Source organism: Sphingobacterium faecale (genome assembly GCF_016746095.1).
GTDB lineage: Bacteria > Bacteroidota > Bacteroidia > Sphingobacteriales > Sphingobacteriaceae > Sphingobacterium > Sphingobacterium faecale.
Genome location: NZ_JAERTY010000012.1, coordinates 57672 through 115342, shown reverse-complemented (window position 1 = coordinate 115342; position 57671 = coordinate 57672). Strand labels below are relative to the sequence as shown.

Below are 57671 nucleotides of genomic sequence, written 5' to 3'. Positions count from 1 at the left end.
AAATATAAATATACCGGTGATATGATTACGGAAATCGATGGTAATATGGGTAAAGATATCTTTGTATATGCCTCGGCTCAGGGTAATGATGAAAAACGTATGACACAGCATAAATCTGCCGAGTCAGTTATGATTGGAGATCCTCCAATATCATTTACCTACGAAGAAGATGATGTAGTCATTGCGCATTATCCAGGGGGCCACAGACTACGCATGAAATTTAAAAAAGGTAACTTAGTACATGTGGTATCCATCAGCAATACGAATTATGCATTACTCGCTACTATCATAGAATACGATGATAATCCAGCTCCATTCAATGGAGTAACAGGGCTATCAAAATTAATACATGCTGCAGATTATTTTCTCCCCACTCAGCTGTTCTTATCGTGCAACCAGAACAATCCTGTAAGAATATATAACAGGAGTCTTGATTTGGGGGCACGTGGCGACAAAAGGTTTGAAACCTACGAAGATACTACAGAAGATCTAATTTATAGCTTTCAATACATTTATGGAAAAGAAGGTGCTCCTACCCGAATTGATAAAAAAATATGGGATAATGGAAAATTAGAAAGTGTAGAATATGTGACATTCGAGTATTAATGTCTCGTCACAAACTCAAACATTCAAAAATAGCCCTCGCGGACGCGAGGGCTATACCAAACCAATTATAACCGCAGGCGCGGAATATATTAAATTATGAATACATAAATATAACAATTATAACACTATAATACAATAGGATACCCTAACTCCCCTACTCGCGCTACCGTTACTGGATTGATAGTCTCGGTGATCATAAATTCCCAAAACAACAAGCTAGTAGCTTCCGATCATTGTCGCTGGTACAGTGATATGTAATTTCAGAAATTTTAACCGACAACATCAGACTTTGATGGGACAGTAACTGAATGTATAATTTTCACAGTTATGGGCGTCTCGACATCGACCGCTATGCCTAATAATGAATACGGGGGAATCGACATAGTTTTCAACTCATTTATGATTTCTGCCAATAAATCATCTGATACAATTGGAATGAGTACATGATCGGATTGTTGGTCCTTAGAATAATATGCTACATCTACTATTCTACCTTTTTTATTTACTTTAATTTTTAATCCTACAAAAACTCTATTATACTCAGTAAAACTTTTAGAATCAATTTTTATTCTATCTATATGTATGACCAATTTTTTTGAACGATCCCTACGCCAAGTCTGGTCTAAAATCTTCCGATCTCTGGGTAAAGAGAAAACTTTAGATTCAATAGCCGGATAAATCGAGCTATAGAATGTATTCGAATCAATTGCTGTGGTATTATTTAGAACGGCTAATCCTTCTTGCTTATTATCGGGATTGTCACGTTCAACAATCTTACGGGTGAAAGAGCTATCGCCTTCGTTATAGACAAAAATCGTTGTAGTTGAATCGGTTTGTTCCGTTTTTAGATAACGGCTCGAAATTGAATCGCTAAAAAACTCTACTTTCCGGGTATAATCAGATAGTTTATTTTGATTTGCGTCGCGCCCTTCGAAACACGAAACCCAAATAAATGAAACTAAAACTACAGATATTATAAAAAATGATCTCATATATACAATTCTCTACCAGCCTTCTATACTGAAGTATACAACAAGATACATGATATCTAATAGTGAATCAAATAATATTGTGTAAAAACACAGGGCTGATAGCGAACATCTACATCCGTATAGTGAATTTGAAATGCTATTTTTTTTAGCATAAAACAACGTGGTAAAAGATATTTTGATTAGATTTGATGAAAGGCTTACAATCATGAAGAATAGCACCAGGATAACAAATGCGAGTATAGAGTCTGCAGGTCTACCAAAAGATGCAAAGCAGGTCATTGCTGAATATGTATGGAATGGATTTGATGCCAAGGCTACTACGGTATCTATCGATATAAGGAGTAATCAGCTGGGCTATATTGAACGTATTTATATTACCGATAACGGTGAGGGTATAGCGCCTGATACGCTGGACTATTCTTTTGGCAACTTTTTGGATTCACTAAAAAAGGGACAGCCTAAAAGGACATCGTACATGCGGGGTAAAAAGGGTAAAGGCCGGTTTTCTTTTTCGCTATTCGCTACACGTGCTACCTGGAATACGGTCGTGGCTATTGGCCAGGAGCTGATGGAGTATAAGCTGGTCATCGACCGGGAATCTAAAGAAACTTACGATAGCACAGAACTGCAACCGTCGAATGCTGATCATACGGGTACTACTGTGGTGCTGGAGGGGGTATTCGGCCTGAATGCTGTAGCCCTTGACGCAGATGAGTTTTTGGATTTTATGGCGCAAGAGTTTGGATGGTTCCTACACCTTAACAAAGATATGGGCTATAAAATCGAGATAAATGATAAGCCCATCTCCTATCAACAGCTGATTGAGGAAACGGACGAAACTGCTTTGACTATATACAGCCCTGAGGAGAATTCATTTGTATTTAGGGTCAACTATATCCGTTGGAAATACCCTATTGGTGACCGCTACTATTATTATTTTATGGATAGTAATAAACTGGAAGTGGCGAAGCTACTAAGTAGTTTTAACAATAATGCGATTGATTTTCACCATTCGGTGTATGTGGAGTCTACTTTTTTTAATGGCTTTGAGCAATCTGATATGACATTGTCCTCCGAGGGGAATCTATTCAGTGAAAAGGAGCATCTGGTGGTGTACCGCAAGCTATTGACGGAGCTCCGGGATATGCTGGATCGTAAGCAGAAGAAGTATGTGCGTGAACAAGCGGTGGGTATTAAGCTAGAGGAACTCATTTATAAAAACCTGTTGCCTCGATACAGCTCGTCGGATGTGGATAGGCAGCGTAAGGCTACGCTGCTGCAACTGATTCAGGAGCTTTATATTGCTGACCCACGTGCCTTTGTAGGTATAAAGGCAGACCTGATCAGGACGTATCTGGGATTCCTGGATCTGCTGTTACAGACTGACCGCAAAGCGGAAATATTGCCTATTATAGAGCAGGCTATCCCACTACTGGATAAGGAACGGGAAAGAATCGCTAAGTTACTGTCATTGTCATCCTAACTGTTCAAATGTAAACCTTGATACGGGAGAAGCATTCTTACGAATCTATACAACGTATGCTAATCATGCTCTATAATCCAGATTAATATTTCCTCTATCTTTTTGCGATAATCGTTAGCGCTGCCGCGGTAGTTATTGATCAGAAAAGAGAAGGCTAAATTATTTCCCTTCTTCGTTTTAAGATAGCCACTCAGTCCGAGATGGTCGGCCAATGTTCCGGTTTTGGCCCAGATATGGGACTCGTATCCTTTATATAATCCACGGAGGGTGCCTTCATTGCCTGAGGGTAAAATCCTTTTGACACGCTCAAAATCGTTACTCTTATATATTACTGTCAGTAGTTTTACAAACTCATCGGGAGATATCAGGTTGCCTCTGCTCAATCCGCTGCCATCCACCCACTTTCCCTGATCGAGGATGCCATCAAATAGATCCCCACGGAGCTTTCTAATGGTTCCGAAGTCAGCAAACGAACCATACCTTATCTTTCCGGCCATAAGCATCATCTGCTCCGCAAAAAAGTTATCGCTACGCTTCATCAGCTTAGCAAACAGTGTGTCTGTCGCCACGGTATGCACAGGAGAAAATATCAAGTGGTCTGGCTTATTCCGGACAATAGACATACTGATACCGGCATTGGCCCGCCGCAAGGTATCGCTTAGCAGCATATAGGCCAACGTGTCGTTATTAAGGCCGGTAAACGGCCTGATCCAGCTATTTCGATCACTATTCTTTTGTACCTTATAATGATTGCTGGTCTCTGCACGCAATACTATACTGTGTGCGGCACGCAGAGCGTCCTCGGTAGGTGGTTCAATCAGGTTATTAAAAAAAGAAGGAATAGCTTTAAAGGTATTACCTTCCTTATAAAATCTGACCATGTTGTTGTAGACAGGCATCACACTACGCTCTGGTGAATAGGTCTCTTGCCAGGTTCCCCAGGACCATCCTGAGCCAAACCGTCCAAAAGCGGTATTCCCGGGCATGACAACACGCAAGGTTTTGTGGGTATTTTTAAGAATTTCAAAAATACGCTGTTCTGGAAATTCATCGTTCAAAAACGTGGGGTCGCCATTGGGTTCGAGATAGATGTGGTTATTGTCTTCGGCAATACTCCAACCGGGGATGCTGTCACCAAATGTCCGCAATCCGGCGTACATCGTCAATAATTTCGTATTGCTTGCCGGTATAAAAAAACGATCGGAATTTAAACTATGAAGCGTTGTACCTTTGTCCAGATCGACTATTTTTAATCCATAACTGGCGGTATTCAGCAGGGAATCGTGGCCAATGGTATATCGCTGGTCGGTATGTTTTTTGACAGCACAGCTCTGCAATATAAAGAAACAGAGCATAACGATAAGATAAGAAACAGAATTGCGCATATTATTTCAGTTTACGGTTTAGAAAATCTACTGTGGCTTCTTTTGCCTTCACCAGGTTTTCAAATAACTGCCAATGGTGGTTTTCATCGGGAAGTACCAACACCTCTACCTCTACATTTTGTTTTTTGAGTCTATTGTATAAATCTATACTCTGGGAAAAAGCGACATTCTGGTCGTCATCACCATGTATGATCAGAACCGGCGAACGCCAGGTGTCTACCCACTTTGATGGAGAGGATTCCCAGTTGAGCTGTGTTGCTAATTCAAAATCCGGCGCATATTGAGAAGGATTCTGTTTACGCTCTCTATTATGCACCCCGTGTATATCTACTCCGGCTTTAAATATATCAGAATTTTTAGCGAGGCCCATTGCCGTCAGATAGCCGCCGTAGGAGCCTCCAAATAGTCCTACTTTGGAAGGATTGATATCCGACTGTTGTTTCAGCCATTTCCCTGCCGCCAATACATCCAAATATTCGGAAGCGCCCAGATTGCCTGCAGACCGTGGGTGCTGAAAGTCAAAACCATAACCGGTACCCATTCGGTAATTGATAGATAATACGGCATATCCCTGCTCAACTAGATACTGATTGACGATGTAATCATAAAAATAGTAATCAATATGGTGCCAGCCGAGATACATCTGCCTACGGGGACCACCGTGAATATAAACTAAAGCGGGAAGATCCTTATTTTTGTGCCGGGGTTTAAAATACTGCGCGCTAAAACGGACGCCGTCTTCGGACGTAATAAAGACCTGTTCCGGTTTTACAAAACTGTCCCCCTGTGTGTCAAAAATCTCTTTACCAATCAATTCTGATTGCCTGTCTTTCAGATGGTACACTTTCGGATGTACCGGTCTATTAAAAGAACTTGATGAAAAGCCGATCGACTGCCCTTGGTTAAAATAGAAAGGAGCTGTCTCAATCTCCTCTCCTTCGGTCAAGATCTTGAATTGCCCTGACTCTACATCTACTCTTCCTATATGTGATCTCTCAAAATCATACTTGTCCTTGCCCGTATTCGCAGCAAAGACAATTTCTTTGCCATCGCTACTGTAGTTTAGATTATCAACAGTAAAGGCTCCTTTGGTAAGCTGCTTTACTTCTTTTGAGCCTATTTCTAGACGATACAAGTGTGGCCATCCGCTTTCGTAAGACATAAAAGTAAGATACCGCTGATGTACCCAGCTCAAATTGACCTGTCCTGAAATGCGTGGAAAAGTTGCTTCTTTGTTTAAGGGGGCACGGTAGATTTCATGCGCTATGCCATCATCTACAGATGCTAACATAACCGACCAGCCTTCATAGGTAAACGAGGTTAACGAATCTAAGGCTCCACCGGTTGCATCCCGACGCACAAATGCAATGTGACGTCCATCAGGAGACCACTGCGGAGAACTATCAGAATGGAAGGAGGGTCCTATCCATTGTATTCTAGGATTAGACTTGCTGTATATCCCTATAAAACTATAGTCACCGCGGCGGGACATAAAGGCCAATTTTGTTCCATCCGGCGACCATTTCATATTACCAGCCGCCCCTTTCATATTAAATAAGGGCTTGCCCGCCTTCTCCCCATCTAAAGAAGCTGTCCATATCTGCCCCGAACGAAAGTAAGAAACGGAAGTCCCATCCGGATGAAGGATCGGAAAATCTCCCAGACCTATCTTATATAAACTTCGGTCACCAACAGAAAGACTAAAAACCTCAATTTTAGTAGGATCGACAAAAGATGCCGAGTTGGTCGCTACTGCAGCACTATTAGCGCCGTGATCCCCGCCCCGGACAAATACGATCCACTTACCATCGCTGCTAATCGACAGACTGCTGATTTCCTGCGCATCATCGCTATCAAAATCGGTTAGCTTTCTAACCCTATAACCTGCCCCCTCCGCGATGTAAATATTCCGATGTCCTCTTTCATTTACCGTGAAGGCTACTACATTGGCATTGGTGGCTCCTACCACTTTACCGATATAGGGCGTAGCCAATAGTCTTGCTAATTCCTGATTCTGCGGAAAAGCAGAAACGACCATCATTCCAAATAGTAAAATTGATAAATATAGTCTTGTTTTCATAAGTTAGGTGGATTATAGTCCGTTCAATAAAATTTCCTTGCCTGCTGTTATCTTTGTTTTATTGGTTGCAGAATTATATAAAAATATAGGTTTCCCTTCTAATAAACGAAGACGGCCTGCCTCTACCAATAGTTTAGAATCTTCATTCAAAACAATAGCATTCAGCCTTTTATTCTGTTTTAAAACAGTCTTCATCTGTGCCAACGACTTTTGATCCGCATGAGGGTTGACGATCATAGCGTCACGGACAAAACCAAATCCGTGGTGCCAGCCGTATTTCTCGGGCTCACTAAATAATCGGGTCGACAGCATGGCGGCACCAGCCCCGTTGCCTGCAATAACTCCGCCCCGTTGTACGATATCTAACATCTCTCTATGCACCGATGTATACAAATAAGTATCGGCTAGCTGCCAGCTCCGTGTGTCACCTATCCAGACCGCATCAGCACCCTTCAATAGTGCAGTAATATCGTCCGTGTTTGCTTTACTGCTGTTTATTGTATGTAAAAGTACCGCATGCTGCCCGCCTAACTGATGTAGCCGCCTGACCAAAGTCAGCCCTTCTGTACGCATGGTATCATTCCCTGTAGATAAAACGACAATCTTAGCGGCTGGCTTATTGAGCTTTTCAAGAAAAAATCGGAGATCCTGATCAGTCAGTTTATGGCTGCCATAAATCATCACCTTTCCAGCGAAAGAATCTCTGCCAGGTCCGCTATTGACTCTCGCTATCAGCTCTACCCGTTGCTCCTCTGTCCATACAGACGTGGACAATAAGTCGGAACGATGTATAATCTCCCTTGTATGGACGTCGTACCGGTCTCCAGAAAACAAATACTCCTGCGGACTATCCGTTGTATATCCAGGCCGCAACGGATTGTACATCGCTATCTTTCCTTCTCCTACGACCTCTAGTACATCGCCCTTAATGATCGCCGCAGTTGCTTCATCTATACCAAAGCCCAATAAATCGACTTCCTTGTTCAAGATCTTAGCAATACTCCCCATACGATTCCGACGAATATAATGCTGACCGATAATAGATTGCTTCATAAAACCAAAACCTATTTTCTGTTCGGGTCCTCCGCCATAGAGATACGAACCTTGTATAGACGCGCCCGCAGAACTGCCTGCAATCACGCCGCCTTTGGCTAAGATCCCGAACATCAACTGATGGGTCAATGTATTAAGATAGGCCTCGGCCAAACGCTTTTGGAATCCGCCTCCTATGAAAACCGCTCTGGCACTTCTTAAGGGAGCAACAAAAGACTCGCTGTCAGCCACATCCCGTTGCTTTGTATGCAATATGGTGATATTCGTTGCGCCGGCCTTTACCAGCCCCTGATAAGCGGTATTAGTCTCGTCAAATATATCTCCGGCAGTAGGAATAAATACTATCGGAGCCGCAGGATCACCCACAAGCTGCATAAAATAATCATAATTAGCAGAAGAAGCAGCCCCTCCTATAATCATTAATGTTCCTGTTGGCGGACCAATAGTCTGCCAGCTACCGGTCCAATGACTATGTACATCGTCTACCTGAGCGACAGCCGGTGCGGTGAATAATACTACACTGATTAACAACAATATATATCTATACATCATATGCTCATTGAGTCAATAACGTGTTTTTTTTTAAGGCTTATAAGATCTAGCGTCAAAACTATTTTAGTAGGTTTTAACTGGGAAGCAACAAGATACAAACTATCAGACAACATCCAAAACACTTTCTGTTTGAAACTTCTAATTAATATTGACATTCTATAGCGATCAGCTTATAGTTCTGAGCAACTTTGATCTGCTCATTGCCGATTATTTCCAATACAAGTAAGGATTTTCCTACGCCTGACGGCACACCGTCGATCTGAATAACGCCTTTGTTGCTGTTTTTAGGTATGATAAATGTATTGCCGTTGGGCAACAGGTAATCCTTACCTATTATCGCAGTACTTTCATTCTCGACCACACGGAATGAAAAAGACTGATCCTGATTATGCTGAACGCCAAACATATTCACCTGTAAAGTAACTGACGCAGTAGCACCAATTTTTCGCTTGATTATACCATATGGTTTTCCCGGAACCAGTGTGGTCGTAATCGCATCTTCCAGCTCTATACTATTCTCTTTTATCAAATAACGCTCGTTGTAGTCTTCCTGACATGACGAGATAAAGAATATACTTATCAAAAGTATACTTAGTTTTATAATTGAAGTAGGCATGATATTAATAGTTAAAGTTTTGTTTCAGTCTGGGGTCGGCTATCGTTTCACGGATAGGAATCGGAGCTAGGATACGATAATCTGTAAAAGCAATATTTCCGCTGACTTTGACGATATCCTTTCCTGTTCTTTTCAGATCAAACCAGCGATGTCCCTCAAAAGCTAGCTCTAAACGACGTTGCAGCATAATCTCATTGATCAGACTCTCTCCAGTGAGGGTCACTGACGGGAGTCCGGCTCTATTTCTTATTTTATTGAGGTCCTGCATCGCAGCATTGGCATCAGGCGTACTTTGACGGGCTAGTGCTTCGGCGCGATTTAGGTATAATTCTGAAAGACGGAGGATCGGAACATTATCGAGCCCTAATGTTCCACTTTTGGATATAAACTTATAATTTTCTAAAAACCTTTCATTTTTACCCACTCCTGATCTTATCAGTCCACGACGTACGTCATCATTGCTATAACTCGTATAAAAGGTAGGATCTACCGCCAATACAGCCTGAATTGAAAAGGATGTAGCGTCATAAGTCGCTCTACTCGTGTACGTGGACCGCAGTGACCGGTCGCTGCCAATATTTTCAGAAATATTGAATTTCAGCTCGAATATAGATTCGGGATGCACCTCTTTACGCCAGTCTGCTAGAAAATTGGCCTGGTTTGAAAACACTGCATTCGTCTCCCCTAGCGCCTGGGTTGCCATTTCAACCGTCTTTCCATAATCCCCTTTATACAAGGCTACTCTAGCATATAAAGCACTGACCGCAGCTTTGGTGGCCAAATGAACTGAGCTGGAGTTGGAGCTCGTAAGGTTGGTATGTGCCAGATCCAGATCTGCATAGATCTGATCATATACTTTTTCCAGAGTCGGTCTTTCCAATGCCGCGATCTTACCTACATCATCTACACCGACCAACATCAAGGGCACCCCTCCATAATTGTAAGCATCTACTATGGCAGTAGGATCGTAAGCATAAGTACGCATAAGATCATGGTAGCATAATGCTCTTAAGAAATATGCCTGTCCCAACGTATTTGCCTTCCATGAGCTTTCGTAGGTGCCATTGTTCAAGGCATCGATAATCAGGTTTGCCTGATTAATAGCATAATATCCCATCTGCCAGCCTGATAAGTGCGCGTTACGGGTATTCGTCGCCTCGGGCCGCAGATGTGACGAGTTATCGGTATGAATCATATTGTCCGATAATGCCTCCGCTAGCGCAAGGTAATCCCTGCCGTAAAGCGTGTAATGCTGTAGACGCGCATATACAGAGGTCAATGCAGCTGAGATCCCTTCTGTAGAAGTAAGAGCTATTGAAGAATCAATAGACTGTTTAGGATTAATCTCCAACAGTTTTTCACACGAAGAGAATAAACCTAAACATATAATGGAAACTAGAAATTTTCGTTTCATAATTATCTTTCTTTAAAAACTTAATTGAACTCCGAAATAATACGACTTGGCTGTAGGGACAACACCGACATTGGAAGAGGTATTGGAGCCTACAACATAAAACTCTGGATCATAACCTGCAAACTTTGTCCAGGTATACAGATTATTGCCCTGCATAAACACGCGAGCTTGCTTCAATCCTACTTTGCTGATTATTGTTTTCGGTAACTGATAACCGAGGTTGATGTTTTTCAACCGGATGTACGATCCATCCTGTAGGTAGCGTGTTGAAGCAAGATCTCCTCTCGCATTGTTGGTTTCTGCAGCGCCATCTATTGGTCTCGGGACACTTGTAACCTGCCCTTCGGATAGCCACCTGTTATCATAATACCAAGCCATACCATTAATTTGAGAATCTCCTTTTCTCGATAGGTTTCTAGCAAAATTATCATACAGTACCCTACCATAATCGTACTGAAAGAATATCCCTACGGAGAGTCCTTTATATTCGAACAAATTGTTAAAGCCGCCGTAAAAATCGGGTAACTCATTGGGCAATCCATGAGGTGCATAGGAATCCAGCTCCATGGTGCCCGGATTGTAGGAGTAATTGCCTTCTTTGTCATACCATACGGCTCGTCCTGTGGCGCTGCTGACACCTGCATATTGCGGTAAAAGAAATGTACGCAATGATTGTCCAACCATTACGGAATTGTCCCCCGGCAGCAAGGTAACATCATCGTAAAGCTTGGTGACCTCATTGCGCTGAAACGAAATATTAAAATTGGATGTCCATTTGAAATTATTTCTATTCCACACTACCGCTCCAACTTCAAACTCTAGTCCTTGATTAATCACCTCTCCTAGATTTTGCGTAATCTGACTATAACCTCCAGCCCACACCACAGGTTTGTCAAGAAACAAATCCTTGCTGAGCCTATGATATGCTTCGATAGAACCGTATATTCTACTATTGAAAAAAGCATAGTCCAAACCTAGGTTTGTCGTTACATTTTTCTCCCATCTCAGCTCACTATTACCCAAAGTATTGGATTGAATTCCTGCCGAACCATTATAGGTAATCCCACCGCCATAAAGTGAACGTGAGGCAAAATTACCGATCTGGTCATTCCCTGTCTGCCCATAGCCTAACCTCAACTTTAACTGGTTCACGGCCTGATTCTTTATAAAGTCTTCCTGCGCCATGTCCCATCCTAATGAAATAGCTGGGAAAAAACCAAATTTGGAATTAGCTCCGAATCTCGATGAACCGTCGTAACGGATTATACCTGATGCAAAATATTTATCGGCATAGTTATAATTACTCTGGAAGAAACTGCCCATTCGCTTTACACCGGTCCACTGTGATGTACCTGATACAATGACCGCAGCCGAAGCTAATTCCGTAAATAGATGGTTAGGAAACCCTTCCCCCCGCACGTTGCCTCCCTGATTAGAAAAACTACGGTACTCTGTCCCCAATAAGTTATTAAGCGAATGTCCGTCTGTCAGCTTGGGTGCATACTGCAAGGTGTGTGTCGTCGTGAATGTAATCGGTTTGTCCGTGTACTGTATCAGAATTCCTCCCCTAGCATTTCCATCTATACTTCTTGGATCGTAGTATTGCCTCGCCGAGATATCTCGGTAATCAATACCTGCCATTCCTTTATAGGTAAGATTATCTAAAATCTTATAGTTGATCTGCAGATTGCCAAATAAACTGTTATTCTTCTCGCGGGATTCGTTCAGCGCTGTAGAGTGTAACGTATTACGGGTAAAAGTCCCCGGAAAACCTGCTAAAGAGAAATTATAACTTCCGTCTTCATTATAAATCGGAAGGAACGGAAGAATCATCGGATTTGCATAACTTGGCGAAGAAAACTGCGTTGTAGTCCCCATCGCTCCCAATGGACCGTGTTGGTCAATAGCCGAAAGGTTAACATTCGTCTGTACGCTTACCTTTTTGGACAGTTGATTATTGTAGTTCATATTAACCGTTCCCCTCGAAAAGTCCGATCCAACAATACTACCTTCCGTATCTTCCCAGCTTCCCGACAAACGATAGTTGCTGGAGCTCGTACCTCCGGACACCGCTAAGTCGAACTTATTAGTCCCTCCTCCGGTATAAGCTGCCTTCTGCCAATCGTAAGTCTCTAACCTGGCAATGTCACTGGCGTTCATATTGACATCCAATCGCGATTGTGTTAAGACTGTCTTCCAGATCTGTTCATCGGTCTGGTTGGGGTTTTTATTTTTCAATGCTTCATAGCGTGCATTCAAATATTGCTGTGAGTTCATCAATGGCAGCAAATTAATCGGCTTTACATTGCCCCCACGGTACCCTACATCTATCGTTGCTCTTCCTTCCTTTCCCTTCTTCGTAGTAATCAATACAACCCCATTACCAGCCTGTGCACCATACACCGATGCTGCGGCTGCGTCTTTCAGCACCTCAATCGTTAGAATATCCTCAGGGTTAATATTGGCCAATGGATTGGTAGACACCGTATTACTCACATTATTATTATTCACGATTAGCCCGTCTACTATATACAAAGGTTCTGTACCTGCAGAAATAGATCCGGGGCCCCTTACCTCCACCTTTATCGCTGCTCCGGGCACCCCTACCCTTGACTGCACATTCACACCCGACATACGTCCTTGCATAGCACCGTCTAGACTCACAGCCAAAGAACCGGAGACATCCGATGCTTTTAAGGATGATATCGCCCCGGTAAGCTCTCTTTTCTTTTGAACGGTATATCCCGTTACAACAACCTCATCCAGACTGCTATAGTCCAGCTCCAACGCTACATCAAGGTCGTTAAAAGCAGACAGCGTAATCGATTTTGCAATATATCCTGTAAAGGAGATCTCTACTCTATCGCCTAGTTTGACATTATTCAGTACAAATTCGCCGTTATTATTAGATTGTAGGCTTTTGTTATTCACTTTTAATGTCGCACCTGAAAGCGGTGCCTGTGTAGCCCTGTCACTGATTTTTCCTTTGATAGTCCCTGTCTGTAGCACATTGTCGCTATTTTTCACCGGAGGATTGCTCAATGCGGTAGTTTTTATAATAATAGTATTATCTGTTATAGAGTACGTTAGCCCATTATTGCTGATCAATTGATCTAAGACTTCTTTAAGTGAGGCGTTAACAAAATTAACATCCACTTTTTTTAACATACGTACCTCTTCAAACTTATAGAACAGATTATAAGAAGTCTGTTTTTCAAGCTCTTTCAACACAGCTTCAATAGTGACATTCTTTTTTTTAAATGTAAATCCTATAATAGAGGCATACAACGGGGATAGAGACAGACTTATAAGCGCGATAGCAATCAAGCGTTTATAGATCGTGTTCTTCCGTCGTGAAGACAGAAGAATCTGCCTTAAGTTAAACTTTGGAATCATAAAAAGTAAATTAGGTTTATAACTATGTCATCAAATACCGACTAAAATGCCAGTCAATCAATCCCGCACAATAATAGTACGGTCTACTAAACGAATGTTCAATCCGCCCTCTTTTAGAATATATATCATTTTATCCAGGTCTTCTGAACGCTTTATCTTACCAACGAACCGGTCGTTTTTCAGTTGTGCATCTATATTTACAGAAACATTATACCAACGGCTTATTTCCCTCATTAAGGTTTTTAGATCTACTTTATCAAACTTGAAATACCCTTCTTTCCATGCCAGTACCTGTTCTATATCTCCCGTTTGCAATCTGCTATGCTCACCATAGTTAATAAGTTCATCTCCTGGCTCCAGATAGAAGAGTTGATCCGAGGCCTTCAGCTTAATCTTGCCCGTAACCAGTGTCGTCCGGACAAATGGTTCATCACTATAAGCATTGACATTGAAGGAAGTTCCGATCACTTTTATCTCTTGTGACTTTGTCCGCACTATAAACGGTTTGCGTTCGTTCTTGGCCACCTCAAAGAAGACCTCTCCTTCGATATCCACTACTCTTTCATTTTTGTCAAATATCAAAGGGAAATTAATCGACGAACGGGAGTTGAGCCATACTTTGGTACCATCGGATAGAATGATCTGATAGGTACCGCCATTCGGCGTTTTTATACAGTTTGTCTTTTCCTGCGCTTTATCCGGATCCCCTTTATCCAAGGATAAGCTGCTGAAATCGTATTTCAACACACCTGCTACCGAATTGGCTATATTAACCTGATTGTCCTGTATAATGTCGGCATTACTATCTCCTCCCAAAACAACCTCACGCCCGTCCGAAAGTGTCAGAACAGCATGGTTTCCCCCAGCTTTGATTGAACTTTTCGGCATGACATAAGGCTCCTCCACGGTTTCTTTCGAAAACCATAGTGGACTAGACAATCCGATTAACATGACGAGAACAGCCGCCGCCGCAAACCACGTCGTTCTAGATACCTTTAACTTTCTTTCCCGCTTGGGCTCTTGCGGAAAATTACTGATCATGTCTTCTTCGAGATAAAAATCCAACTCCCCCTTAGACAAAAGATCAAAGAATATGGTCAATTCTCTTTTTGTCAGCGTTTTATTAAGATATCCATCTACTAACTTTCTGTAATATGTGTCTTCTATCTTCATTTATAAATAAGACGATAATGCCAATTAGAAGGGTAAAAACATTTTAAAAAAATGTATAATATGTGACGAATGGAATCGATCAATTTTGAATTTCTGTTTGATTTCTTTAGACAGCTTACGCATGGTGGCCACCATATGATGCTTGACCGTACTTTTTGATATAGATAGTTCAGCTGCTACTTCGTCATAACTCTTATCAAATTCTCTACACAGCATAAAAATCTGCTGTGATTTGATTGGCAGATTCGCCATATAAGCATCTAAAAAATGGAAATACTCCTGGTTGGTAACAAATAGTTCGACCTCGTCACTACAGAACCTAAACTCCTTTAGGATTTCATCCGGCATAAACTCTAGACGAGATACCTTTTTTAAATAATCCAGGGTATGATTTTTTGCTATACGGTAGATATAAGCATTGAAATTATCTACTTTATCTAAATAGTCCCGCTTCTCCCATACTTTAACAAAAACATCCTGTGTGAGATCTTCTGCTACAGAGTCGGCATGAACGTAACGTAAAATAAACTGATGTATAGGCTTAAAATAGCAGTCATAGATCTTCATATAAGACTGATGATCTCCTTTTTTTAGCTTTTCAACCAAGGATTTTATATTCATAACTTAGGTATCCTTCCAAATATAAATAAACGTTATCGATTTCCTACGGCATATAACTAGCAGTCATCAATTCCGACAGCGAGGTAAAAGGCTTATTGGGTTTTAAGTACTTTTGTAGATATTGATAAACCTTTAAACGCACTTCTTTAGCTTTATAACTATCTATACGATCAAAATGATGACCTCCTGGTACGGCATCATAAATCTCATACTCAAACTTCTTATTGTTGGCTTTCAGCGCTGCTATCAGATGCTCTACCTCTTCTATAAGGACATCGTCATCATTGGTGTTGGCATGTATTAATAAAGGAGTCTGGAGCTTATGGGCCTGGAATGCCGGAGATCTACGACGATATTCTTTCACATCCTGTGCAACTTCTTTGCCGATATGATAGTCGGCCGAGAACAATCTCCTATAGCTATTGTCCTGATAGCCCAAGCGCATAATAAGATCACTGACAGGTACCCCGGCATAGGCTACTGTATAACTCTCCGGATAGTTAAATATATTGTGCAATGCATGAAATCCGCCATGACTCCAGCCTACTACACCGACCCTCTTTTTGTCAATAAAACTATAATTTTCTATCATATAATCCCTACAGGCTTTGGTATCGTCTATCTCCAGGCCACCATAGTCTATCTGTTGCTGAAACCTCTTTCCATACCCCGTACTCCCCCTATACTCCGGTGCCGCTACGATGTATCCCTGCGCCAAAAACTCTTTTACAATATGATCATTATTCAGCCCAAAGTTACCATGTACGCCACCATGCACCAGCACGATCAATGGATAGCTCTTAGCGGGATTAAATTCTTTTGGAATAAATACATAAGACCAGAAAATAAGCGGGTTTCCTGCACCCTTAGCTGTTTTACTTTTCGAAGGTGCTGCAGGGCCAGTGATGCGTACCTTATCTACGTAGGCTAATCCACTTAACTTGTTATACCAGCCGTTGTCTTCTATTCGTTTGGACAACTGGTCGAACGAGTAAGATAAACTTGAAATCCGTTCATTTAACAACTTTACCTCTGCAGACAAGTCTGTTTCTTGCCCAAAAACAGTGTAAAGAGAAAACATCGAAATGAATAGTGCTACAATTTTTTTTCTCATTATTGTATTCATCATGAAATGGTTAATAATTAGTACTTTCTTTTATGACGAACTCAAGTTGCGTTAGGGTAACAAAAAATTAAAGTTTTTCATTTAATCCCAAAGACTAGGATTCTAACCCAGATCAAAGCTATGATTAAACAAACAAAGGAATATCTGTTATCCAAATATTCCTTTGTTCAACAAGAATAACTCCTATTGACGATTCTATTCTTTCGTAAACTAACTAAAGTGAGTAAGGTAACTCTTCGCAATGATAGCCCACGTCTAACAAAATTTTCACGATCGTATCCGCCTCCGATGTTGGGCTATCTACACGAAATATATTATCACAGTCTTCCAGATCAAAGTTCCATCTTGCGTCGGGAAGCTTTTCCTCCAGATAGGGTGTCAGTTTCTGAATATCCCGGTCATCCTGTACCGAGGTGGCAAATATATAAACCATAATGATTTCGTATTTCTAGATTAATAAAACATAATATCTTTATAAAGCCCATAAAGTTTCTTTCTCAGCTGCTTAACGGCATAGTGTTTTCGGGACAGCAACGTATTAAGCGGAATATTCAAACTTATAGCGACTTCTTTTACGGGCATCCCCTCTATCTCCGTAAGCTCAAAAGCTTCCCGCTGTTCTGTTGGTAATTCGGAAAGTCCCCTTTCTAATTCCTTCCAGACCATAGAACGGAAATAGACCATCTCGGGGGTAGGACTAGGCTCTCCGAATAGAATATTGGAAAATTCTTCAAGCACCTGCCCCTCGTCCTCTTCCGAAAAAGGCATCTCAACCTCCCGTTTCTTTTTGCCTTTATTGATAATCATATTGCGTGCTACACGAAAGAGCCATGCCGAGACTTGCTCTATAGGACTTAGGTTGGCATCAATAGTTTTTACTAGCTGATAAAACACATCCTGAAGAATATCTTCTGCATCCTCTGCACTGGAAACGTGCTTACGGATAAAAGAGCGCAATTTAGGCTGTTGCTCCCGAACGAGCAGCTCTACATTAATCTTCTTTCCTGGCTCCGTCATCCTGTGCTGTATCAAAATGATCCGCTCCAAAAGGGTCTCCGAAACCAAATTTACGCCGCTTACAAATAAACTCTTTTCGCTCTTCTGCTGTCATTTTAGCCCATTTTTCTGCCATAGCTCCTCTTTTCATTGATCCGAATCCCGGTCGGCATCCCTTCCCCCGGCCTCCGCCAAATCGACCAAAAAGAAGGCGGGTTAAAGCAAACAGACCCAGTGCCTGCCAAAAATTAAGCGTAGTGAGCCCAAAAATTTCCGGAATGAGCAAATTCCATAATATCATAATGACACCACTTAAAGCGGCCATACAAGCTATAGCCAATAAGGCGAATTTTATTTTTTTTAATTTCATAGTATTTTTAAAATTATACATTCATTATTTAAATCGCATGCTATCTATGTAGACAATCAAGTATCAAAAATATTTTAAGAAAAAAAACTTTTTGTAAGTAAGATACCCGACATCCCCCAGCCTGAAGTATGAAAGATACGGAGTCGTTCTTATGATATTGCCTATCAAGATCATTTTATGTAGATTTGTAAGGTATGAATGTAATAAACTACTTTTTAGCTGCTCTTTCTACGATATTGTTCGCTTCATGTAACAACAAGCAGAACGAACAGACGCTAGAGCAACTGGATAAAAAATCAGCTCGCGAAGTGACTTTAAAAACAGTGACACAAGGGGACTCCATATTACACATCACAGTGCAGCATATCTGGTATAATGGAGAACAGATCGCTGCAAAAAGCGATACGATCAAGACTGCTGCTGCCCCTAATACATGGGATGGCATCGACTCTACCAAAAATCTGAGCAAAGTCCCCATTTATGTAACCGTACAATAATGAGAAAACCATCAGCAAAAAATATTCAACTGGTACTGATTACGTCAGTACTTGCATCGTGTGCACAACCACAGCCTCAGGCGGATGATCGGCAACGGGTATATATGCGGGCGGATTCGACAGCCCCTTACACCGAGGTGACGGACAACTATCGTCAGGGTAGCCATGGTGTGGGAGGACTAGGTTCTTCTCTTCTGTGGTTCATGGCATTCAGACATATGGGAGGTGTATTGGGCTATGCCAACAACAGCTTACACCCCCAATCGGTAGCAGGAACCAACACTGCTAAGGCTGCGGCCTTCAAAGCCCAACGGGGTGGTTTTGGAAAAAGTGCAGTAAGTACACCTAGAGCATCTGCTGGATCATAATGCGGATAAACAAATTACGTATTGATCCCAATTGGGAGTCCCGTCTGGAGTCTATCGGCTATGGTTACCATACCTTAGATGGCGTACCCTATTGGGTCGATGATTACTATTATGAAATCACTGCTAAGGAAGCGGACCTGATCTATAAAGCAAGTAGTGAGCTCTGGACGATGTGTCTGGAAGCAGTCGAATATATCATCAAAAATAAGCGCTACCATCATTTTCATATCCCGCCTTATATTATACATCATATCGAGCGCACTTGGGAAGATGATGAACCTTCTTTATATGGGCGATTTGACTTTGCTTATGACAAAGACAATAATGCGTTAAAAATGTTGGAATTCAACGCGGACACGCCTACCTCTTTGTTTGAAACAGGTATCGTACAGTGGTATTGGAAGAAACACTATTTTCCCGAACTGACAGACCAATTCAACAGCATTCATGAACAGCTGATAAATAGCTGGGGGGAATTAAAACCTTATTTGAAAGGCGATATGCTCCACTTTGCCTGTGCAAAGGAGACGCTGGAAGATCTCACCAATGTCGAGTACCTCAGAGATACCGCTATACAAGCCGGGTTGCAGACCAAACTGATTTATATCGATGACATCGGTTGGTCCGGACGTGATTTTGTCGACCTCGAGGGACAACCCATCCATGCTATATTTAAACTTTATCCTTGGGAATGGATGGTAAGCGAAGAGTTTGGTGTGCATATCGTCAACGATTTAAACAAAGCACAATGGATTGAACCATCATGGAAGATGCTCTTGTCTAACAAAGCGATATTGCCTATTCTTTGGGAGCTATACCCCAATCATCCTTATCTATTGGCTTCTTATTTTGAAGAACCCAAGCATCTCCGCCATTTTGTTAAAAAACCCATCCTCTCACGGGAAGGCGCAAACGTAGAGATGTACTATGACAAGCAGATGATCTATGCTACAGCAGGCGAGTATGGGCAAGAAGGTTTTATCTATCAAGAGTTGGCCACACTGCACCGCGAAGAAACGGGATTCTCTATAATTGGAAGCTGGATCATCGGACAGGAATCCTGTGGCATCTCTTTTAGAGAATCGGATATGCCGATTACAACAGATCAAAGCCGGTTTATACCGCATATCATCAGGCATTAAAAAAAGAGCGCTTGTCTGTGACATAGCGCTCTAATACTAACTCATAAAAATAATACTAAATCCTATTAATTTTCAAGACTGTATTTGCGTTCTCTACAGGCTCCCCTTTTTTTCCTGCTTGCTTATTCGTTACGTAGACTGCGCCTGAAACCGGATCCAGTGTAATGGTATTCGGTAATCCCTTAGTAGCGATACGTTCTACTACTTTATACGTATCTGTATCGATAATGGCTACTTCTTGTTTATTTCGGTTAGCTGTATATAACAGTTTACTATTTTCATCATAGACCAGTCCTATAGGCGATGAATCATAACCTAGATATACTTTCTGAAGAATATCACCCGTATTGCCGTCTACAATAGTTATGTTATTGTCATTCGACTGACTCACGAACAATCTATTTTCCTTTTTATCCAGAGCAATATTTAGAGGGCAATAAGACCAGGTTTTGAATTGTCCTTCTAAGGCTCTCGAATCACTATTATAAACAAGGATATTTCCCTCCATCGTATTGGCATCTGTACCATACACCTTGCCACGCTGTGGATCAACATTAAGCCCTAAAAGATAAGCACCTGCCTTTTCAAATGACCCCAAGTAGGTGTTACTCTTTCCATCAATTTCCCAAATGGAGGGGTTACCGTGATCAGAGACATATACCTTATTCCGAATCTCATCTACCGCTATTTCACGAATCTTAGACTTTTCTTTGCCGTTGCTGATCACATGCTGTTCTTTGCTTTTCAAATCAATCGCGGAGACGGCATTCTGTAAGGAATGTCCGACGTATAATGTTTGCGTCTGATTGTTTAATGCAATACCGAATGGAAGGTATTTACCCAATGAAATAGAGTCCCGTAAGGCTAAGCTCTGTCCGTCTAAAACATATACAAAGTTTTCGGTCTCTTTATTAAATCCTTTCTGTGGCCCGGCAACATACACAAGCTGAGTGGTCGGATTATAGACTAATTGGTAAAGTTCATTAGGCAGTTTCTGTGCCTGTTCAATTTTAAAATTGGCAGTGTTTTCTTGCCCATATGCAAGAACTGAGGCGAATGTTATCGCCGCACCTAGGAGTATCTGTTTCATAGTATACATTATTACATTATTTAGACCCATTATAAACAAGTCTTTGTTAGGAGAGTTGCCCAACCCTCCTGTTTCCGAAGTAACGGATTGCAATTAACAAGATACTTGCAAATAAATTCTAATTTTGTCGCTCTTAGGTTATCATCGCTATAAATTAAAACACTAAATTTGAACTAGGTTTATTCATTTATGTTCAAAAAGACAGTATACTTAGCCTTAACTGCGGTTCTTTTTTCCTGCACAGCAAAACAGGAAAAAAGTAATAGAAGTAGGTATCAAAATCAAGTCATCGAACAATTAGAAGCTCAAGGGGACTCGGTATACCGCGTACAGATTGGTATTATGGCTTCTTCATTCTGGCTCCCGACAGATACTAAGGATTTTTCAAAACACCTGTCCTTATTGGAAAGCAGTCTAAAAAAACGCACACCTCTCGACATAGGTGTAGAAAACGGAAGTAATAAGATTATTGATGTAAGTGAACAACGATAAAGCTGATGTTCGAGCGGCGTCAAAGATATCCATATGTCAGCCATACTGGATGAAAATAGGTAGACTTATTAGCTATAGAGACGTTCTAAAAAATGGGGTGTCTTTTGCAAGACACCCCGGAATGTTACCAAGTCACTACCAAATCCGCTAAAATGGGAAGATGATCCAGATCATTTAAATGAGTAAATGGAGCAGATACATTCATTATCTTAATGTTGCTACTCGTTACTATATTATCAATACTACGATTAGGGACAGCACCTATTCTGCCTTCAGCAGCATTGGTGCCTGCCGCTGTTGCGAACCAGCCTTGTGTTCCTCCATTAGCCATATTAAACCCCGCTTCTGTAAACTTCATCTGGACTTTATCAAAAGCATTCATATCACCCATACAGATGAAGTATTCATACTTTTTCAGTGTAGACAGTAATGCGTTGATAGAGCTTTCGTGCCATTCTTTTTGCCATGGGATGTGCGAAGATATCACGGTGATGGTCTTATTACCTACTTTCAAATCACCCAATACTGCATAATAGTCGCCATCCCATTTTTCCTGCCGGATGTTTTCCAATGTATAATTGGTCGCGATACCATTGTATATCCACCTGTTTTCCTTGCCTAAATAAATATTCTTATAGGATGGTTTCAATATAGACTCTTCGGCAATCACTGTGCTATCCTTATCAAAATACCGATTCCATTCATTGAAAGCAAATATATCAAGCCCTTGTTGAGCTATCCAGCTTTTCCAACGAAACAGCTCTGCCTGCATCATCTTGCCATCTCCTTGAAAACCTCCAAGCCTTCCCTGATTAAAGTGACCTACATTGTATACCCCTACTTTAATACGTAGGGGCAAATTATCCTGCAACTGTCCGAATGCTGCCGCACATGTCAACACACAAATACCCAGCAATCCTGTAATTCTTTTTATCATACTTCTATTTGTTATAACGAATTGCTAAATAACCTATTCCAGTAGATGTTGCTACTTCCAAAGGCTCACTAGCATAACTGTTCCCATCCGATGAAAGATTCTTTTCTACCACCAGCCTCAAATACACTTTCTGTTTTCCCAATAAGGCTAAAGGTAACTTTACATTGATATTTTTGTAAGCAGGTAATTGATGTATATTCGTATTGGCCCAAAGTGGTGCATCTGGTACGGTATAGCTTTCTATTTTCGTCCAGTTGCCGTCCATGTTTCCGTGCTCAGACCACTCGACTTTCCAATAACGAGGAGCCCCTTTACCTGTCCCACCCACGAGATTTAAAGCTGTAAACTGTAAGGAAAGCTGGCTTGAATTAACTCCCTGCGTAGAAAAATCAACTACAAAGCCCTCTCCTCTATTCTTCTCATAGTTCCACCAGGTATTATTGGCCGTCATGGCTGCATTTGTTACGCCGCCTTTACCATCAGAGTTTGTCGTCGCCTCTGTATCAAATTTACTTCCAGCTCCTGTCAGTACGCCGTTGCCATATTGGTTGGTATTGCCCAGATTCGATGCACCTACAGGCCCTAGGTAACTATAATCGCTTCCCCTGCTTAGGTTGACTGTATTGGTTGAAAAACTGATACTACCATTATTACCCCATGTAGGCAATGCTATACCATTTACAATATTCGGATATTGATATTCGGTAAGCAGCTCAGAGAATCCGTTACTTACTTCCTTATTCATTTTTATATCTTCTTTTGCCAAATGGCGTATCTGATAACGTCCAATATTGCCAAAATCCTGTTCCAGAGCAGCATCCTGATATTCGAAACGGGTAAACTTCTCATGAACAACAATGCCGGATATTGTTCCTGATCCATAAGGCAATATGTCTCCATCTCTACGGTATAAAGTACGCGTATTGGTCATGGTGAAGAGTGCATCTCCGTTCTTATCACGCATCAACAGGGGATACTTACCGATCCGGTGTGCAGAGAATAAGGTCGAATACCCTTCGTTTACCGGCGTAAACGACCCTTTACGTATCGGGAACTCCACATCCTTCAGTGTTACGAAAGTGTAAATATCATCATCCGTCAAATCGCCCATATATTTCTGTTTGAGGGCAAGCTGGGCAGCGTTCCCTTCTTCCTGTTTCATGACCATCATCGATGTCACCCCTGTCAGTGTATAACGGTTTGGATTAGACTCCCGCTCTACCCCCGCTCCTTTCAATAGGATCTGTACCTTACTATATCTTTTAAAGATATTATCCGAAGGGGTGCTGGTTAAAATCCGAAAGCCATAACGACCATCCAAACTCTGTACGTACACCGTCCGATCATTTTCGGTGTAATTAATAGCCGTTGGTGTAGTTTGAGGGGCATCTCCTACATTGGGGTTTCCAGCTTCGCTGACTACATGTCCCTCTATAAAGAGATCAGAAGTTATTTTCTCTCCTGCCCAGATACGTATCTCCGGAAAATCTGCCTGTGTTCCGAACATATTCTGGGCATTAGCCTGCAGGAGATACAGGGTCGACACATGTTCCGTGTCCCAACCGTCTTTATAAGACAGACGGATCTGCACATTTCGTAACTCCGTCTGCGAAGTATTCGGTTTTACTGTAAAGCTAAAGTCCTCTGTAGCTTTATCGTATGCAAAATCCGCATTGACCCAAGGTTCTACATCTGGGGACGGATAGATAACAGCTATATCAATATCCTCTAATGGGATATTCGTCTTCAACTTGCCGGCCACTTGTCCTCCGTCTCCCAATACCGTGGTATTTAATGTTGGGAAGTTCAGCATCGGTTGTTCGGTTCCGTTCTGCTTAACCAAAACCGTGTCATACCGTTCGCTTTCAGCAGCATATAGGGTTACTATAGATTTACGTGGAAAACCAGCATTGGCTTCATGATCCAATAAGAAGCTCGTATCGCCTTTCATCTTATTGCTGCTCAGTTTTAACCAATTCTGATCCTGTGGCAGCACAACTTCAAAGTTACCACTGGACAGTACATTGATCTCAAACTGTCCAGAGGTAGCCGGTATCGTATATTCTTTCTTGGCAGCTCCGAGTTCTGAAAACCGGAGATACTCTGCATCATCTTTTTTGCACGCTAACACGAATAATAACATACAAAAAACACCGAAATATCGTAATTTAAACATCTTTCTATCTTAATTTTAAGGTATATATTTAACAGCTACCGCTCCCAAACGTACTGTTACTGCCCCTGAGGACGCCGTAATCCTTCCCTCTTCCGCTCCATTTGGATTATCCGCACCACAAATATCCTTTTGTGCCTGTAGCTTGACAAATACATTCGCTTTGTTCAACAGTTCATTCGGCAACTTAAATGTAAACGTATTCAGGCCGTTAGCCGTGTACATGTGGTTCAGACCCCATCCTGCCAATGGACGTATACCATAGGTCGAATTGGGCACCACCGTGTAATCCACTCCATTCAAAGAATAAGCGATCTCCCAATATGCAGGAACATTTAATGTTGCTACTGTACCTGATCCACCACCTTGGCTGAAGTTAACCAATAAATGCTGTGCGCTGATCCCCGTTGTTGAGAATTTAAATACAAATCCCTCTCCTTTGTTGGTGGTCGTATTCCACCATTTGGTATTATACTGGGCTGCCGAACTAGGTACAGCTTTAGAGGTAAGATCGGTATGATAGATAGGGTGTGCTCCTGTCGATGAAGGTGCTCCAGGTACTGTACAGGTCATCTCCCCCTGACCTACGGCAGGACGGATCTTATCTCCATCTTTCTGTATTGTACCACCGGCAGCTAGATTACTTGGATTCATCCATTTCCATTCGACTAATGTTTTTGCCTTTTCCGCTTCATTAAGCTTAATATCACCTTGTGTGACAGGACGAATAGAATAACGGCCTATCTCGCCATCTCCTATACCATATTTGAGGAGTTTGTGATGTACAATTACTCCCGAAAACGTACCGGATCCAGTAGGCAGTGTACTACGGCTCCATGAGGTAGCCACATTCACTACCGCCTTCAGGCTCCCTCCCTGATCGTCATAAATTGAGGTTGGTACGGCGTCTACGTAAGGTGTTGACGCACCCGCTTGATTCCAGTTAAAGATTCCAGCATACCCCATGTTGACATTCACATAACTTCCATAAGGCACAGAAATACTCGTATTCTTTAAACTTACATACGTATATAAATCGCTATCTTTCAGCTCGCTGATATACTTTACTTTCGCAGGCAAATTCGAAGCAGTGCCGGTTTCTGATTTAATAATGGCACTGGAAGTGAGTCCTTTGATAGTGTATCGTGTCGGATTGGACTCCTTAACCAATACAAATCCGTCAACAGAAAGTGATACTTTACTATACCTTTTCAAGGTATTTGCTGCTTTAGCGGCAAATTTCAAACGTAAACCGGAGCTGCCCTGCGCATTCTGTACATATGCTGTCTTGAGCGCTTCGTCGTAATCAATCGCGTTAAATGCCCGGTTGGGATTTACGTCCATATTGGTATTTCCTGCATCGGAAATTACAAAAGCTTCTAAAACCTGAAGAGGAGTACGGAGTATGAGTTCACCGGTCTCTCCCGGTATCATTGCTTTCAAATCATCCATAGTCAGTACCTCAAAATCATCGGCCGACTGTACCACCTGATGGGTCAGATCAATATAGTTGATCCCATTATTGCTGTACTTCAACCGTACCTGTGCGGTACGCTGTTCGCCAGAATCGTTGGCACGGACTGCGATCATCAGCAAGCTATCATTAGCAAGTTCTACTTTTTCAATCCATCCGCTTCCCTGATCATATGATACCTCATGCTCAAAATCCGGAAACAACGCTCCTACGTTCCCCTTTATGATTACCGTATCAATTTTAGCACTCCGTGTCAGCATTGACACCTGTTTACGGGGTATCAATACAGGCTCCTGTAAGGATTGATCAACATCTGCAAATACGGTATACTCTTTATCAAATCCATCAATCACGGTTAGATACACTCTTGCGGTACGGTTTCTCCCAGCGTTGTTCTCCAGTGCTTTAAACTGAAAACCATTGTCCGTAAAAGAAGCTTCCGTAATCCACTTTTCAGATGTTTCATCATCATATAGATAATCTATTTTGATATTTTTGACATTAGACTTTAGATCATTTACAATGGGGAGGTTAATCTGGAATGGGTTACGTGTGATCGTATATTTTGATTTTGAAAAACGGAAAGCTGCATTCAGTCCCGCTTGTATAATCTTAACTTCCTGCTTCTCTTTTCCTTTTGTTATCACTAACGTGGCAGATCTGGAAACTCCAAAGTTTTGCGAATAGGAAAACAAGACATCAGAATTTCCTGTTCCAGACAGGCGATCCAGCGCTAGCCAATCTGCTTCCTCTTTTACGCTGACATTCCAATCACCATCGGCATACACCATAATTTTTGTCTTTCCTTCAGTGGCTTCAAGATGCATCTCGTTAGAGTTGACCGATAAGGAAAGTCCCAAGTCAAACTTCCTTTCGCAGCCCACCAAAAGCGTCAAAAGAATAAGCGCTAGACTTTTAAGGGAAAGCATTTTATATATTTTTATCTTATTCATTTTTGTATTATTCGAGCGTTAAATACTAAAGTAACAAATGGAACATCATTGGAGGGTGATCAGAATACACCTTCGTAAATTCATCATAAATCGGCATGGCCTTCGTTCCTCTCTTCAGGACAGACTCTGTTCCAAATATAAAGTCGATGCGACGCCCTGGATATTGAAAATCGTACTTAGCACTGCCATCTTCCTTATTCCCATGTAAATAATGGATAGCATCGACATATCCTGCTCCCATAATCTCGTCTATAGCCCAATAATTATTGGTTGTAACAGCAGGGTCGTAATCACGACGTGATACCGAATTAAAATCGCCCATAAACACCCAATCCTTCTCTTGTGTAAATTTGCGGATAGTACTATCCAATACGACATTCGCCTCTTGCAAGCGATAATCATTTCCCAGATTGTCCCCCACTGTCTTCCAATAAGCCTGCGGCCAAAAGTGAGTAACCACAATATTCAAATCCGTATTCTTAAGCCGTGCAAAGATAGCCCCATGAGATACATGCAGCGTAATTCTGCGTCTAGACTCTATTGGATATTTAGATGTCAAGGCTACGGGGTAATTATCGGTAGATTTCAGGTTCGTAATCACATAATTGTGTCCATAGCGTTTGGCTAGCTTTTCCAGCTCCCGCTGATTAAAACCATTAACCTCCTGCAATGCCAAGACATCCGGTGCCTGTAATTTGATCCATTCAACAAACTTATTGTAATTGTTTGCCTTATCATTTTTCATGCCTTCCAGAATATTATAACTAATAATCTTGAGCGTGTCCGGTAAAACAGGCTCCGTTGGTTCTGGCACTTCTATAATCGGCTCTGACACCTCTTTTTCTTTACAGGACACTATCGATAGCATAGCTATTGCGACAACTAAGGCTCCCCAAAAAGAAGTATGTCCAACACTCTTTATTTTTATATATGTATTAACCTTTTCCATAAAATTCATAAGCTTTATTATCCAAATTATTGCCTGATTTCACGACTTCGATATCCGGTATAGGATAATACTCATGGCAAGGCAGCATATTATTCTTCAAGGCAGCATAATCGGTATAGTCATACGTCGCCTGATACCAGATGCCCCAACGTACCAGATCATACTTTCGTTGATATTCACCCAACAGCTCTCTTCCGCGTTCCTTTTGAATCTCTTCTCGTAGTAAATCCCAGTTCTTAAATTCATATACCGGCAATCCTGCTCTGTTACGCACCATATTTAAATATTTAATCGCCGTAGTCTGATCTCTCAGTTCCATATAATTCTCTGCCTGCATCAATAAGGCATCCGCATAGCGGAATACCCGTTGATTATTTCCGTCGGCAACATTGTACATATTATATGTCCAGAATTTAGGTCCCGGCCAAGGTCGTGTAGCCGTACTTTTAAATGCTACCCCTTTATATTCCCAAGCCATATTAAGATTAGTTCTCAGATCCTCACCACCTCTGCGCATTACACTCTGAAAGAAGAAGTTATTCGGACGAAGCGGAGACCACGTTGTCGCATTTGTACCTAGCTCAGGAATCTCTACACCGTCATAGATGGCTCCGGTACTGCGCGTGGGCATACAGATCGCACCCGAATTTGTCGTTACCTGCAAACCTGTTTCCGAATAGGTATATTGGATTTCAAAAATAGACTCTGGTATATTCTTATTTTTCAATGCAATATCCGCCAATGGATATTTGTTGAAATCGCCGTATATAGCCTCTAGTCTGTCCATCGCATCTTTTGCGACATCCCACTTTTTATTCCATTGGGCAAGCTTTCCGATCAGCATCCAGCCCATAGCAGCACCCGAGCGATTTCCTGGTACATCATTGGTCCGTATCTGCGCTAGATAGGGCACATACTCCTGTAGCTCGGCGATCAGATAATCGCGCGTGGCTATCGCAGGCATTCTGCCCATTTTAGAAATCCGATCCAATACTTCGGCATTAGCTACATCTTCGGTATAAAATGGCACATCACCAAACGTCGATGTCAAAAACCAATAGTAATAGGCACGCATAACCATCCCCTCGGCCAAAAGCCTATTTTTAGTCTCTTCGGGTAGCGGAGAGCGTTTAATTCCTTCTATAATCGAATTAGAGTACATAACACCTTGGTAACCTAGATTCCACATGTTCTGTCCGAAACGAGGCAACGCAGGCGATATATCCAATTGTGCATCGAGCGTACCCGATGCAATATACATCAGGTCTGTCACCCCCTCTGTTGCGATCAAGTAAGTATATGTATAAATAGTCTTTAGCGGAATATAAGTAGAATTGAGACCCGAGATACACTGTGCCTCTGTTAAGTAATAATTATCCGTATTAACAAAAGACGTGGGTTCCTCGTCTATAGAACACCCCGTCCAGAGTAAGCTGCTAATAAAAAATATAAATAGACGTTTCATGTATAAACTTTTTTGATTTAATACCTTATTTGAATACTGCCCACAACGGTTCTAGGTTTGGGATAAGCTCCGATATCGACCCTTCTTAAAGTCGATGTACTGCTGGAGGATGACACATCCGGATCGAACCCATTATACTTCTTCCACACGAATAGATTTTCGCCAGCAAGTCCAAACTGTACATCTCTTAATTTGTTATTGGTCAGTTTGCCCAAATCCCATGTATATCCGACTGAAACACTCTTAAGTCTCAAAAAACTAGCATCATACACCATCCTACTTGATGCTATATTATCCACTGATCCTGCTCTTGGCAGATCCGAGTTAGGATTACGGATAGGATGCCAGGCATCCAGCATATAGGCGTATTGATTCGCAAAGTTGCTTCCATTACCCATCCATTGTTCCGAGATATTATATATTTTACCGCCCAGGGAATAATTTAAAAATACCCCGAGTGTCCATTTATCGTACCTAAAGTTATTCTGGAAACCTCCATGTACAAGAGGGTCTGCATTCCCTAGGTAAATAAGATCATTCTCATTGAATACACCGTCATGATTCGAATCGATATAACGTGCGGATCCGAGCCTATACTGCTGCGCCGAAGCGGATACATAAGCTCTAGTAACTTTATTACGATCTATTTCTTCCTGTGACTTCCACGTTCCAGCATATTGGAATCCCCATAAAGCATTCAAAGGGTAATCTTTAACGTAACCATACATCATATAACTGTTATTACCCGCTGCCGAATAAGCACTTACATACCCGTAATGACCGATATCATCGACCCTCTGCTTATTATGCGAGATAGAAAACGTACTGGACCAGGAGAATCTATCTTTTTGTATATTGCGTGTCTCCACACTAAATTCAAGTCCTCTATTGGAGGTTTTCCCGATATTTGCAAACCGCGTAGCATATCCCGTTTGTCTAGGTGTCTGTACATCGAGCAAGAGATCCTTGGTATACGATAGATAAGCCTCAAAAGTCATATTTACCCTACTATTGAATAGCGCGATATCGGTAGCGATATTATACATATCTGTTTTTTCCCACGACAATTCCTCGGAGGCCAAACGTGAAGGATAGAATGCAACAGGTTGCGAGCCGTTAAAAAGATAACCACTGGTCGAAGAGGAAAGCGCCGCTAATGACCTATAGGACGATATACCGTCATTTCCGGTACGGCCCGCACTCGCTCGCACCGAAAGATCATTGAGCCATCTGGAGTCTTTCAAAAATTCTTCATTGCTCACCGTCCATTTCAATGCTGCCGAAGGGAAAAACGCCCACTTTTCGTTTTTCGCAAAGTTTGAAGCGCCGTCTCTACGTCCCGTAACCGTCAGGTAATACTTGCTTTTATAGTTATAATTGGCACGTGCCAGATAGGACATCGACGTTTTGGTCGTATTACCGGATCCCCCCACATAGTTTTCTTTATCCGGTATGGCATTCATATTATTCCAGAGAATGGCATCCGATTGATATCCTTCACCGCGTAGGGTAAGATTATCATCCGATATTTTCTGCCCCACGAAACCTACTGTAAAATCCAAATGGTGTATATCATCCCATTTCTTCAAGTAATTCAATGTGGTCTGACTCATCAAGTTACTTTGCGTATACTCCCCCCTGTAGGCCGTTCCTCCTTCATTATCTGCTTTCGCAGGCAAGCTACCTGGTTCATATTGAAAGGTGTGCCGTGCATACGAATAATACGTCAACTGTGAGTTTAATTTCAGATTTTTTATAGGTTCTATTTCTACATATCCCGTATTGGTGATTCCGTCATGCTTGATATTATTAATCACATCCGCATCGAGAATAGAACGTGGCGAGTTAAATTTCTGTCCCGAATACCAGAGGTCGTTAAAGTTATCATACACCTTGATCATCGGATTTAAATAAATAGCACCGCTCCACCAGTTAGTACCGCCTATGGTTACTAGATTTTTATTTTCGTCCCGTTTGGTATAACTGTATTTCAACCCTATTTTCATCCATGGGAACAACTGGTAGTCAAGATTCAGACGCCCCGTAAATCGTCCCAGACCACTTTCCTGAATAATTCCCTGTGTATTGTCATACGCTATCGATGCATAGTAACTGCTTTTATTCCGGCCACCGGACAACGATAAGTTGTGTGTATGATACGGTGCAATCCGTGTGATCTCGTCGACCCAATCGGTACCTTTTCCCAAAGAATGGGGATCTGGATAGGGATATGCCGACATAGGCGAATTGATGGTAATATCTCCGTACGGATCGGCAGATGTAAACAAAGCAAAATCATTACGGTACTGCGCATATTGCGCGGCATTCATGATATCCAGTTTTCTGGGCAGCTGGGACAAACCAGCTGTACTCCGCAATGTAATATTGTCCTTGCCAGACTTACCTTGCTTGGTGGTCACTATAATCACCCCGTTACTTCCCCTCGTACCATATATTGCTGTGGCGGAAGCATCCTTCAAGACAGAAATAGACTCGATATCGGAAGTATTGATATCCGTCAAGCTGCTGACTGCATCCATTACACCATCCACCACGATTAATGGTTCATTGCTTGCTGTGATCGAGCGGGTACCCCGTATACGTATCGAGGTCGTTGCTCCAGGTTCACCGGTCGTTGCCGTAAATTCCGCACCTGGCACACGTCCTTGTAGCGCCAGGTCGACCGAAAGTACAGGAGCATCCTTTACATCCTCCATTTTGATATTGACGACAGATCCCGTCAGATCTTTTTTCTTGACCTGACCATAACCGATAACAACAGCCTCTTCCATATCCGTGATCTTCTCTTCCATCACGACTTTTAACTCTGCTGCACTATGCACATTGATCTCCTTTCTATCAAATCCCAAAAGAGAAAACTCCAATACGGTAGGCAGCGTTACCTCTATTGTAAAAGCGCCTGACTCATCGGTGCGTGTCATTTTTCCAGATGACTTTTCGCGTACTGTCACATTAGCCAGCACAGCGCCCGTCGTCATGCGCGTAATACCTTTCAGTACCTGTTGCTGTTCAGCTCCCCCGACCACGACCGGGCTCTTCTGCTGTTGTTCCTGTTTAGGTAACAATACTATACTACGATCCTTGCGCTTAAAATCCAATTCATAAGGTCTCAATAACTGTCTTAGGGCATCTAAAGCCTCCATATCTACCAGCTCTACATGAGATATGGCACTATTAGGGAGTATATCCTGTGCATAGAATATCGTATAACCGCTGCGTTTTTCAAAGTCCTTTAATAGAGTGGCCAATCGAACATTCTTCCCTTTAAGCGTAATCTTTTGCCCAAAGGTAGTCGCACTAACGTGCATGGAGGCTACTAAAATAATAATCCACGTCAATTTCATATACAATGGAATTTTCAGTTTGGGTAAGTTAAAGGCATAGCCCGCCCCTAACCTTTTTTTTTCATACATTTGTTAATAGGTTGAGATAAATAATACATTACGTTTCAATCCAAAAATTGCCTATTGGCATAACATCCGGCAGGGACGGCTCCAACGTTCCTGCTTTTTTATGCTAGGGCTAAGTAGCATTATTTCATGACGGTAATCCTCCTTCCATCTACTTTAAATGTTACTAGGTCGGTCCACTCTATTAATTGTAACAATTGTTCAAATTTTTCAAATCTTGATATACTCCCTGAGTATCTAACAGTCGACATATCCCCGTCAAAACTGACTTCTATATCATACCATCGGGCAATTTCTTCCATCACTTCATAAATCGACACATTATCGAAGGCAAACTTTCCTGAGCGCCAGGCAATACTGTACGAAGGATCTACATATTGTACTGTACTAGTACCCGTCTGCACCGAAAAAACGGCCTGTTGAGAAGGTTTTAGCGTGTGATTTCCTGAAAGACCTTTATAATGCATGGCTACGCTTCCTTCGACCAAGGTGGTCTTATACATGGCACCATACGTATTCACATTAAACTGTGTTCCTAAAACTTCAACTTTCTGATTACCGCTCACCACATAAAAAGGCACAGCATGGTTCTCATTTTTCTGTTTGACGATCTCGAAATAAGCCTCCCCATCTAGTTCTATCGTTCTATTATCATCTTCAAACTGCAAAGGATACCTGAGCTTAGTCGCTGCATTCAACCATACTTTCGACCCGTCGGGCAAGGTAAGGCTATACTCTCCGCCCCGGGGTGTTACGATCGTATTATACAATTCCCGCTGTACAGCTTTATTATCGTCATATGCATAACTGATGCTACCATCAGCTCTTTTAAAAATACGCAGCCCCCTATCTGCTAGGACAGTATCGGACATAATCTCATCCAACTCAATAAAACTACCATCTTCAAACTGAATCCTTGCCCTATTACTTCCTGGCATGATCGTCTCCGTCTCCTGCATAGCCAGACGGTTTTTCGCCGTCTCTTCGTTACTATACCACCATACCGCGCACACCGCTCCTATCAATAACAAAGCAGCCGCCGCAGAAATTCTGTACCATTTTGTTCTAATAGCCGATCGACCCGTAGTCAATTCCGGAATAATACGTGAATCGTTAGCAATTTTTTGAAACACACGTGATCGTACCAGATCATCTCCGATATAATACGCTGGTTCAAGTTCGTCATCCCATGTTTCCTCCAGCAAACGCCGACCTTCCTCCGTTTCCAGGAATAGATTTAACCGTGCCAGACTGTCCGCATCAATAGTCCCCTTTCGATAGCGCCTGACCAATATATATAGTTCTTTCTTGTCCAACTGTTTTCAATTTAAATCTATAAACGAGAGTCAGACAGAAATGTACTAGTGACGGATGATTTTTTTTTAAAAAAAGTATAAAGTAGGGTTAAAAGAGAAAAAGATACATCTTCTGTAGTTTTAGACGTACTAATTTTGTGGCAACCTGTAGATGGTTCTTCACGGTATGGCGCGAAATCCCCATACTTTCGGCAATCTCCCGCTGTGGTTCATCCTCCAGTCTAAACCGGCGATAAATCTCTTGTTGTTGTGGAGGCAGCGTGGCAATAATCTGCTGGAGAATAGTATTCAGTTCTCCAAAGTCTATTTTCTGCTCCAGATGCAGAGATATAGCAGACCATTCGGAACACGCTTCTTTGACGGTTTTGGCTCCGCTTATTTTTTTTCTAAAGAAGGATATACACAAACGCTTAGTAATGATGTACAAATAGGGATACAGATCTTTAGGCGTACGAATCTTATCCCGATGTAAAAACAACAATGTAAATGCTTCCTGGCTAATATCCTCCGCATCCTCTTTTTCCGTGCCTTTACTCAGCGCGTAACGGAAGATAATCGGGAAATAGAAATCAAAAGCTTTTTGAAAGGCCTTAGCATCCCCCGAGATAAACCGCTCAAATTCCACATCTTCTAAAATACCGTTCATTACTTTCATTGTGTAATACCAGATGACCTATTTGGTTGTGCAAACTAAGTGAATCTGTATATCCTTCAGGTTATTTAAAGATTAACAAATTATTTTGTCATCATTTTTTAACCGGTGTAAACTGTTCTGTTATATATAGGTTTATATTATCTATAAACAGCCTATTAGCTGCTTTTTCCTGTTGGTCGCCAGTCATAAACTGCAACTGTATTGTTGATGCAGTTGGGTTTAGACTCGGCTTTTTGACCCTGAATTCAAACCTACCGCCCTCCCACATACTATTTAAAAGTAGCGCAGATTGATAGTCATAATAATTCAGTGTGAGTACTTTGCTCGTCTGACCGTCTTCAAACTCCGCTCCGACCAATTTCACGGTCAGCTTGTTATCATCTTTGAGTCCCGTTTTAGAGACATACGCTACAGCATCAAAAGTGAGCAGTAACAAACTATCTTTTTCTAACCCAGGAAATATAGATGAGGATAGATTACCTCCTTTATCTGCAGTCCCCAATAACATATACCCGTTCATTCCGAGAGCAGATGCCGTATTTGAGCTTATCCAACCGACTTGCTTCTGCGCCGCTGTCCATTGTGTCATCGCCGTAGCCTTAGTCAAATCCAGAGGCGACCCCGTTCCGTATTTAAGCCATGAAAAATTTTCTTCTATACGCGTATTATAGCCCTGATTCAGACGAATAAACACGCCTGAAAACGCCTCTCCATTATTGAGATTCAGCACACCTACACGCTTTTTATAACTTTTTTCCATAGGCTCCACGTTCAAAATAACGCGAGACTTGTTTGTTCCCGGGATGGCTTCTATCTTGTCTACCTCCACCCAACTGTTAATTTCGTTTGTTTCGAACGAAACTGTTAAAGCGGAATTACTCGCTACATAGAGCGTATCCTTACCGCCCTCAGCCTTCCAGATAAGCTGTCCCACATTTTCTTCAAAACTCTCCGTTTCTGAAGCTTTGATACTGTCGACAAGGTATCCCTTTTCATGGTCCTTATCACAGGCTGAAAGCGTATATACCAAGCCTATACACACACACCATGGCACAAAACGCACATGCTTTATGTCGGTTTTCTTTAAAATAACTGATTTCATATTTTTCGCTAATTTTCTGTCGAGTGGACCGCCCCAGTAGTCAGAAATTAGTAAAAACACAAAGTTATCCTTTTAAATCAAGGCTTATGTTAAGTTTATATGAATTTTCAAAACACTAAAAGCCACACAAAAAAACTGATTAAAAAAGGTTTAATTTGATTACTTAATATTTATTTAACAACTAAAATAATACTAAATTTTAAAACAACCAAATAAAGTTCGCCGTGGTCGTATTATTTTAACACGTTGTCCTAAAGGTCTGATAGGTAGAAATCAGTATGACCATGTCCCTGTTGACACCGTTACAATGTCGGCTCTAGGTCACCGAAGCTTTCATTGTGATATGTCAACAGGTCGCAGATTCTCTTCGTCATTATGATGGAATTGGTAATAGCTCCTTCACTAAGAAGGAAATGATATTCGAACCAAAGAACATGCTCATGGCCAGCTGCTGTGTTTGTATGTAAGCCTTGGATCACTATAATACTGTTTATATTATGTCCCCTTCTTACACCCACAAAAGTAAACAGAAGAATAAGTAAAAGTTTACGGGAAACCGTAAAGTGATTTTTTTATCAAATGAGCCCTATATCCTTACAATAAGCGACCAATTGTTCGTTCTTTGAGAACCCCAGTAAATCCTTCATTAAACACAGCCGCTTCTCAATACTACTCAATCCTGATGGCCTGATATCACGCTCCTGCAGATGCTGAGGAATGTTTTTCTGCAACACGCCTTCTGCCAGCAATGATACAATATTGAGATCCAGCGAGCTGAAATCGTGTGAATTTCGATTACGTATGGCCTGCTTGATGTCAGAAGATTGATAGCTACGTCCATCCGCGATAGCCTGTAATGCCTCTTTTAGATGCTGGGCATCTCTTCTGGCTTTTCGGACGTAGCCGTGTATACCATACTTACTAAAGAGCTGTTCTATGACATTCCCCCTATTCTCTGCTGAAAATACCATAATTTTTATATCCGGTTGCACTGCCTTCACCTCTTTGATCAACTCTATGCCTCCCGTAATCCGTTGTTGGTTATAATCATCCTCAAACGACAGGTCGGTAATCAACAAATCATAAGGTTCGTCGTCGCGCAGCGCGTTACGTACCCAGCTTAACGCATCATCACAGTAATAGACATATTTGGTATCTATTATCCCAACCTCCTGAAGTGTTTTCTGAACAGAAATATTGGCTATTTCATGATCTTCTGCAATAAGTACTTTTCTAAACATAGAGATTATTTTTTCAGCGAATGGGAATTGAAATATGTACTTTCAGTCCCCCTCCTCGCTCACTGACAAATTTAATAGTACCGTTTATGTTTTCCATACGGGTTCCCGTATTATTTAAACCGTTCCCTTTGGAGACATCATCCGAAAAACCGACGCCATTATCGATGTAATAGATATTTAGTCTATCTCCTTGGCGTTCGAAGCGTAGAACTACCCGGTCTGCCTGGCTGTGTTTCCTCATGTTGACCATAAGCTCCTGAATCACATTTCCAATTTCGTCTTTAACATTTGCTGCGATAGAATCCCACATGTCAGCTTCATTACCAGCTATTATAACCTGCCGGCTTTCTGTTGCATAAGAATGCAGCATCTCTCCCAACAATTCGCTGTACGATTGTCGGCTGGCTACTATTGCGTCTTCAACTTCGTAGGAAATATCTCTTGACTTTTCATACATATTCTCCAGGCGGTCCAATATTCCTTCCCGATCGATGTCCTCTCTATTTTCGATCTCGGTCATCACCCGATACAATCCATTAGCCACCACATCATGGACTTTTCTGGAAGTCTTTAACTGGCTTGCTTTTATACGGTTGTTGGCTTCAAGAACAAGACGCTGCCTTCGTCGCTTATACCAGAAAAAACTAAAAACACCGATCAGCGCAAATACTACGACGATAGCAGTAGTGAGTAGATACTGCATATTGATCCGATACATTTTATCATTGACTTCATTCTGAAGCCGGAGGTTGTCTGCTTTATTCTTCTCTACTTCATAACGTATCAATGCAAATTGATTTTTTGCTTTAAGCCGAACAAGCTGTATACTATCATTCAGCGCTATATAGTCTTTAAAATACACTTTTGATCTCTCTACAGGGCTAAATTTAATCAAATGTGTTAAAGCATCGAGACGATCGTCGACACTATTTAAGGCTGTCGCTATATCGTGCCTTCTCTCCGCATAGTACAGAGCCGAATCTGGATTTTTATCGCCATAGAAGATAGTCAAATAAGCCAAACTTGAATTTAGTCCCCAGTCGTCACCTTGGGTTAACCGAGTCTGCAACGCTTTATGCATATCCGGTAAAGGATCATAACTTTCATCTATTATTCCTTTTTGAAAAGCATAGTTTGTCAACGCTCGGGCATACCCTTGCGTATTTTTGTATTCACTTTTCAAAATTTCCTCATATATACCCAAAGCCTCGTGTTCTTTGCCAATAGCAGACAGCGTTCTGGCTTTATTATTCATAACCACTTTGGTATTTGTCGAGTCTCCTGAATAATAAATCGCTTGATCATAAAAGAGCAGGGCTCTTTCATCCTCTTTTAATTCCCCAGTAACATTACCGAGGTTATTATAATTTGAACTCAGATATTGAGCGTGATCGACATTAGCCGTATCGAGATATGAATGGGCTTCCAACGACAACTCTTGTGAAGTCAGGTAATCGCCTATATTGTTGAGTGTAATCGCCATTTGGATAAGGCAGCTAGCGGCATTAAGACTATCTTTGGCTTCTACAGCGATATTCTTCATTTTTTCAAATGTAGCAAAAGCACTGTCTAGCCTCCCTTCATCCAAAAAATCAAAGGCACACTGGTAATGTGCGGAGAGATCCAACTTTGCTCCATCAACTTTTTTTTCCCTCTTTTCACTTGCCGTACAGGAAAAAAAAATAATCAAAATAAAATTCAAAAATAACTTTATAGATCTCAAGGCACTCAATTATGCCCTTAATCTACGAAAAAGTAAAATATAAGACGGCATTCAGCCGTCTTATATTTTTAAGCGGTGTATCTTAATCCTTTTGGTTTAGGGATGGGGGGACGTATATCACCTTTGTCTCCACCTTTGGGTCGTTCTCCCTTTACTATTATATTTCCTTCAATAGGTTGTTTAACTTGAGTTGTTAACTGCATAGAAAAGCTGCCCGCCATAAACAAGGCGATAATTAAATGCCACATAGGTCAAAAAATTTAAAAGTCTAAAAACAGGTAGGTCCAATGCTCCACGCACGAGATTGCTACGTTTGTCTTCAGAAGGCCTTCTGAACTTTTTGGGAAGTGGTGACATATAGTACGGGAGACAAAAACTGCTTCCCAATCCGGTTTAAATTTCCCGTGCTATATGCCTTTAAAAATCTCAACAACATTCGTCTGCACTAGTAGCAACACCCTGTCTATTGTGATTTACTAAAGCAAACATAAACCACGCAATCGACTAAAAAACAAACGATTCCGATGTTTCCAATACTTCCAATACTATTCCGTGATGGTTGTTTATTTTCCAAAAATTCCGGTCAGATGCGGCTTATTAAAAAACCGATCTACTTACGGGTTTCCGTAAATTCCGACTACGGAGGAGCTTAACTTTGTTGTATGTTCGAGATATTTAAAGAAGCAGTCAGGGCTGCATACCTAATGAAAAAGAATGACAGGTCCCTTCCATACGATGAGTTGGAAAAACCGTCACCTGGAGATTTGCGGAATTTATTTCTCTTGCTTATGGCTGGAGGGTTATCACCGGAAGATCAAGATACGTTTGTACATTTTTTTAAGTACCGCGGAGAGTATGCGGAGCTGGACACCCATATCCGGAGGTATGATCTGGACAAGTTCAGGCCCCTGCGGAACTATATCCTTGGGTATACATCCAATCCATCGGAGGATATCGTCAAGATGCTTGCTATACTGATAGATTTCCAACCGCGGCCTTACCGTCAATGGCGTGAGAATTACCTAGCTGGTTCTATAATAAAAAACGGAAATCCCGAAAACGAAAAAAGGCAGGAATATATCCCGCCATTAAAAACCACTAATAAAATGAGGGAAAAGAATGTGAGAACGCCCCAATCGGGATCGTCACAGGTATCTGTCCGAAATGGTCTCAAATTACTATTATCGATCGGCATACTATCTACAGTAGCCGCCGTATTCATTGCCAGAGACTAAGCGCATTGTTAATATTTGGAACCATTGATCAATAAATACCTATCGCCCCCTAGCTTTTACCTAACGTGCTCTAATTCTCATCTGTTGGCCTTTGGCATATCTACTATAGACAAAAAGCCATCTCTTGGAGAGAGACGGCTTTTAATTGATCGATACATATAGGCGTCTTAGATCTGATCCAAGACCGCCAGACTTTTCCTGATAATTTCAATCGCTTCAAAAAGCTGGCTTTCAGAAATTACCAATGGTGGTGCAAACCGGATTTTGTCACCGTGTGTTGGTTTAGCCAATAGTCCATTTTTCATCAATTCGATACAAAGATGCTGAGCCGCATCCGGATTAGCATGATTAATTACCACGGCATTTAACAATCCTTTGCCACGTACCTGTTGAATATATTTATGGTTTAGGTTTTCCAGTTCCGTTCTGAACAACTGCCCCAATTGTTCTGACTTATCCGCCAGATTTTCATTTTTCAACACTTCCAGTGCCGCTATAGCTACCGCACAGGCCAACGGATTACCACCATAAGTCGATCCGTGCTCTCCAGCTTTGATACAGAGCATGATTTCATCATCGGCGAGCACAGCAGATATCGGCAATACACCTCCACTCAATGCTTTACCGAGTATCAAAATATCTGCTCTAACCGATTCATGATCACAGGCCAGCATTTTACCTGTACGGGCCAATCCTGTCTGTATCTCATCGGCTATAAATAAAACATTATTGTCTTTGCAGATTTTATAGCTAGATGACAAATAACCAGCGTCAGGCACATATACGCCAGCTTCTCCTTGTATAGGTTCTACCAATAGCGCTACTACATTAGGATCTTTGACTGCAGCTTCCAAGGCATTCAGGTCATTATACGGAATTGTCACATAACCCGATACAAAGGGACCGAATCCACCTTTGGCGGTCTCATCGGTGCTGAAAGAGATTACGTTGATCGTACGGCCATGAAAGTTTCCTTCTACGGTAATGATCTTAGCCTGGTCTTCTTTTACACCTTTTACCTCATAGCCCCACTTACGTGCTAGCTTTAATGCCGTTTCTACAGCTTCCACCCCGGTGTTCATCGGAAGCACCTTATCGTAGCCAAAATAATCCGTGATATATTTCGTATATCCGGCCATTTTATCACTGTGAAAGGCACGCGAAGTCAATGTCAACTCCTGCGCCTGATCCGTCAATGCTTTAATGATATCCGGATGGCAATGTCCTTGGTTTACTGCCGAGTATCCAGACAAAAAATCAAAATACTCTTTCCCTTCTACATCCCATACCTTAGCTCCGAGCCCCTTTGATAAAACAACAGGCAGAGGATGATAATTGTGTGCTCCGTGTTTTTCTTCAACCTCGATATACGAAGCGGTTTTTTGGGGAATCTGATAATTGTGATTCATAAGTTTACGCTTGTTTTTTTCTTTTTCCGCTATGCCGGTATATACTCGCATAGCAGAAAATAAAATTACTATTTTCTCAAAGCTAGAAAAATATTAGCGCACCAAAAAATCAAACACCAAATTCAATAAAAGGTATGTAAAAAATAGAATTTCACAAGATTTTATTCAAAAATAAAGGCTGAATGTCTCCGATATCAGCTATTTCTCGACCTCATCTCCAAACTCACTATAATATCACGCTTCTTACCTTCTATCTGCCCAAGATCTCCCGCCACAAATACTCCTTTAGCGTCGGTGCTCGTATTCCTTATACCATATACGGTAGACTCATCCCCCGGATCTGTCGCTCCCTCATAGCGGTACAGATAATCAATAATGTAGGTATCAGCCTGATCAAGCAGGTGGTCAAAATGGATATTGAAATCAATTGTATATCCTTTTTCACTTAATTTTTTGAGTGCTACGCTAGCCGATTCATAGTTAAATATAGTTTTCATCCGATCTCCTTATGTGTTTATATATATGCTCCTGTACTATATATAACAAATTAAGAAGCAATCTGTTTAGTACAACTAGCAATTACTGCACTGATGAACAAGTTTTCTTAGGATTAAATAAAGCAAAATTCCGAACCGGCAGACAATTAATTTACATCATATTCAGAGCGTAATCCCAGGGTCTATGAGTTGGTCAGTTTGCAGTGAATTAAAGAAAACTTTTATACAGCCCCAAATAAATAATTCCGTTTTTTACCAGTGATCTATAATAGGGATTGCCTTTTTCCCCAATTGTTCTTAATATTGAAGTCTATTCTAGCAAAAGAGATAGTATGTATATAAAATTTTTACCGATCTGCTTATATGCTTTTTTGATAAGTGCCTGCAGTCAAACAAACAGCGAGTCTACGCAAAAAACAGTCGATTCTGCAACAGCCGCTACGAACCATCAGGAATCCGCTCCTGAAGCAATTCAAAAAGAAGCAGCGCCTGACACCCCCCATGATGAGGGGCAAGAGTGGCTGAAAAACATTTTCAAGACCAAAACCTCGGATAAATACTTCCCTGCGTACAATGTGGAAGAAATACTGTGTACCAAGCAATTCCAGGAATTCATCACCGAATCAGGAGAACTCTACGGCCCTTCAAACCTCACTGAGGAAGAATATCCTGCTGCCGAGAAACGCTATAAAGACAAATGGTCCAAAATCTATCCCATCGAAGAGCGTGAAATGTGGTTGTTCGGGAGAGGCAATGGCGATATGGGAGAACTCAAAAAGCTGGATATTGCGAAACTCAAAGACAATGTCTACCGTGTATCTATCGATTATGGCGAGGGTATAAAAACACAGAATGAGGTTACCCTAGTCCTTGAAAATGGCGGTTATAAAATTGATTACTGCAAAACGGAGTTTGTAGATTAATTCCAGGTATAGCACTATCTAGAAACTATTTAACCCTGTACAGTTTGTAGACCTCTCCACAAGGTTCCCGAGGTGACGTTTACTTCTACTGTCATTAAAACTCCACTGTGTTTGTTTAAAAAATCACCTCCCGCAAGGACTTCATTAGGAGATTATACGCCGATTAAAACAATTCCTCTTTGACCTGTATCTTTACGAAAGCCATCTTTTGGACCTTACCTTTTGCAGGAGCCGAATTGAGCGGATACACCGCTGCATAATATGTATTCTTATCTGCCCAGAATGCTTTTTCATCATCCGCTATTTTGAAATTGGTAAAGTTGACATACAACAGGCCTTGCTGCCCCTTTTCCTGAGGCACATACCTGCTGATCACAAAATCACTACCGACACTGGAGTTGGAAGTAACCCACGACAGGCAGCTTCTGGCTGGGAGAACCTGCGGATAACCTGCGGCATACAGATCATACCTGACCGCAGCCAGCGGCTCATAAAACGTGTAGTAAGTCTCATTTGTAGCATCCGAACTTTCGTGAAATACCTGTAGCCCCATAAACTTCGATTGGCCGATATATGCATTGTAAAAAGTACCTTCTTCTTCCGAGGTATTCTCATACGGGGTAATACTATACTCCCTGTCTCTATCCGTGTACGTCCAGATATTGTTCTTCAGTTTGACATCCGGATGCTTTACCAGGACTTCATCAACCCTGTGCTGTGATGCTTTTAGAAACTCCTGCTCCGATACTTCGGCTATCGTCCCATATTTATCAAACGACTTATTCTTAAAATCATCCACAGTTTTATAGTTACTGCTTCTGATCTCATCCAGCTTTGCCCCTTTCAGCGTCAGATCAAATGAAGCTGTAAATTCCGATTTCAGGACGTAAGCCTCGATACTATTGGAGATATTATTCCCGATGCTATAATGTATCGCATAGAAGTCACCGACCTCCTCAAAGCCATAATAATTATCCAGGTCGTGGCGCTGCACCTTCAGGGAAGTGGAATCCGCACTGGGCGCTGTAAAAAAATGGACGGAGTCCAGCTTGGTAAACAATTGAAAGGGCACCTCCTGCACATTGTCCACCCCTTTTATCTTCTTAAAATCCGCCAAAGTGCCCCCCCGCGGTGTAGCCTGTACTTCCACTTTGTCCGATTCCGATTTTTTATGCGTTGAATTACATGCGGTGACTGTACCTACGATGGTAGAAACGAGTAAAAATTGATATAAGGATTTCATCTGTGCGAGTTCTATTTTATTAGCGAATATATCAGTAATCACAGAATCCAGCAAGACATCGGCGGCATATCATACAAAATTGGCTGAAAACAGGGATACACGTCAAAAAACAACTTTACTATCGTTACCGCAATTACAGTAACCGCGGTAGCGATAATTACATCCCTCTCACCCGACGTTGTTGTTCATTATCTTTCATCTTCCTATCAGTCCCATTTTTACCAAAGGAATAACTGATACTGATACGCCACACGCGGCTATCTAAATCTATTCGCTGATCCATATAGACATCCGCTACGGAAGAAGTCGTGCGATAACGGCCTGTCTTAAATATATCATCCACAGCTAATTTCAGATTAAGCTTGTCGTCAAACATTTTTTTCATCAGCCCTAACGAAACATAGCCACTTGCTTTCTGCCGAAAGACGCCATCTGTCTGTGGACTCTCGTAGGCAGCAGTCCATTCGGCAGACCAGCGTTTGGGCAGGCGGTAATTGTGGTTAGTCTGTACCGTATAAGACCATAACCGATTAGCGATCTGCTCGCCTCCAAAACTGCCAAAATAGTTATTTTCAAAGGCATTAACATTCCATTGGGCAGACCAGAAAGGCATTAACGAGAAAGAGTAATCCATATTGACCCCGTAATTTTGGAAGCCTTTAATATTATGCACACTACGAATCGTTTTATTTTCCTGAGGTAGCTGTGTGAGCACCGAAGTCATCACATCCTTTACATCCGTATAGTAAAAAGAAAACAGCAGATCTCGATTAAAGCTATATTTCAATTCATAAGAACTGGCCAATTCAGGCTGCAATAGCGGATTGCCTTCCCAATAGACATACGCATCCACATAATACCCGAATGGGTTAAGATCTTCGTAATCGGGACGATTGATCCGGCGACTGTAGGACAACTGGATCTGATTCTTAGCATTGATCTCATATCGAAATGAAACAGCAGGAAAAAAATCTATATAGTCCCTGTTCAGCGTTCTTCCATCTGTTTTTAACTCGCCATCCGCTTTGGTATGTTCTGTACGTACCCCCGCAACGACTCCCCAATGGTCCAATGACAGATTGAAATTCGCATAGGCCGCATGGATCTGTTCTTTATACACAAAGTGGTTACTATTCTGTAAGTCTGCCACCCATTGCTCACTCTTCCATGTGTCCGATCGGCTATTATTGTCGGATTCCATCCAGCTACTCTTCCATCCAGCCTCCGCTGTCAATGACTCGTTCCATTGGTACTGATAGTCTACCTTTGCTATCTGCAGGTATGTTGTTGACGGGGTCGCGTTGCGACGGGCTTCCAGTCCGGAATGACCATTTTCATATTTCTGTATAGAGGAACGCAGTATCTGATCCGCTTTGTAAGTCGAGTATAGGATATCCCAATCCGCACTCAGCTCGCTTTTTTTTCCGATCTTTTGCACCAGGTTAAATCCCACATTATGCGTTTGCCAGCGGCTATCATTTGTATTATCCGTAAGGGTATGTACACTTCGCTCCCCAGTCGGCGTATAGATGTCGTTATACCCCTTACTAGAACTCTTATATACCCCAAAATTGCCCGTCCATAGCACACCTATACTCGTTCTATCCGTAGGTACATATTCCAGTCCCGCTCTAGCCTGTTGTGTACGCAGCGGTTCGTCTGTCCTAGCGTATTGAAGTGATTTACCGCCTTCTATCCCCGTGTAAAGCCGATCAAAGTTTCGAAACTCCTCTTCCCCCCGGTACGCATATTCTATTCCCCCTTGCCATCGCCATCTATCTTTTTGCCCTCCAAGGGTAGCCCCTAGTCCGTAACGTTCCTTCCTACCCGCACCACCAAAAGTATGCACACTGCCAGACAATGCTTGAGCCGTTGGTTGCTTCATGACGATATTGATCATTCCAGCCACCCCTTTGGCATCGAATTTTGCCGAAGGATTACTTATTAACTCAATACGTTTTATCGATTCCGATGGCATACTTTTCAGCATATTGGTGATCTCTTTGTCCGATAGGTAAGAAAGCTTACCATTGATCAGAATACCAATATCCGACTTACCTCTCATATAGATATGATCCTCCTCATCGACCCGCAGTGATGGCGCTCGTTTTAGGAGTTCCAGCGCAGTCGCTCCCGAGGCCAGAATACTATTTTCTACATTGATCACTGTCCGGTCGTTCTTCTGTTCGATAAGTCTCCTTGTTCCCTGTACCGTAATTTCTTCCAGTTGCTGACTTTCCGCCACGAGCGGTATCGTATCGAGGACGGTACAAATTTGAGGTACTACATCGACCGATATCCTGTGTCTCTCATAGCCCATATGATATATATCCAACACATACTTTCCTTGGGGGAGATCCATTTGGAACAGCCCCTGATGATCCGTAGACGTCTGATAGCTTTCCGTCGCTGTTTGTGATGAAGCAATCACACTGGTTTTCGGAACAGGCTGTTTATGGCTATCCAGTACATAACCTCTCACCCCGCTCTGCGCATAGATCTCCAAGGTAGCACAAAGGACAAGGGTAGCAGTCATTATCGCCGTTGAATACATCATATTATCTTGCATAATGAACATAAATACTAAGACAGAGTCGCCTTTACTGTTTTTCTCTTTGGTTTCTTTTTCCGGCGGCCCCACCAGATCAGAAAGCCGGTGATCGGTAATGATGTCGCTATTACCCCAGCCAGAAAAGTCGACAGCTTGCCAAACTGCCCCCACCACTGCCCCATATGCAATTGCCATATCACATTTTCCACTTCCTCATGTATACGTTGCGGCCTTGGTATAGCCAACGAGGCGCCCGTGTACCGATCGTACACGCTAAGCTTTTGCCCTTCGGTACTCTTCAGTCCTGCAACACCGAGACGAAACACATATACCCCTGCTTCGTCCAAGGTATAAACCCATATCGCTGCATTTTTTTCTTTAGGGTGATCGGCCAGGGTCTGATAGGCCAATGCACTGATATCATACGAAGTACGCTCAGCTTGGTATTGGCCCAACACCTCTTCAATGTGCTCATCTGCTCCACCAAAGGCCGAAGTAATAAGATCTCCCAGCGAATGGAAAAATATAACAATCCCCGTAAGGCTCAGCACAAAACACAACAGGAGCGAATAGAAACCGTATACATTGTGCAAGTCGTAATTGAACCTTTTAAATCGCGCTTTCCACTTGATGGTAAAACTATCTTGCACCGTTTTCTTTGTCCAGCGCTTGGGCCACCACAGCACCAAGCCGGTGATACAGCTTAGAAAGAAAATAATGGTGCATATTAAGACAACCCAACTGCCTACCTGCCCTGCCAGCAAAGCGGAATGCAGATGTGCCGTGATATAAAAAAAGTGCGCTGATGTATCGGCCTTCAGTACCTTAGCACTGTAGGGATCTACATATAGAAAAGTAAGTTTATGTGTCTTCTTATGAAAAGCACGCACCCGGACACTTCGCTCAGGATCATTAAAATACACCAACTCGGACAGTTGCAGCTCAGGGTCAAAATCACGTATAGATTGGATCAACTGATCCGATGTACTGCGTTGATGCTGTACTTCGACGTATCGGGCATCAGCAGCGCTCCATTCCATAATCTCATCACAATAGACAATCAATGTTCCCGTCAGGCATACAAATACCACCACCAGACCTGATATAATGCTTGGCCACAGGTGTAGCCAAGCATTAATTTTAGCAAACCAAGTTTTACCTGCTTTCTTAGGTGGCATTCCTTCTGCCGCCGGCTTCGGTATTCTCTTAGGTATATAACTCATCGTTCTGCCCGGATTTAAAACTTGAAAGATATATTGGCCAGAAATTCAAAAGGTCGCTGCGGCCTTGCAAATATGTCCCAATACTTTACATTTCCGATATTGTTGAATTTAAGACCGACCCTATATTTCGGTTGATCATAGAATGCAGTAGCGTTGACTACCGTATATGCAGGTATTTCAAAATCATCCTCATAATCCATCAATGCCGCACCCACATAATTCATACCTGCACCAAACCCCAGTCCTTTTACAGCACTACCTAGGAACTTATAGGAGGTCCAAAAGTTAGCGATATGTTTTGGCGAATGCGCTTCACGCAATCCTTGGGAATAGTCTTCACTTTTCACGTACTTGTTATCGTTATAACCATAGCCCAAGATCATATTCCAACCACGGGCAGGATTTGCAATAAGGTCGATCTCCACACCTTTAGAGTTGAATGTTCCGTCTTGTACGTATACATAATCTATTACTTCACGCAGGCGATTCTTAACCCTTATATCATAATAGGATACCGTAGCATTCAGCAGTCGGTCAAACAGCTCTACTTTAGTACCTATCTCAAGTTGGTTGGCCTCCTCAGGGCGCCAATTTTTCTTAATCACCTCGGAGTCCAGATCGTTCGGATTACTCAGCCCATCAGAAGCCGCCACGTTTGTAAATCCATTCATATAATTGGCGAATATGGAAACCTGATCTTTAATAGGTTGATACACCAGTCCTATCTTGGGCGAGAAGTTAACCTGGTTATAGCCCTCCAACTCACTGTAAGAAGCATCTGTTTGCTTTTGTTCGATGTTCCCCTGTTCGTCTACGATCTGGGGCTGTCCGGGAGAATAAGACATTCGCTTACCTTGATGAAATCGATTGACCCGTCCGCTCAGCATCAAAAACAAGCGATCTGATATATTGGTCACATTGGAAAAATAGGCACTAACCACATTGTATTTAGCATTGTCCACCCCATCTCCATAGCTACGTTTTCCTCTTGAGTTTTCTACTTCCGACCGTGTCAGCGGCTTCCATGCTTTATCGTGTACCCCCACCGTATCATATATTGCAAAATAAGGTACCATAAACAGGTTCTTCTCCGTATAAAGCGTAGCATCGACACCGAGCAAAACCTTATTTTTTACCTCACCAATGGTATAGTTACCGTTAAAATTCTGCTGTATAACGGAGAAATTGAGGTTATAGTCATCAAAAATACGGTAGCGTCTTTCGATACGCGTATCATCCACCACCATGGGCACCATGAATACAGATCCCTTATCACCACTGTTATTAAACAGATAAGAGGTACGCGAGGACCAATTATCCGATAGCTGATGTTCTATTTCAGCGCTGATATTGACATTTGTCCGGTTGGTCGCGATATCATTAGATGTCAGGGAACGATCATAAGGCATTCCATATTCCTTAAGATTTGCAAAACTCAGCTTATCGGTATTCCGGAGATAAGCGACCAATGGCTTGGTCGTGTTATACACGTCAGCATCAAAGCGGACAATCGTTTTTTCTCCCGCTTTAAAAGCGAGACTCGTCGCAAACCCCATGGCCGTCACTTTACCCTCATTCTGAAACCCATTATTAAGCATCCCCATCACGTTGAATCTTCCCAAGGCTGTGCGGTCACTATTGAGCGGTGTATTGATATCTGCAGTCAGCCTATTCATGCCGAAGCTCCCCGTTGTGTAATTGACCTCACCCCGAAACGACTCGTATGGACGCTTGGTCACATTATTTATGATACCACCGTAGGAGGTCACCTCTGCACCGAATAATGTAGCCGAAGGCCCCTTGATCACCTCCACTTTCTCCAAGTTGAAGATTTCTGATATAGCCCTGGAATTAATCGGTAAGCCATTCCGTACCATATTCGTATTCCCGGTGCCACTATTGGAAAATCCCCTTAGGCTTATTCCATTTCCATTGTCATTCACTCCCGTCGTGACTATCACTCCAGGTACATGCGACAAGGCACTGTTATAATCAGTCGCTGCTATCTCCTGCATAAAATCCTTACTGATCACGGAATAAGCCTGCGCATTCTGTAGATTAGCCAAAGGCATTCTGGCGATATCGTCCGTTTCTTTACGCGCAAATTTATTCTTCTGAATATCGGATACCACTACTTCGCGTAGTTCATTGGCCTTGGATGGCACCACGATACGTGGCAAAACTAATGACGATTGACCTTTCGTCTGGATTGTCTGCTCGACTACCGTATAATTAGCATAGCTCACAAACAAAACATAAGTACCTTCGGGTATCTGCATGGCGAATTTTCCCTGCTCATCGACACGTGCCGTATAAGGCGTACCCGTCAATTTAACATTTGCGTAAGCCAATGGCCTTCCATCTGCCGTATACACTTCCCCAGACAATGCTATCCGGTTTTGTGCAAGTCCGTAAAGTGGACCAAATATCAACAATGCTACTACTGCTAGCAAGTCTTGTATTTTCGATAAATTATAAAACATCTTGTTTTTATTTAGAATAAGTACAAATAACAAGCGCAAAAGTATTAACTTTGTTACTCCTGCGATAACAGATTACGGATTATAAGAATCAAAAAACGGAAAAATGAAGAGTCTCACCTTACGGGAATTTTATGGGGATACTATTTTGAATGCAGTCTTTTCAAAGGATGTCAAGCAGGAGCCTCAAAAAGGCTTTAAACATAAATTACTATCTAATAGTGCCGTATCTGGCAACATGTACTATCATCATTTTGGTCAATTTGTCGTGTGTTATCAGGACTGGGCTGTTCTTGATCCTTTTCAGCTTTTGATAGATCATCCCGAGGATCTCGTCAAATTTCAGTTCGAGATAACAGGCCATTCTATATTTTCGGATATTAGTGGTAGGGAGATCGCTATATGCTCCGGTCAACAACAATTTATATATCTTCCTCCCACATCCGGAACCATCTACTACCCCTCCTCACGCAGCGTACTGGACATACATATCGACTTTGACTTCTTGCTGGATCTGCTCCAGGCACAAGGTTTTACAAAGCCGCAGCTCAGCGAACATTTTCAAAAACATGGATGGACATTCTTCAAAAAAGCTATTCCCATAACTCTTGATCAAAGCGTTCTCATCCGCAATCTTATAGATCATTCTTATCACGGTCGTTTTGCCGAAGAATACATACGTTGCAAAGCTATCGAGATCATCCTATCCGTATTTACAGCAGGCACAGATTCTATTGAAGGAAGCACCTGGAACAATCAGGACCTACTCACACTGTCCGAAATAAAGTCTTACCTAGACAGCCATTTTGCTGAAGAACTCAGTCTAAAAAAAATAAGCCGCGCTTTTGGTATCAATGAGTTTAAACTTAAGAAGGCCTTCAAAGAGCGGTATGGCGACACCGTATTCGGTCACATCCGAAAGTCTAGAATAAAACATGCTATGCACTTATTGCAACACAGCAATCTCGATATCAAGACGATCTCTTACTCTTGTGGTTTTAAATATCCGCATCATTTTAGTCAGTTATTCTCACAATACTACAACTGTCGGCCTAGCGAGGTCAGATCCAAAGGGTTCTCGTTGTCGACTGTATAAAGCGTTTTATATGGCGCTTTGATCACTAATACCATAATTTGACACCTAATAGATAGTTGTAGTTTTTAGGACGGATGACTGCCACAAGGGGATAAAAGATCTAATTATGTTTAGTCTAACAGATAAAACACGGATATTTTGTTTATTGGACTAAACATTTTTTATGTATTTATTTTTTAATGCAGTGTGCAAATGTGGCTTTCAGAACAAGGTTATTCATATTTTAGCAAATATCTATTCTTTCAGAAAAGCGATTCATAGAACCTTTTAACGTTTTTAAATCGGCGAAGCACGAATTATTAACGCAATATCTTGTTTGGTTACGACTTCACCGCCTTTCAGCACCAATACCTTAATATACATAAAGCATTCCCCTTTATTATCGAGTTTACCAATTGTACAGTTGTACATGGACATATCCAGTTCTTCATCATTCACGATGTCCACACTTTCATGGTCCGTGATCAGTTCTCCGGCACGACTTACCACCTCTCTCTTCCAAGAGTATCCTTGCCAAGGACCAGCTTGGAGTGTCGTCCTGCTATTATCCATCTGTATAGCATTCTGATACAAGAGGGTATCTCCTTGTATTAGTATGCACTTACTATCAGAATCTATAACTATGTGATCTAAGAAAGGTAGATCGTTACCACCATCAAACGTCAACGTTCCTCCTTCCTGACTTACCGTTAGCGATGCTGAAAACATTTTGTCGAGTTTTACGCTTTCGAATGATTTCAACATGCCGCTGTACTCCTCTCGGCTCATACCTAATTTTTCATGATAAGGCATAGGTTCGCCGGGCTTCAGTCCACGTAGCACCTCCTGATACCATTCGATATTATTAGCTATAGCCATCTTCATCTTCTTCATCAGCTCCTGCTGTTTTGGATCCATCATAGAAGCCCCCAGTACATCGGCCTGATATTCACCTGCAGGTAAAAGCCGCTTAACAAACTGAAATGCATTTTCAACGGAGTCCTCTACTGCTACCATTCTATTACTAGCCCTAGCAGTATGACTTCCTGTGTTTAGTACGATAATAAAAAGAAAGGTTAGTTTATATAGTTGATTTAACATCTGCCTCTGATTGGTTGTGACAAAGATATAAATTAGATTCCAGACGGCTTTGTTTTTGGCTGTCTATATATAGCTGTTCACTTTTTTGTTTGTTTACTTTGCATCCGCACTCATGGTTTGCTATTTTATGAATAGATCATACGGGTGCTAAATGATTATAAAGACTTACTAAACTTTAGAAGTTCTTCTTCATTTTTAAAATAGATAGTACACTTAGTTACATCCCTTTGGATCGGCTTTTGACTAGGGTGCTTTAATGGATCATAATCAACCTCATTACCAACGGAATCAATGTAAAAGGCATTCCCGTCTTTTAATACCATCGTAATTCCATCCCAGGTAGGAAAAATTCTTTCGTATATCGGTCTTAAAATAGTATCTCCCTTTAAATTAATCCGCCCATATTTACGCCCCGAAATAATGAAAAAAATGTCAGGCTTTTCATTTCTTAATTTTAACATGACCTGTCTAAATCCCTCGGTTTGAACAATCTTGTACATTGCCAAAGGACATCCTTGGCAAAACGTAGCCTTTCCATCTGAAAAGATACTAGTAGCGCTAAAACGCGGAGATACAACTATATTTCCCTCCATATCTGCAAAACCGATTGTCCCGTCTGCTCCCAAAATCCGAAATAAGCCTTCATTTACCTCATCTGGCCCATTATTCGGCGATGGATAGGTTTGAAAGAGCTTTTCACCTTGCTTGTCTATTGCCCAACTGCCATCAGAAGCTAGTACAAAACCAATACTTTTGATCGTATCTGTATAGTTAAAACTATATTTCCCAAAAGGAACAATCATGTTTCCAGCGCTGTCTCTATACCCATATCGATCCACTGGCCCTGCTGTATCAGTGATCGAATAAAGGTACTCATCAGCACGGAGCTGTCTTGGACTGGATTTACAACTAAGCAACATGACTAGGAGCAAACAAAATAGAAGTTTTAATAAAATTTTCATGAAGTTTTATAATCAAAATACCGGATCATTGCACTCTTAAATAACCTAAAAAAAGAAGTAATGCAATTAGAAATGCGTGTACCCCGATGTTATATTGAGAGGCTCGGCTAGATGGGGTGTAACTATATAAACTGGACACACCGGTCTTAGGATTCACTTTGGCATAGTGGGTTAAAATGTATTTCAAGGAGTAATGCCAAAGGAAATAGAAACACAGGATATATATGGTTTTTTCTCCCCGACTATATTCAGCAAGCTTGATGGAACCGGGATTCAAATATTCAATAATAGAATAAACAATCCCTAGCATGAGAACAAATGCCATCCCCATAGCAACTATGCTCTTAAAAAGAGGATTGTCATGTGTTTCAAAATGAACATAGAGAAGTCTGTAATAGTAGTAGATAAAACGCATCCTTCAACGAAAAACTAATATTTAAAATTACATCTAAATAAAACACTAAATGGGTGTAGCATATTAATTCCTCAAACATAAAAAAACAAACGTACGGTAAACTGGTAATATAAATAATTAATAATATCTTAACATTCATCTAAACATTTGCTTTGCCTTCAGGCTCACCTGACTACTTATGCAGGCATTATACAGACCTCAAATTTTCATTTCCATCCCTTCCACCGATAGATCAGGGCCGCTACGGGGATCATGACCAATAGCCACAGCCAGCTGAACAGCGGATAACTGTATCTTTTGTTATAAGTCTGATGTTGTACCTTGTTATTTTCCATACCGATACTGTCGTAGCGATGATCTACTGTTGTAGCTTGGCGCTTTAACGCGCGCTGCTCGGCATAAGCTAACTGCCCCGAGCGGCTCCAAAGACCGAGATCCGGGTGAAAAAAGAAGCTGCTGTCTCCCCTAAAGTGCCAATAGCGCAAACTGCTGTCCTGACTATTGAACTGCATCCATGAGGCACTGGTCTCTAGACTGCTCTGAGACTGGCTATCCTCATGCAACCGTTCGCTTTTTTCTTTGTTTACTTTGCACCCGAAACATACTGTGAGGAGCAGGAAGCTTATCATCTTGTTCATATCCAAATTCATTTACTGTGTATTTTTGTATAGTACATAGCCCCGTTCCACTTCGCTGCGCTGCGCTACCAATTACAGATTACGTACGGTGAGCGCGCAATCTCGGTTTGGAAACTATGGCGTCATATCGACCGAAGTGGAGAACCCCGAAGGGCTCTGCGAAGCAATATCTAAAAGCTATATATTAACCCTATACAGTTCATAGACCTCTCCACAAGGTCGACGTGACGTTACTTTTATTGTCATCAAATCTTCTCTGTGTTTGTAAAAAAACTTACCTCTTAGGGTGACGTTTACGATTTCGCCTCCTTTAACTTTTACAAACCAATACCTTCATGCCGACCATAGTGGAGGCATCTAAAAGCTATACCATCCACTTCTATAATCCCGATAGCTCGGAACAGGCTCCCATAACTTTTTAACTTTATAAGCTTATAACTTTTCAACTTTTACCAACCCAATCCGCATAGCTGTGTATAGTCCTCTGATGCCGTCGCCGGGATTCAACACGGTTATTGCTATTTCCTTCGATCGTCAGGATGTAATGTCCTTGCTTTTCTTTGATCAGCCCCACATGATGGATGCGCCGTAAGCTACTGCTGTAGATACCGAAGAGGTCTGCGGGCTGTATTTTATCGGTATCCTTATAGCTTCTGGCCTTGGGAAATAGAGCAGGCGACCAAGGATTGCGCGGTTGTGAAAGCCCCGCCTGCCCATAGCAAAAGCTTACAAAAGCTGCACACCATTCATAGCCTTTGGTTAGCCCGGTGTAAGCCAGGTATTGTTCAACACGAGGGCCATCGTTGTTGCCAGTTGATTCTTCTACGCCCAGTTCTGCAGAAGCTATAGCTATTATCAAGTTTCTTTTGTCCTCATTGGCGGACCACCTAGGCACTTTCCCTTGATAGAAAGTGCCGCAAAGATCAAGACTATTTAACCTATGTTCATCACGGCTTCGTAAAGCTATAAAGGCGGTTTCCAAGGTCCCCACCCCTTTTTTCCTCCCCTTAGACTGGAAATCCTTATGTAGTGCAAAATGTGAGTTTTTGTAAATTATAGCTTTACGGCCTTTGACTCCATATGCTAAAAGGTCATCCTTAATGGGGAACTGCTTCACAGGCGACATTAATCCCGATTGTAAGGGAGTTCTAGTAGCACTAGCTTTAAAAAACGGCCTAGGGCTATATAGCGTCAAGAATACTTTTTGCTGATCGTCAAAAACAGATCGATGGAGTGTAGCGAAGCGTAACGGCTCCGAGATGTTTAGAGCTGTCAAAAAGCTTTCAGCGTCATATCGCCCAAGCCTTGATTTAGCTTTGCTGAGCTCCACTTCGTTCCGGTTTTTTTGCTTCGTTTTTTTCATCAAGGAAAAAAATGAAGTCCTCGTCATGGAAAATGACGGATGGGTATTGGAAGGGATAAAAACATCTTGAAAAACAGGTCTTAAAACACTACCCTCATCACCATTACCCCAGCATAGAGCAGTAAGAAGAAGACCGAGAAATAAAGAATACATTGTTGCCATGATGTCAATTGATTAAAATGTGAACGAAAGTTTTTACGGAACGTTTTAAAAGGTTGCCACAGGAGTTCCTGCAACCACAGGCTGCACAGTATCGCCGCCACGCCGATCAGCAGGCCAAATACCGCCACCGTGAGGATACCGATATCGAGTATCCCCGCCTTGGGATCTACGAAAACCAGCAGCTTTCCTATTAAAGTGAACAGTAAGGTTAATACAACTAACCTGCTGATTAAGTAATATTTCAAATTTAAAAAGATAATATTATATCCTACCCTCCACCCTTGATTGGAGGCGGGCAGTCTGTTTGTCCATGTTGCCATTTTTTTTAGTATTTAGTAATTGTAAGGTTATAGCTGTTATGAAAGTTATGAGAGCGTCTCCCGAACTATCGGTATCAGGAAGGGCCCTAAGGCCCATTCCAATAGTGTTCTCACAAGCACTAATCTGCAGTGGCATCCTCACCGTAGTCTTTGATCTCTACAGCCTTCTTGCCAGGGGTATCCGTCAGCGTAATTCTGTACTTCGAATTTTCGTAATCGGGATTTTCCTCGGTCATGGTATAGTTCCAATGCGTATTTGTGGTGTCTAGTGGTGCGACTGTGGCTGCTCCACTCTCGACAACCACATCATTAGCATTAAGCACTTCTATTTTGACATTGACGACCTGAAGTACGTCTTTGATCAACAAGGAGATCTTTTCACCTGCATTACCTTGGTACCCCATATCATCCAGTAGTGCTACATAGGGTTTTACGAGATAATCTCTAAAGGCTACGTTATAAGCCGTCTGATTGACATTGGCCTTTGCCTGGTAAGCTTGCTTGAGCTGCGGATCCTGTATTGCTGCTTTAGCGTACAGTGCGGCTCTTGTAAACTTGTTCATGACAGACTGTTGATCGCTCGAATACTCGCGGTTCGTCTTCTGCCGGGCTCTTTTAGCGATAATAGTCTGATCGCCTTTTAATCGAAACACAAGGTTCCGTCCTACTCGACCTGATGTGCCCTGCATGATCAGGTTGTCTTTTGATTTTGCCATTTTAAAAAAATTATTTGACGTTTATAATTCTGTTTGTGCAAGCCTGCTACCGGGGCGCCTTCCGATGTGCTTACGAAACAAAGGTTCAAACAAAACACCATAAAACAATGACTACTAATCAATTGTGACTATATAAAACGAAAAAAGATGAAAAAGGAAGGAATAGAAAGGAATAGGAAGCTCTCTTGTCTTCCGTGCCAGAAGCGCACCTACTTTTGACCGCAAAAGCAGCAAAACTCGCCACTGAAATCTTTTGGCTGTATGGCCAGTGCATCCCATTACAGTTGCCTAAAAATTCGAAGGTGGCAGTTGAAGTGTGTATAAGCTTCAGCTGTTAAAGATGTACTGTTGTTATGTGGTTGTTGTGTCAAACATGTGTGGTTGTTGTGTCAAACATGTGTCAAACATGTGTCGTTATTGTGTGGCCGTTGTTTCTTTTATGTGTTCTTTATGTTCTTTTTATGGGTATTTCCTATTCATAGAAGGT

Annotated in this window: 47 protein-coding genes (1 of these 47 only partly in view); 9 read left to right on the top strand and 38 right to left on the bottom strand. The window is 41.8% G+C overall.

The features are described 5' to 3' along the window. Positions 1–606: the 3' portion of a hypothetical protein gene (locus JKG61_RS20005; RefSeq protein WP_202104785.1), read on the top strand. It extends 594 nt beyond the left edge of the window; the window shows 606 of its 1200 coding nt (coding positions 595–1200); its start codon lies beyond the left edge, outside the window; its stop codon occupies positions 604–606. Positions 607–875: 269 nt separating this feature from the next. Here JKG61_RS20005 and JKG61_RS20000 read toward each other — a convergent pair whose 3' ends face one another. Then, positions 876–1598 carry a hypothetical protein gene (locus JKG61_RS20000; RefSeq protein WP_202104784.1) on the bottom strand — a complete coding sequence of 241 codons (723 nt, stop codon included), beginning with the start codon at positions 1596–1598 and terminating at the stop codon, positions 876–878. Positions 1599–1803: 205 nt separating this feature from the next. On the opposite strand from JKG61_RS20000, the gene JKG61_RS19995 reads away from it, so the two are divergent. Next, the gene (locus tag JKG61_RS19995; protein WP_202104783.1) at positions 1804–3081 is read left to right on the top strand and encodes an ATP-binding protein; all 1278 of its coding nucleotides are present in this window, start codon (positions 1804–1806) and stop codon (positions 3079–3081) included. Between the two features lie 59 nt (positions 3082–3140). Here JKG61_RS19995 and JKG61_RS19990 read toward each other — a convergent pair whose 3' ends face one another. The 12 genes from JKG61_RS19990 to JKG61_RS19935 form a co-directional block, all read right to left on the bottom strand. Then, positions 3141–4466, bottom strand: a complete 1326-nt coding sequence (locus JKG61_RS19990) for a D-alanyl-D-alanine carboxypeptidase (protein ID WP_202104782.1) — start codon at positions 4464–4466, stop codon at positions 3141–3143. 1 nt (position 4467) lies between these two features. Continuing rightward, on the bottom strand, positions 4468–6546 hold the full coding sequence (locus JKG61_RS19985) for a S9 family peptidase (protein ID WP_202104781.1): 2079 nt from the start codon (positions 6544–6546) through the stop codon (positions 4468–4470). Positions 6547–6558: 12 nt separating this feature from the next. Further along, a complete protein-coding gene (locus JKG61_RS19980) occupies positions 6559–8151 on the bottom strand; it encodes a Type 1 glutamine amidotransferase-like domain-containing protein (RefSeq protein ID WP_202104780.1) in 1593 nt (530 codons plus the stop codon). Positions 8152–8293: 142 nt separating this feature from the next. Continuing rightward, a complete protein-coding gene (locus JKG61_RS19975) occupies positions 8294–8767 on the bottom strand; it encodes a hypothetical protein (protein ID WP_202104779.1) in 474 nt (157 codons plus the stop codon). Between the two features lie 4 nt (positions 8768–8771). Next, complete coding sequence (locus JKG61_RS19970; RefSeq protein ID WP_202104778.1) at positions 8772–10181, bottom strand: RagB/SusD family nutrient uptake outer membrane protein; 1410 nt, start codon at positions 10179–10181, stop codon at positions 8772–8774. Between the two features lie 12 nt (positions 10182–10193). Continuing rightward, the gene (locus JKG61_RS19965) at positions 10194–13577 is read right to left on the bottom strand and encodes a SusC/RagA family TonB-linked outer membrane protein (RefSeq protein WP_202104777.1); all 3384 of its coding nucleotides are present in this window, start codon (positions 13575–13577) and stop codon (positions 10194–10196) included. Between the two features lie 57 nt (positions 13578–13634). After that, complete coding sequence (locus tag JKG61_RS19960; RefSeq protein WP_202104776.1) at positions 13635–14750, bottom strand: FecR family protein; 1116 nt, start codon at positions 14748–14750, stop codon at positions 13635–13637. A 24-nt stretch (positions 14751–14774) separates the two neighbouring features. Next, entirely contained in the window at positions 14775–15371 is a 597-nt protein-coding gene (locus tag JKG61_RS19955; RefSeq protein WP_202104775.1) for an RNA polymerase sigma factor, read from the bottom strand. Between the two features lie 43 nt (positions 15372–15414). Continuing rightward, the gene (locus JKG61_RS19950; RefSeq protein ID WP_202104774.1) at positions 15415–16485 is read right to left on the bottom strand and encodes an alpha/beta hydrolase family protein; all 1071 of its coding nucleotides are present in this window, start codon (positions 16483–16485) and stop codon (positions 15415–15417) included. A 226-nt stretch (positions 16486–16711) separates the two neighbouring features. Next, positions 16712–16930 carry a hypothetical protein gene (locus JKG61_RS19945; protein ID WP_202104773.1) on the bottom strand — a complete coding sequence of 73 codons (219 nt, stop codon included), beginning with the start codon at positions 16928–16930 and terminating at the stop codon, positions 16712–16714. 20 nt (positions 16931–16950) lie between these two features. Continuing rightward, positions 16951–17514, bottom strand: coding sequence for an RNA polymerase sigma factor (locus JKG61_RS19940; protein ID WP_202104772.1), 564 nt, complete (start codon positions 17512–17514; stop codon positions 16951–16953). Beyond that, positions 17489–17863 carry a hypothetical protein gene (locus JKG61_RS19935; RefSeq protein ID WP_202104771.1) on the bottom strand — a complete coding sequence of 125 codons (375 nt, stop codon included), beginning with the start codon at positions 17861–17863 and terminating at the stop codon, positions 17489–17491. The genes JKG61_RS19940 and JKG61_RS19935 overlap by 26 nt, the downstream gene beginning before the upstream one ends. 194 nt (positions 17864–18057) lie before the next feature. On the opposite strand from JKG61_RS19935, the gene JKG61_RS19930 reads away from it, so the two are divergent. The 3 genes from JKG61_RS19930 to JKG61_RS19920 are packed head-to-tail and all read left to right on the top strand — an operon-like array spanning position 18058 to position 19870. After that, on the top strand, positions 18058–18360 hold the full coding sequence (locus tag JKG61_RS19930; RefSeq protein WP_202104770.1) for a hypothetical protein: 303 nt from the start codon (positions 18058–18060) through the stop codon (positions 18358–18360). After that, a complete protein-coding gene (locus JKG61_RS19925; RefSeq protein WP_202104769.1) occupies positions 18360–18728 on the top strand; it encodes a hypothetical protein in 369 nt (122 codons plus the stop codon). The genes JKG61_RS19930 and JKG61_RS19925 overlap by 1 nt, the downstream gene beginning before the upstream one ends. After that, on the top strand, positions 18728–19870 hold the full coding sequence (locus JKG61_RS19920) for a glutathionylspermidine synthase family protein (protein WP_202104768.1): 1143 nt from the start codon (positions 18728–18730) through the stop codon (positions 19868–19870). Before JKG61_RS19925 ends, JKG61_RS19920 begins: the two co-directional genes overlap by 1 nt. 55 nt (positions 19871–19925) lie before the next feature. Here the strand turns inward: JKG61_RS19920 and JKG61_RS19915 are convergent, their stop codons facing one another. Next, positions 19926–20960: a YncE family protein gene (locus JKG61_RS19915; RefSeq protein WP_202104767.1), complete on the bottom strand. Its 1035-nt coding sequence runs from the start codon at positions 20958–20960 to the stop codon at positions 19926–19928. A 189-nt stretch (positions 20961–21149) separates the two neighbouring features. On the opposite strand from JKG61_RS19915, the gene JKG61_RS19910 reads away from it, so the two are divergent. Then, a complete protein-coding gene (locus tag JKG61_RS19910; RefSeq protein ID WP_202104766.1) occupies positions 21150–21452 on the top strand; it encodes a hypothetical protein in 303 nt (100 codons plus the stop codon). A gap of 124 nt (positions 21453–21576) precedes the next feature. Here the strand turns inward: JKG61_RS19910 and JKG61_RS19905 are convergent, their stop codons facing one another. The 12 genes from JKG61_RS19905 to JKG61_RS19850 form a co-directional block, all read right to left on the bottom strand. Further along, positions 21577–22389, bottom strand: a complete 813-nt coding sequence (locus JKG61_RS19905) for an endonuclease/exonuclease/phosphatase family protein (RefSeq protein WP_202104765.1) — start codon at positions 22387–22389, stop codon at positions 21577–21579. A 4-nt stretch (positions 22390–22393) separates the two neighbouring features. Further along, on the bottom strand, positions 22394–24565 hold the full coding sequence (locus JKG61_RS19900; protein ID WP_202104764.1) for a BACON domain-containing protein: 2172 nt from the start codon (positions 24563–24565) through the stop codon (positions 22394–22396). Positions 24566–24580: 15 nt separating this feature from the next. Next, positions 24581–26989: a BACON domain-containing protein gene (locus JKG61_RS19895; RefSeq protein ID WP_202104763.1), complete on the bottom strand. Its 2409-nt coding sequence runs from the start codon at positions 26987–26989 to the stop codon at positions 24581–24583. A gap of 25 nt (positions 26990–27014) precedes the next feature. Next, positions 27015–27938: an endonuclease/exonuclease/phosphatase family protein gene (locus tag JKG61_RS19890; protein ID WP_202104762.1), complete on the bottom strand. Its 924-nt coding sequence runs from the start codon at positions 27936–27938 to the stop codon at positions 27015–27017. Further along, on the bottom strand, positions 27925–29403 hold the full coding sequence (locus tag JKG61_RS19885; RefSeq protein ID WP_202104761.1) for a RagB/SusD family nutrient uptake outer membrane protein: 1479 nt from the start codon (positions 29401–29403) through the stop codon (positions 27925–27927). The genes JKG61_RS19890 and JKG61_RS19885 overlap by 14 nt, the downstream gene beginning before the upstream one ends. 17 nt (positions 29404–29420) lie before the next feature. Beyond that, positions 29421–32768 (bottom strand): TonB-dependent receptor, encoded by a 3348-nt coding sequence (locus JKG61_RS19880; protein ID WP_202104760.1) that lies wholly within the window; start codon positions 32766–32768, stop codon positions 29421–29423. Positions 32769–32956: 188 nt separating this feature from the next. Beyond that, positions 32957–34150 (bottom strand): FecR family protein, encoded by a 1194-nt coding sequence (locus JKG61_RS19875; protein ID WP_202104759.1) that lies wholly within the window; start codon positions 34148–34150, stop codon positions 32957–32959. 88 nt (positions 34151–34238) lie between these two features. After that, positions 34239–34796: an RNA polymerase sigma factor gene (locus JKG61_RS19870; protein WP_202104758.1), complete on the bottom strand. Its 558-nt coding sequence runs from the start codon at positions 34794–34796 to the stop codon at positions 34239–34241. A 100-nt stretch (positions 34797–34896) separates the two neighbouring features. Further along, entirely contained in the window at positions 34897–35907 is a 1011-nt protein-coding gene (locus JKG61_RS19865; RefSeq protein WP_202104757.1) for a hypothetical protein, read from the bottom strand. Positions 35908–36482: 575 nt separating this feature from the next. Then, complete coding sequence (locus tag JKG61_RS19860) at positions 36483–37148, bottom strand: response regulator (RefSeq protein ID WP_202104756.1); 666 nt, start codon at positions 37146–37148, stop codon at positions 36483–36485. 13 nt (positions 37149–37161) lie between these two features. Continuing rightward, on the bottom strand, positions 37162–38838 hold the full coding sequence (locus JKG61_RS19855) for a tetratricopeptide repeat-containing sensor histidine kinase (protein WP_202104755.1): 1677 nt from the start codon (positions 38836–38838) through the stop codon (positions 37162–37164). Between the two features lie 101 nt (positions 38839–38939). Next, on the bottom strand, positions 38940–39119 hold the full coding sequence (locus JKG61_RS19850; RefSeq protein WP_202104754.1) for a hypothetical protein: 180 nt from the start codon (positions 39117–39119) through the stop codon (positions 38940–38942). Between the two features lie 414 nt (positions 39120–39533). Here JKG61_RS19850 and JKG61_RS19845 point away from each other — a divergent pair, with 414 nt between their 5' ends. Then, positions 39534–40106: a hypothetical protein gene (locus JKG61_RS19845; protein WP_202104753.1), complete on the top strand. Its 573-nt coding sequence runs from the start codon at positions 39534–39536 to the stop codon at positions 40104–40106. 167 nt (positions 40107–40273) lie between these two features. Here the strand turns inward: JKG61_RS19845 and rocD are convergent, their stop codons facing one another. After that, positions 40274–41515 (bottom strand): ornithine--oxo-acid transaminase, encoded by a 1242-nt coding sequence (gene rocD, locus JKG61_RS19840; protein WP_202104752.1) that lies wholly within the window; start codon positions 41513–41515, stop codon positions 40274–40276. 194 nt (positions 41516–41709) lie between these two features. Then, positions 41710–42012 (bottom strand): hypothetical protein, encoded by a 303-nt coding sequence (locus tag JKG61_RS19835; RefSeq protein ID WP_202104751.1) that lies wholly within the window; start codon positions 42010–42012, stop codon positions 41710–41712. Between the two features lie 332 nt (positions 42013–42344). Between JKG61_RS19835 and JKG61_RS19830 the strand changes: the two genes are divergently transcribed. Next, positions 42345–42935: a hypothetical protein gene (locus tag JKG61_RS19830; RefSeq protein ID WP_237249555.1), complete on the top strand. Its 591-nt coding sequence runs from the start codon at positions 42345–42347 to the stop codon at positions 42933–42935. A gap of 163 nt (positions 42936–43098) precedes the next feature. On the opposite strand, the gene JKG61_RS19825 is transcribed toward JKG61_RS19830, so the two are convergent. The 4 genes from JKG61_RS19825 to JKG61_RS19815 form a co-directional block, all read right to left on the bottom strand. Continuing rightward, positions 43099–44178 (bottom strand): hypothetical protein, encoded by a 1080-nt coding sequence (locus JKG61_RS19825; RefSeq protein WP_202104750.1) that lies wholly within the window; start codon positions 44176–44178, stop codon positions 43099–43101. A gap of 157 nt (positions 44179–44335) precedes the next feature. Beyond that, positions 44336–46714 carry a TonB-dependent receptor gene (locus JKG61_RS19820; protein WP_237249556.1) on the bottom strand — a complete coding sequence of 793 codons (2379 nt, stop codon included), beginning with the start codon at positions 46712–46714 and terminating at the stop codon, positions 44336–44338. Positions 46715–46761: 47 nt separating this feature from the next. After that, positions 46762–47952 (bottom strand): PepSY-associated TM helix domain-containing protein, encoded by a 1191-nt coding sequence (locus tag JKG61_RS22990; protein WP_237249554.1) that lies wholly within the window; start codon positions 47950–47952, stop codon positions 46762–46764. 14 nt (positions 47953–47966) lie between these two features. Then, entirely contained in the window at positions 47967–50435 is a 2469-nt protein-coding gene (locus JKG61_RS19815; RefSeq protein WP_202104748.1) for a TonB-dependent receptor domain-containing protein, read from the bottom strand. Positions 50436–50538: 103 nt separating this feature from the next. On the opposite strand from JKG61_RS19815, the gene JKG61_RS19810 reads away from it, so the two are divergent. Continuing rightward, positions 50539–51528, top strand: a complete 990-nt coding sequence (locus JKG61_RS19810; protein ID WP_202104747.1) for a helix-turn-helix transcriptional regulator — start codon at positions 50539–50541, stop codon at positions 51526–51528. A 276-nt stretch (positions 51529–51804) separates the two neighbouring features. On the opposite strand, the gene JKG61_RS19805 is transcribed toward JKG61_RS19810, so the two are convergent. The 6 genes from JKG61_RS19805 to JKG61_RS19780 form a co-directional block, all read right to left on the bottom strand. After that, positions 51805–52608 carry a hypothetical protein gene (locus tag JKG61_RS19805; RefSeq protein WP_202104746.1) on the bottom strand — a complete coding sequence of 268 codons (804 nt, stop codon included), beginning with the start codon at positions 52606–52608 and terminating at the stop codon, positions 51805–51807. A 155-nt stretch (positions 52609–52763) separates the two neighbouring features. Then, the gene (locus tag JKG61_RS19800) at positions 52764–53570 is read right to left on the bottom strand and encodes a WG repeat-containing protein (RefSeq protein WP_202104745.1); all 807 of its coding nucleotides are present in this window, start codon (positions 53568–53570) and stop codon (positions 52764–52766) included. Between the two features lie 621 nt (positions 53571–54191). Further along, positions 54192–54623 (bottom strand): hypothetical protein, encoded by a 432-nt coding sequence (locus JKG61_RS19795; RefSeq protein WP_202104744.1) that lies wholly within the window; start codon positions 54621–54623, stop codon positions 54192–54194. A gap of 442 nt (positions 54624–55065) precedes the next feature. After that, complete coding sequence (locus JKG61_RS22985; RefSeq protein WP_237249553.1) at positions 55066–56148, bottom strand: NlpC/P60 family protein; 1083 nt, start codon at positions 56146–56148, stop codon at positions 55066–55068. Then, positions 56067–56468 carry a hypothetical protein gene (locus tag JKG61_RS19785; protein WP_202104743.1) on the bottom strand — a complete coding sequence of 134 codons (402 nt, stop codon included), beginning with the start codon at positions 56466–56468 and terminating at the stop codon, positions 56067–56069. Before JKG61_RS19785 ends, JKG61_RS22985 begins: the two co-directional genes overlap by 82 nt. Before the next feature lie 119 nt (positions 56469–56587). Beyond that, entirely contained in the window at positions 56588–57184 is a 597-nt protein-coding gene (locus JKG61_RS19780; protein ID WP_202104742.1) for a hypothetical protein, read from the bottom strand. Positions 57185–57671: the final 487 nt, after the last annotated feature.

What these genes read in the sequence shown, in the direction of transcription:
- JKG61_RS19830 (WP_237249555.1), top strand. Translation starts at nt 42,345, where the DNA reads ATGTATATAAAATTTTTACCGATCTGCTTATATGCTTTTTTGATAAGT.
- JKG61_RS20000 (WP_202104784.1), bottom strand. Translation starts at nt 1,598, where the DNA reads ATGAGATCATTTTTTATAATATCTGTAGTTTTAGTTTCATTTATTTGG.
- JKG61_RS19975 (WP_202104779.1), bottom strand. Translation starts at nt 8,767, where the DNA reads ATGCCTACTTCAATTATAAAACTAAGTATACTTTTGATAAGTATATTC.
- JKG61_RS19845 (WP_202104753.1), top strand. Translation starts at nt 39,534, where the DNA reads ATGTTCGAGATATTTAAAGAAGCAGTCAGGGCTGCATACCTAATGAAA.
- JKG61_RS19880 (WP_202104760.1), bottom strand. Translation starts at nt 32,768, where the DNA reads ATGAAATTGACGTGGATTATTATTTTAGTAGCCTCCATGCACGTTAGT.
- JKG61_RS19930 (WP_202104770.1), top strand. Translation starts at nt 18,058, where the DNA reads ATGAATGTAATAAACTACTTTTTAGCTGCTCTTTCTACGATATTGTTC.
- JKG61_RS19920 (WP_202104768.1), top strand. Translation starts at nt 18,728, where the DNA reads ATGCGGATAAACAAATTACGTATTGATCCCAATTGGGAGTCCCGTCTG.
- JKG61_RS19795 (WP_202104744.1), bottom strand. Translation starts at nt 54,623, where the DNA reads ATGAACAAGATGATAAGCTTCCTGCTCCTCACAGTATGTTTCGGGTGC.
- JKG61_RS19780 (WP_202104742.1), bottom strand. Translation starts at nt 57,184, where the DNA reads ATGGCAAAATCAAAAGACAACCTGATCATGCAGGGCACATCAGGTCGA.
- JKG61_RS19895 (WP_202104763.1), bottom strand. Translation starts at nt 26,989, where the DNA reads ATGAATAAGATAAAAATATATAAAATGCTTTCCCTTAAAAGTCTAGCG.
- JKG61_RS19960 (WP_202104776.1), bottom strand. Translation starts at nt 14,750, where the DNA reads ATGAAGATAGAAGACACATATTACAGAAAGTTAGTAGATGGATATCTT.
- JKG61_RS19890 (WP_202104762.1), bottom strand. Translation starts at nt 27,938, where the DNA reads ATGGAAAAGGTTAATACATATATAAAAATAAAGAGTGTTGGACATACT.
- JKG61_RS19945 (WP_202104773.1), bottom strand. Translation starts at nt 16,930, where the DNA reads ATGGTTTATATATTTGCCACCTCGGTACAGGATGACCGGGATATTCAG.
- JKG61_RS19860 (WP_202104756.1), bottom strand. Translation starts at nt 37,148, where the DNA reads ATGTTTAGAAAAGTACTTATTGCAGAAGATCATGAAATAGCCAATATT.
- JKG61_RS19905 (WP_202104765.1), bottom strand. Translation starts at nt 22,389, where the DNA reads ATGATAAAAAGAATTACAGGATTGCTGGGTATTTGTGTGTTGACATGT.
- JKG61_RS19865 (WP_202104757.1), bottom strand. Translation starts at nt 35,907, where the DNA reads ATGAAATCAGTTATTTTAAAGAAAACCGACATAAAGCATGTGCGTTTT.
- JKG61_RS19990 (WP_202104782.1), bottom strand. Translation starts at nt 4,466, where the DNA reads ATGCGCAATTCTGTTTCTTATCTTATCGTTATGCTCTGTTTCTTTATA.
- JKG61_RS22985 (WP_237249553.1), bottom strand. Translation starts at nt 56,148, where the DNA reads ATGGCAACAATGTATTCTTTATTTCTCGGTCTTCTTCTTACTGCTCTA.
- JKG61_RS19915 (WP_202104767.1), bottom strand. Translation starts at nt 20,960, where the DNA reads ATGAAACAGATACTCCTAGGTGCGGCGATAACATTCGCCTCAGTTCTT.
- JKG61_RS19850 (WP_202104754.1), bottom strand. Translation starts at nt 39,119, where the DNA reads ATGTGGCATTTAATTATCGCCTTGTTTATGGCGGGCAGCTTTTCTATG.
- JKG61_RS19785 (WP_202104743.1), bottom strand. Translation starts at nt 56,468, where the DNA reads ATGGCAACATGGACAAACAGACTGCCCGCCTCCAATCAAGGGTGGAGG.
- JKG61_RS19800 (WP_202104745.1), bottom strand. Translation starts at nt 53,570, where the DNA reads ATGAAAATTTTATTAAAACTTCTATTTTGTTTGCTCCTAGTCATGTTG.
- JKG61_RS19870 (WP_202104758.1), bottom strand. Translation starts at nt 34,796, where the DNA reads ATGAACGGTATTTTAGAAGATGTGGAATTTGAGCGGTTTATCTCGGGG.
- JKG61_RS19970 (WP_202104778.1), bottom strand. Translation starts at nt 10,181, where the DNA reads ATGAAACGAAAATTTCTAGTTTCCATTATATGTTTAGGTTTATTCTCT.
- JKG61_RS19965 (WP_202104777.1), bottom strand. Translation starts at nt 13,577, where the DNA reads ATGATTCCAAAGTTTAACTTAAGGCAGATTCTTCTGTCTTCACGACGG.
- JKG61_RS19980 (WP_202104780.1), bottom strand. Translation starts at nt 8,151, where the DNA reads ATGATGTATAGATATATATTGTTGTTAATCAGTGTAGTATTATTCACC.
- JKG61_RS19805 (WP_202104746.1), bottom strand. Translation starts at nt 52,608, where the DNA reads ATGTTAAATCAACTATATAAACTAACCTTTCTTTTTATTATCGTACTA.
- JKG61_RS19925 (WP_202104769.1), top strand. Translation starts at nt 18,360, where the DNA reads ATGAGAAAACCATCAGCAAAAAATATTCAACTGGTACTGATTACGTCA.
- JKG61_RS19810 (WP_202104747.1), top strand. Translation starts at nt 50,539, where the DNA reads ATGAAGAGTCTCACCTTACGGGAATTTTATGGGGATACTATTTTGAAT.
- JKG61_RS19940 (WP_202104772.1), bottom strand. Translation starts at nt 17,514, where the DNA reads ATGACGGAGCCAGGAAAGAAGATTAATGTAGAGCTGCTCGTTCGGGAG.
- JKG61_RS19950 (WP_202104774.1), bottom strand. Translation starts at nt 16,485, where the DNA reads ATGAGAAAAAAAATTGTAGCACTATTCATTTCGATGTTTTCTCTTTAC.
- JKG61_RS19815 (WP_202104748.1), bottom strand. Translation starts at nt 50,435, where the DNA reads ATGTTTTATAATTTATCGAAAATACAAGACTTGCTAGCAGTAGTAGCA.
- JKG61_RS19995 (WP_202104783.1), top strand. Translation starts at nt 1,804, where the DNA reads ATGAAGAATAGCACCAGGATAACAAATGCGAGTATAGAGTCTGCAGGT.
- JKG61_RS19885 (WP_202104761.1), bottom strand. Translation starts at nt 29,403, where the DNA reads ATGAAACGTCTATTTATATTTTTTATTAGCAGCTTACTCTGGACGGGG.
- JKG61_RS19935 (WP_202104771.1), bottom strand. Translation starts at nt 17,863, where the DNA reads ATGAAATTAAAAAAAATAAAATTCGCCTTATTGGCTATAGCTTGTATG.
- JKG61_RS19900 (WP_202104764.1), bottom strand. Translation starts at nt 24,565, where the DNA reads ATGTTTAAATTACGATATTTCGGTGTTTTTTGTATGTTATTATTCGTG.
- JKG61_RS19910 (WP_202104766.1), top strand. Translation starts at nt 21,150, where the DNA reads ATGTTCAAAAAGACAGTATACTTAGCCTTAACTGCGGTTCTTTTTTCC.
- JKG61_RS19825 (WP_202104750.1), bottom strand. Translation starts at nt 44,178, where the DNA reads ATGAAATCCTTATATCAATTTTTACTCGTTTCTACCATCGTAGGTACA.
- JKG61_RS19820 (WP_237249556.1), bottom strand. Translation starts at nt 46,714, where the DNA reads ATGACTGCTACCCTTGTCCTTTGTGCTACCTTGGAGATCTATGCGCAG.
- rocD (WP_202104752.1), bottom strand. Translation starts at nt 41,515, where the DNA reads ATGAATCACAATTATCAGATTCCCCAAAAAACCGCTTCGTATATCGAG.
- JKG61_RS22990 (WP_237249554.1), bottom strand. Translation starts at nt 47,952, where the DNA reads ATGAGTTATATACCTAAGAGAATACCGAAGCCGGCGGCAGAAGGAATG.
- JKG61_RS19835 (WP_202104751.1), bottom strand. Translation starts at nt 42,012, where the DNA reads ATGAAAACTATATTTAACTATGAATCGGCTAGCGTAGCACTCAAAAAA.
- JKG61_RS19985 (WP_202104781.1), bottom strand. Translation starts at nt 6,546, where the DNA reads ATGAAAACAAGACTATATTTATCAATTTTACTATTTGGAATGATGGTC.
- JKG61_RS19955 (WP_202104775.1), bottom strand. Translation starts at nt 15,371, where the DNA reads ATGAATATAAAATCCTTGGTTGAAAAGCTAAAAAAAGGAGATCATCAG.